The following is a 55,759-nucleotide window of genomic DNA, read 5'->3' on the forward strand; positions in this document are numbered from 1 at the left end:
AGCTGCTCCATCAGCTGGCGCTCCGAGCGGATCGAGTAGAAGGCCTGCAGCAGCAGCGCCCGCAGCAGCTTCTCCGGCGCGATCGACGGCCGCCCGATCCGCGAATAGAGCTCATCGAAACGCGGCGAGAGAACCTCCAGCGCCTCGTCGACGATCGCCCGGATCCCCCGCAGAGGATGATCCGACGGCACCCGAGCTTCGCAGCTCACGTAAGAGAACAGCTCGCCCGAACCCGCATCCCCGCCGCGCATGCCAAGCCTCCCTCGGCAACACCATGACGGAATCGAATCACCCCCCGCACAGAGCCGGAAGACACTTTTTCAGCAGCCTGCTACCCGCCGTACTGGCGGCGCAGGACCTTCTGGCGGCTGGAGACCATGTCGCGGTCGAAGTAGCCCTGGCGCATGTGGCGGTTGCCGCCGCCGGCCAGCTCGAAGGGCCTGCGGCCGTGCAGCACCCGGTAGTTGTCGAGGATGAAGGCCTGGCCGGGCTGCAGCTTGAAGGTGACGGTCATCGCGTCGGCGTAGAGCAATTCGGCGAAGCGGGCGCGCGCGGCGTAGTAGCGCTCCAGCTCGGCCGCCGGCCGGGCGTCGACGAACTCGGTGCGGTTCGACCAGGCGACGCGCTCGACCCGCCCCGCGGAATCGAGGCCGATCAGGCTGCGCAGGTTCTCCAGCATCGTCGTCTCGTCCTGGTAGCGGAAGTAGACCGGCGTCGTCGCCAGCGCCTCGAAGGCCTCCGGGTCCTCGCGGCGCAGCCGCTCGGCGACCGCGAAGCCGTCGACGATGGTGCTCTCGCCGCCCTCGAAGGAGTTGGCGAGGCAGTGCAGCACGACGTAGCCGATGGTCGAGAAGCGGTAGGGATTGTCGACGTGCGGCTCCAGGCCCCGGTTGGTCAGGGTCAGGTCGAAGGCGTCGGCGTCGACCTTGACGTCCTCGACGCCGCCCCAGTTGGTCAGCTTGATGTTGCCGATCAGGCCCATGAACTCGAGGATGCCGTTCTTCTCCGGCGGCACGCCCTCGATCAGCACGCAGCCGAGCCGCGCCAGGTCGTCGAGCAGGCCGAGCAGCGGCGCGCCCTGCTTCAGCTCGGCCAGGTCGTAGCAGGGGAAGCCGCCGAGCGCGCCGTCCCAGAGCTGCTTCACGCCGACCAGGTCGACCTGCTCGCGCGGCGCCAGGGCCGCGCGCAGCGCCCGGCCGTCGAAGCGGACCGCGGCGCCGTCGCTGAAGCCCACGGCGACCGCGCCCTCGTCCTCGCGCCGGGCCTCGGTCACCGCCAGGTCGCGCGGCAGGAAGGCGGCCTCCAGCTTGCGCTGGCCGGTGCGGGCGTCGAGCGTCTCCTCGCTCGGCGCGCGCTCGCGCAGCCAGACCGGATGGAAGGTGAAGCGGGCGCCGTCGGCCCAGGTCACGGCGAGCCCGCGGTCCTCGAGGGCGACGGTCTCGATGGCGGCGGAAGCGGTCACGGCTCTCCTCTCGTGCTGTCGGTCGGCAGGGGCGCAGGACCGGCCGAGACGGCCGGTCGCCACCCCCGGACATACTACGGGAGGCCCTGCGGCCGAAAGATGTTGCGCCGCACAACGGCCAAGAGGCCAGACCCGTAAGGCTTGCCCGGAGCGGTCGAGGCGTCAGGGGCGCCGGGGCGCGTCGGCCAGGACGCCGGCGGCGACCAGGTGCTCGTACTCCGCCGGATCGCGGCCGAGCAGCTCGACGACGATCGCGCGGTTGTCGCCGCCGAGGGTCGGCGCCGGGCCGCGCACCGCCGCCGCGGCGCCGTCGAGCGTCCAGGGCAGACCCTTGACCGGCTCGCCGTCGGGCCCGGCCGCGACGGCGAGGCCGCGGCCTGGGCCGGTCGCCCCGGCCATATCCTCGGCCCGGCGCACCGGCTCGGCGGCGGCGCCTCGCGCCCGCAGGAAGCCGGCGGCCGCCTCGGCCGGCCGCGCCGCGACCCAGGCGGCGAGCGCCTCGGGCTCCGTCGACAGGCCCTCAGCACCCAGGCGCTCGGCCGTCTCGGGCCGCTCGACGGTGACCGCGAGCCAGCGGCCGTCGGCGCTGCGGAACAGGCCTTCCAGCGGGCGGTCGCGGGGCCCGGCGTAGGGATCGCCCCCCTGGGCCGCGCAGAGGATGCTCTCGCCGATGAAGTAGGCGGAGAGCTCGCGCTGCGAGAGGTCGACATGGGCCGGCAGGCCGTCGCGCCGGGCGTCGATCAGCGCCGCCACCAGCATGCCGGCGGCGAACAGCGAGGCGACCTGGTCGGGATAGTTGAGCGCCTGGCCGCTGACCTGCGGATCCCCCCCGGGATAGCGCACGAAGGAGGCCATGCCGCTCGAGGCCTCCAGGGTCGAGCCGAAGGAGACGGCCAGGGCGTCCGGGCCGTCGACGCCCTGGCTCGACACCGAGCCGAGCACGACCCGCGGATTGACCGCGACCAGGGCCGGGAAGCCGACGCCGAGGCGCTCCATCACCCCGACCCGGAAGTTCTCGACCACGATGTCGCTGACCGCGACCAGATCGAGCAGCAGCCGTCGCCCCTCCGCGCTCTTCAGGTCGACGCAGAGGCCGCGCTTGCCGCGGTTGGTGAAGCGGAAGTGCGGCGAGTGATCCCACCAGCGCGGGTCGTCCGCCTGGCCTGCCCAGTAGCGGAAGGGATCGATGTAGTCCGGCCCCTCGACCTTGATCACCTCGGCGCCGAGGTCGGCCAGGATGGCGGAGGTGCTGGCACCGGCGGTGATGATGCCGAAGTCGACGACGCGCACCCCTTCCAGAGGCCCCATGAAGCGCAAGCTCCCGAACAGTCGATGAATCGATACGAAGCGCCGGCGGTCAGGCGGCGTGCCGGACCACGGCCGGCAGCGCCGGCACCCCGAAGGCGGGCGAGCCCTGCGCCAGCTCGATGAAGGCGCGGGCCGCCATCTGCCGGTCGTCGAGCAGCTCGCCGACGCTCAGCACCGGCCCGATCGGGATGCCCAGGCGCCGGGCCGCCGCGGTGATCTCGTCGCGGCCCTGACCGGCCGCCCAGCCGGCGAGCAGCGCGCGGAAGTCGGCGATCGCACCGCGCCGCGCGTCGCGGGTCGCGAAGCGCGGCTCGGTCAGGGCCGCCTCGCCGGTCAGCTCGGCAAGCTTGGCCAGGTCCTTGTCCTGGAACACGATGGCGACGTGGCCGTCGCGGCAGCGATAGGTCGCCCAGTCCTCCGCGCGGCCGACGCCGGCGGCAGTCTGGCCCAGCTGCGCGGCCAGGTAGTGCTTCCAGTTGAGCCAGAGCGCGACCTCGAGGATCGGCACGCGGCTGTGCAGCGGCCCGCGCCCGGCCAGGCGCTGGAAGGCCCCGCAGATCACGGCGTCGAAGGCGGCCGTGCCGGCGGCGTAGGCGGCCTGGTGGCCGGGCAGCGGCAGCGGCGGCCGGCCCGGCTCGCCGAAGACGTCGAGCAGGCCGCTCGCGGCCAGGATCGTGAGCTCGCTGCCGGCGCCCTCCGGACCCGGCGCCTCGAGCAGCACGGCCGTGCCGCGGGTCCAGGCCGCGGCCAGCTCGGGATCGTCGGTCACCAGGTCCGCCGGCCCGGCCGGCAGGGCTGCGACCTCCTCCTTGCCGGCGGTCAGGAAGCGATGGAGGGCGCTGTCGCCATCCGGCAGCAGCGGGCCGGCGCGGCGCAACGGGTCCCGGCCTGCGGGCGGCGCGACCCGCACGACCCGGCCGCCGACGCAAGCGGCGATCCGGCCGGCGAAGGAGACCGCCGCTGCCGTGACCAGCGCCGCCGTCGGCCGCACGAACTCGACGAGCGTCGTGCCGGTCAGCGCCCGGGGCGCCTGCCTGGCCGAAGGAAGGGGTCTGGTCATCGGAAGGGGGATCTTCTCGCTGGTCGGCCGGCGGCTACTTGACGAGCCCGCGCTCGCGCAGGTAGCGGATCACGCCCGGATGCATCGGCGGGTCGACATCGACCAGGGCGTTCCGGAGGGTGATGTTCTTGAAGGCCGGGTTGTCGGGCTGCTTGCCGTCCCAATAGGCCTTGGTGAACTCGTAGACCGCGTTCTCGTCGGCCTTCTCGTTGACGAACAGCACCTCGGGGTAGCCGAAGGTCTTCACGTCTTCGGTCTGGCCCGGATAGGTGTTCGCCGGGATCGTGATCCGCAGCATCGTGCCGCCGTAGGCCGCGTTCAGCTTGGCGAAGGCCGCGTCCGGGATCGGCAGGATGTTGACCGGCGTCGTGGCGGCGAGCTGCATGACCGGGCTGCCCGGCATCGGCAGGCCGTTGCAGGTCGCGTCGAAGATGCCGTCGCCCAGCGAATCGAAGCTCTTGCTGGTCGCGATCTCGAAGATCTGGAAGTCCTCCGGCTTCATGCCGAGGGCCTTGATCAGCGCGCGGTTGATCTGCTGGGTCGAGGTCGAGGGCACGTTGATGTTGAGCTTCTTGCCCTTGAGGTCCTTGAAGCTCTTGATCCCCGAATCGGCGCGCACCACGCAGTGGGCCGTCGCGACCGTCACCGGGAAGAGCCGGCGCAGCGGCGCGAACATCTCCTTGGCGTTGGGCAGCTTCGTGAACTTCCCGGTGCCGCGGACGGCGTCCTGCAGGTCCGCCAGCAGGGTCATGGCCGAATCGACGTCGCCCCGCGCCACCAGGCTGAGGTTCTCGTTGTAGCCGCCGGAGGTCTGTGCGGAGACGTCGAGCTTGTCGGTCCGCGAGTTGACCGTCTGGGCGATGGCCGAGCCGGTGATGTAGGGGCCGGAGCCCGTGCTCGAGGTCGCGATGGACCACTTGGTCTGGGCGGCCGCCAGCGACGGCAGGCCCAGGGCGATCAGCGCCGCGGCGGCGGCAAGCGTGCGAAGTCTCATGTTTCCTCCTTCACCTCCCATTTTTATGTGCTTGCGAAAGAACGCTGTGCCCGGAGGCGTGCAAGCAGGACGCCCCCGCCGACCAGGCAGAGCCCGATCGCATCGGTGGTGAGACCCGGATCGACGAGGCAGACCGCGCCGACGCCGACGGCCAGGCGCTCGATCGGCGAGAGCGGCCACTGCAGCCAGCCCTGCAGGGCCGCGGCGATGGCGACCGTGCCGACCGCCGCCATGACCGCGGTCAGCGCGATGTCGTACCAGGCGCCCTGGAACAGCAGCGCGGGCGCGTAGACGAACATGAAGGCGACGATGAATCCGGGCAGCGAGTAGTAGAAGGCGGTGACCGCGGTCTTCCACCAGTTGGCCTCGGCGATCGAGGCCGCGACCACGGCGACCACGGCGACGGGCGGCGTCGAGCCGGACTTGATCGCGAAGTAGAAGAGGAAGAGGTGCGCCGCCAGGGTCGGCACGCCGACCTTCTCGAAGGCCGGTGCCACGAAGAGCGCCAGCAGCACGTAGGCGATCGGTGTCGGCATGCCCATGCCGAGCACCGTCGCCGCGACCACGCCGAGCAGCAGCGTCAGGATCAGGCTGCCGTGGGTGCCGAGCAGGATGATCTCCGACAGGCGCGGACCGAGGCCGGTCGTCACCATGGCCTGCTGGATGAAGCCGATCGCGGCGATCAGGGCGGTGACCCCCGCGGCGGCGCGCGCCCCGCCGTCGAAGATCTCGATGAAGCGCCCGAAGGTCAGGCGCGAGCTGGCACGGGTCATGGCGACGACGATCGAGACCAGGATCGTGACCATGCCGGCGTAGGTCGGCGAGGCGCCCCTGCCCATCAGCAGGTAGAACAGCAGGGCCGGCGGGAGCAGCAGGTGCCAGCCGTCCTTGAACACCTGGCGCAGCGAGGGGATGCGCGAGGGATCGAGGCCCTCCAGGCCGAGCTTCTTGGCCTCGAAGTGCACCACCGCGAAGATCGACAGGAAGTAGAGCAACGCCGGGATCAGGGCGGCCAGCGTGATGGTCGCGTAGGGGATCCCGGTCATCTCGGCCATGATGAAGGCGCCGGCGCCCATCACCGGAGGCAGGAACTGCGAGCCCTCGGAGGCGACCGTCTCGATGGCGCCGGCCTTGTGCGCCGGCATGCCGGCGCGCTTCATCAGCGGGATGGTGAAGGTGCCGGTCGTCGCGACGTTGCCGATCGAGGAGCCGACCATGGTGCCGAGCCCAGCGCTCGCCGCGACCGCCGACTTCGCCGGGCCGCCGCTGTGGCGTCCGAAGACGGCGTTGCAGAGGTCCATGATGAAGGCGCCGGTCTGCGTCTGGGTCATCGCGGCGCTGAGCAGCAGGAACATGAAGAGGTAGCTGGCCGCGACCTCCAGCCCGAAGCCGAAGATGCCCTCCGAGGTGTAGGCCGTCAGGTAGACGAAGCGGCGGAAATCCATGCCGGGGTGGCCGAGGATGCCGGGCAGCTCGCGGCCGTAGAGGATGTAGCCGATGCCGGCGAGGGAGAGCAGGAAGAAGGCCATCGACTCGCGCCGCGCCGCCTCCAGCACGACCAGCACCAGGATCGCGCCGAAGACGATGTCCTCGCGGGTCAGGAAGGCGGCGCCCCAGGACGAGAGGATGCGGTCGAGGTCGAGGATGACGTGCCCGGTGCCGGCCAGCGTGCCGGCGACGCAGAGCCAGTTGAGCGCCCGCTCCCAGAGCGGCCCCGGCTCGTCCGTGCCCTCGCGGCGCAGGAAGTAGAGGGTGAAGGACGCGGCCAGGAAGATCGCCAGGTGGACCAGCGTGGTCCGGTAGGGCCCGAAGATCGCCGCGTAGATCATGTAGGTCGAGAAGAGCAGCGCGACCGCCGTCAGGCCGTGCTGGAACCGGTTGCGGCTCCGGCAGTAGTCGCCCAGGCAGGTTCGCGCCGCGGCGATCATCGCTCGATCCGCCCCTGGCCGGGGTTCTTCTCGCCGGCGCTGAAGCGCGCCAGGCCGCCGCGCTGCGCGTCGGTGCGCCCGCGGATCTGGGCGTTGGTCAGCTCGCCGAAGTCGAAGGCGCGGCGCCAGTCGGTGATGATCGCCGGCACGGTGTCGAGCGCCTGCTTGGCGGCGGCCAGCGCGACCGCGTCGAAGCCGGCGACGTGCAGCGCCAGCGCCTCGGCCTCCTCGAGCAGCCGCTCGTCGGAAACGCAGCGGTTGACCAGCCCCCAGGCCTCGGCCGTGCGCGCGTCGACCCGCTTGCCGGTCAGCACCATCCAGGCCGCCCGCTTGCGCGACAGCGACAGCTGGGTCGCCGGCCCGGCCAGGCCGGGATAGGTCGCGAAGCCGATCTCCGGCATGCCGAGCTCCGCGGACTCCGCGGCGATCGCGAGGTCGCAGACGTTGATCAGGGTGGTGCCGCCACCCAGCGCGAAGCCGTTGACCGCGGCGATGAAGACCGCCGGATGCTGGCGCATCGCGACGTTGACGTCGCGCCATTCGTCGTTGGCGGTCTCGACGCCCCGCTCGCGGTCGGCGGCGACCTCCTTGAGGTCCATGCCGGCGCAGAAGGCCGGACCGCTGCCCGTCAGCACGATCGCCCGCGGGCCGTCCCTCAGCCGCTCGAAGGCGGCGAGCAGCTCGCCGCGCGCCTGGCGGTTCATGGCGTTGCGCTTGTCGGCCCGGTCGAAGGTGACGAGCGCCCAGGCGCCGCGCTCCTCGACCTTGATCAGGGGCGTGCTCACGCGGCCGACCCCGCCAGGCGGAACAGCGGCACGGTGACGTCGCCGCGTGCGTCGAAGGTCACCTCGATCGGCTTGCCGACCGCGAGCTCGGCCTTGTCGGCCAGCACGTTGGTCAGCAGCTGCGCGCCTTCCTCCAGGCGCACCATGGTGACGTTGTAGGGCAGCTCGTCGGCGAAGCCCTCGTAGTACTTCTGGTGGAACACCACCCAGGACAAGATCTCGCCCCTGCCGGAGCACTCGACCCATTCCCAGGAGGCCTTCGGCGCGTAGGGGCTGACCGGCGCCGGCGGATACCAGCACCGGCCGGTCTCGCCGCAGCGCTGCAGCAGCAGGCGGCCCTCGGCGCAGGCCTGCCAGAAGGGCTTGTTCCAGACGTCGACGATCGGGTTGGGCTTGGCTGTCGTCACGGTGTCAGTCCCGGCGGAAGATGATCGAGGAGGAGATCGGCGTGGCGGCGATGAACTGGATCGCCCGGGCGTCGGGGATCTGGCGCTCGCCGCACTCGCCGCGCAGCTGGCGCACCGCCTCGGCGATCAGCGCCCAGCCCTGCATGTAGCTCTCGGAGAGGTGGCCGCCCGAGGTGTTGGTCGGCCAGCGCCCGCGGCCGAGCTCCAGCGTGCCGTCCTTGACGAAGTCGCCGGCCTCGCCCTGGCCGCAGAAGCCCAGGCCCTCCAGCGCGAAGAGCACGGTCGGCGAGAAGTTGTCGTAGATCATCAGGCCGTCGATCTCGTCGCGGCCGATGCCGGCGTTCTCGTAGACCCGGGCCTCGATGCGCTTCAGCTCCGGATACCAGCAGTCGAGCCGCGGCGTCGACTCGTAGACGTCCTGGCGGGCGTAGCCGGAGACGTAGACCGGCTTCTTCCTGAGGTCCTTCGCGCGCTCCGGCGTGGTGACGATCCAGGCGACGCCGCCGTCGTTGATCAGGCAGTAGTCGAGCAGGCGCAGCGGCTCGCAGATGAAGCGCGAGCTGTCGTGGTCCTCCAGGGTGATCGGCTTGCGCATCACCGCCTGGGGATTGAGGCGGGCGTGCTTGCGGAAGGCGACCGAGACGTGGCCCAGGTCCTCGGACCGCGTGCCGAAGCGCGCCATGTGCGCCTGGAACTGCATGGCGTGGGAGGCGCCCGGCGAGCTCATGCCCCAGGGCGCCCACTCGCCCTCGCCGCCGCCGTAGAACACCCGGTTCGAGCGGCCGTTGTTGCCGTAGACCAGGGCGACGACCTCGGCCGCGCCGGTCGCGATCGCCTGGGTTGCCAGCATCAGCGAGACCGCGGAGTAGCGCCCCGGCGAGTCGGTCTGCAGGCAGAAGCGCGGGCTGATGCCCATCATCTCGGCGAAGCGCTCGTAGGAGGGGATGCGGTTGACGATCAGGCCGTCGATGTCGGCGAGCTCGAGGCCGCAGTCGTCGAGCGCGGCGAGCAGCGCCTCGGCACCGAGGCCGTAGGTGTCGTTGTCGGGAAAAGAGCCATAGGCCGTGGTTCCGATGCCCGCCATGCATGCGGCATCGCGCAACGGAGAGCTGGACATGCTCCGCGATCTCCTCGGATCTCGAAAGTTCTATTGAAAGTTGCCGCTCGCGATTACTGAGATCGCGTTGCAGATATCCTCCCGGTCTGTGCGCGGCCTCTTGGAAGCGGCCACGTTCTTGCAGTCAGGGTTCCGAAAAGCCCGTGCTGCCGCAAACGACGATTTCGCACCGCCTGCATGATCTGAAATCATGCAAGACTGTCATGAACCGGCGCGCGCCGCCGGAACAAGCGGACGAGGAGGAAGGAAACGCGATGCTGCCGCCGCTCACGGCCCTGCGCACCTTCGAGGTCGCGGCCCGGCACCTGAGCTTCACCAAGGCCGCAGAGGAGCTCTGCGTCACCCAGTCGGCGGTCAGCCGCCAGATCCGCGTGCTCGAGGACTTCCTGGAGATCAGGCTCTTCGAGCGGCGCCACAGGGCCGTCGTGCTGACCGCCGACGGCGAGCACTACAAGCGCGACCTGTCGCAGCTCTTCGCCCAGCTCGACCGCGCGACCCGCCGGCTCAGCCGGCGGCAGACCCGCGAGATCCTGAACATCCAGGCCTACACGACCTTCGCGATGCGCTGGCTGATCCCGCGCCTGAAGCGCTTCCAGGACCAGAACCCGGACATCCGCGTCCACCTGACCGCCTCGCTGCAGCCGGTCGACTTCGCCAACAGCGACATCCACGGCGCGGTGCGCGGCGGCTACGGCGAGTGGCCCTACCGGGCCGATCGCCTCTGCGACACCTACATCGTGCCGGTCTGCTGCCCGTCGCTGGCCGAGCAGCCCTGGCCGCTGCGCGAGCCGCGCGACCTGGTGCACGCGACCCTGCTGCACTCCTTCGGCCGGCCGTCGGACTGGAGCGACTGGTTCCGCGGCGTCGGCCTGCCGGAGATCGGCGCCGAGCAGGGCCACCGCTTCGAATCCTCGAGCATGGCCTACCAGGCGGCCCAGCTCGGCCTCGGCGTCGCGATCGGCCAGCGCTTCCTGGTCGAGGACGACCTGCGCAAGGGCAAGCTGGTGGCGCCCTTCGACGCCGCCGTGCACTCCGAGGAGACCTACTACTTCCTCTCCTCGCCGCGGTTCGCCGGCGCGCCGGTGCTGGAGCTGTTCCGCGAATGGCTGCTGCAGGAGGCCGGGATCACCGCGGCGGCGCAGCGCCAGCCCCTGCCGCGCCGGGCCGCGCCGCGCTAGCGGGGGGCGCGTCGCTCTGCGCCGACGAGCCGGTCTGGGACCGGGTGCGGGCCCTCAGCCGCCGTCGCCGGCGAGCTGTCGCGCCGCGATGTAGCCGAAGGTCAGCGCCGGCCCCAGGGTGATGCCCGCGCCGGGATAGGCGCCGGCCATGATCGAGTTGGCGTCGTTGCCGCAGGCGTAGAGGCCCGGGATCGGCCGCCCCTCGCCGTCGAGCACGCGAGCCTGCGGATCGGTCTCCAGCCCCATCGAGGCGCCGATGTCGCCCGGGTGGAGTTGGATCGCGTAGAAGGGCGGCCGGTCGAGCGGCCGCAGGCAGGGGTTCGGCCGGTTCTCAGGGTCGCCGAGATAGCGGTTGTAGGCCGTCGAGCCCTTGCCGAAGGCCCGGTCCTCGCCCGCCGCGGCGTCCCGGTTGAAGGCCGCCAGGGTCTCGCGCAGGCCGCCGGCGTCGATGCCGAGCGCGGCCGCCAGCGCCTCGGGCGTATCGGCGCGCTTCAGGTAGCCGCTGCGCAGATGCCGGCCGAGCGCGGCCAGGAAGGGCCGCACCGCGCCCAGGCCGTAGCGGCGGATCGCCCGGTGGTCGGCGACCAGCCAGACCGGCGGCTCGCTGCCGCGCCCGCCGTCGCGGCCCAGCAGGCCGCGCACGAAGTCGTGGTAGGAGGCCGCCTCGTTGACGAAGCGCCGGCCGCTCCGGTCGACCGCGACGACGCCGGGCTTGGCGCGGTCGAGGAAGAGATGTGGAAAGGGCCGCACGCCGCCGCCGGGCTGCGGCAGCAGCGAGACCGGCGTCCAGAAGCCGTTGTCGCTGTTGCTCTCAAGCAGGTGGCCGCCGAGCGGCGCGGCCAGGCCGACCGAGTCGCCACTGTTGTGGGCCGGCGACATCGACCAGTGGCCGCGCAGGTCGCGATGCGGCGCGATCTGCCCGGCCAGCCCCGGGGCGTGCGGGATGCCGCCGCCGGCCAGCACCACGCCGCGCCGGGCGCGGAACAGCCGGCGCCGGCCCTGCCGCTCGGCGACCACGCCGGCGACCCTCCCCTGCTCGACCAGCAGCTCGACGGCCGCCGTCTCCAGCTCCAGGGGAATGCCGCGGGCGAGCAGGCTGTGGCCGAGCCGGGCGGCCATGGCGTTGCCCATGACCAGGCGGGTGCCGCGGCGGTGGCCGAGGCGGTCGGCGAGGTGCCGGGCCAGAATGCCGGCGACGTGGCGCGCCGAGCGCAGCGAGCGGGTCATCGCGAAGAGGTGCGGCAGGTCCTGGCGGCCGACCATCATGCCGCCGAGGATGGTGAACTCCGGAACCGGCGGCCGCAGCCTGTCGAAGTCGGCGCCGAGCCGGCGGCCGTCGTAGTCGAGCGGGTCGAGGACGCGCCAGCCGAGGCCCGCCCCCTCGCGATCCGAGTGGTAGTCGGGCGCGACCGGGCGGACCGAGAACTTGAGCTCGCTCCTCGCCTCCAGGAAGGCGACCATCTCGGGGCCCTTGTCCAGGAAGGCCTCCCAGTGGGCCTCCGAGCCGCGATTGCCGGTCTCGCCGCGCAGGTAGGCCAGGACGGCCGCCCGGCTCTCGGCCCGGCCCGCCGCGACCTGGTGCGGGTTGTTCGGGATCCAGGTGGCGCCGCCCGACAGCGCCGTCGAGCCGCCGAACCACGGCGCCTTCTCCAGCACGACCGGCTGCAGGCCCAGCTCGTGGGCGACGATTGCGCAGGCCATGCCGGCCGCGCCGCTGCCGACCACGACGAGGTCGTGCAGCGACTCGGCCGCCGCCGCCGGCCGGCTGCCGCCGCTCACTCCGCCCATTCCGCGGTCGGGCGCGGGTAGCGGCCGAGCGTCCAGCCGCCGTCGACGCGCAGCGTCTCGCCGGTGACGAAGCTCGCGTCGTCGCTGACCAGGAAGGCGGCGGCCGCCGCGATGTCCTCCGGCCGGCCGACCCGGCGCAGCGGGGACTGGTCGATGTAGATGTGGCGCCGCCAGCGCTCGCTGCGGATCCGCTCGGCGGTCAGCGGCGTCTCGATCAGGCCCGGCGCCAGGGCGACGACGCGGATGCCCTCCGGCCCGTAGTCGGTCGCCATCTGCCGCGTCAGGCCGGCGACCGCCGCCTTGGTCGCGCTGTAGGCCGCCGAGCCGGTGGCACCGATGAAGGAGTAGATCGAGGCGAGGTTGAGGATCACGCCGCCGCGCCCGCGCATCGCCTCCACGGCGAAGCGCGACAGGCGGAACAGGCCGACCAGATTGACGTCTAGGTAGCGCTGCAGGTCGGCGTCGCTGGTCTCGTGGGCCATGCCGCCGCCGCCGATGCCGGCGTTGTTGACCAGCACGTCGAGCGGCCGGCCGAGCTCGGCGAGCAGGGCGCGCAGGCGGTCGGGCAGCGCCGGGTCGGTGACGTCGCCTTCCAGGCAACGGACGACCTGCCCGGCGCCGTGGGCCGCCTCGCCCAGCAGCGCCTCGGTCTCGGCCAGGCCCTCGGGCTGGCGGTCGAGGACGATCAGGCTGGCGCCCTCCGAGGCCAGGCGCCGGGCGATCGCCCGGCCGATGCCCGCGCCGGCGCCGGTGACGACGGCGAGCCGTCCGGTCAGGCGTTCCATGGCTCAGCTCCCCCCGATGCCGCCGACCGAGGCGCCGCCGTCGACGACGATGACCTGGCCGGTGATGAAGCCGGTGCGCGGCGAGGCCAGGAACGACACCGCCGAGGCGATGTCCTCGGGCCGGCCGATCCGGCCGATGACCTGCTGCTGGGCCAGGGCCGCACGCTGCGCGTCGCTCCAGGCCGCCAGGATCGGCGTGTCGATCACGCCGGGCGCGACGGCGTTGACCAGGATCCGGCGCGGCGCCAGGTCGAGCGCCATCGCCCGGGTCAGGCCGACGACGCCGGCCTTGGAGGCGGCATAGTGGGCGAAGCGCCGCGCACCCAGCCAGGAGCGCGAGGCGATGTTGACGATGCGGCCGTCCTCCGGCATGCGCGCGGCGGCGCGCTGCGACAGCGCGAAGACGGGGATCAGGTTGACCTCGGTCATGCGCCGGAAGTCGTCGCTGGTCAGCGCCTCGAACGCGCGCACGTCGAAGATGCCGGCGTTGTTGACCAGCACGTCGAGGCGCGGCAGCGACCCGACCAGGGCGTCGAGGGCCGCCTCGTCGCGCAGGTCGGCGGCGCGGGTCGCGACGCCGGTGCCCCGTTGCCTCAGCGGTTGCGCCGCCGCGGCCAGGCGCTCGCGGTCGAGATCGGTCATCACTACCTGGAAGCCGTCCTCGGCCAGGCGCGCGGCGCTGGCCAGGCCGATGCCGCCGGCGGCGCCGGTGACCAAGGCGAGAGGCCGCGCGGCGTCGAGTTCGCCCATCGTATCGCTACTCCAGTCGTTACTTCGGAACGGGATTCCCGGCACGGCCGGGCCGGGGGGGAGGAGCAGGAGGGGGACGGCGCGCCGCGCCGCCCCCCGTCCCGGCTCACTCCATGCCGTACTTGGACACGTCCAGGGTGTCGTAGATCTCGGCCTTGACCAGCTTGGTCAGGGCCGCCTCGTCGTGCCGGTCGACGCCCTTCATCAGCCCGACCCACTTCGTCATGTAGGGCTCGAACGAGGCGAAGAGCGCCGCGGGATCCTGGATGCCGTGCTTCTCCTTGGCGATCTCGGCGACGCCGCCGATGCCGTCGGCGACCCACTGGTCGTAGGACTGCTGCAGGGTCGCGTCGGGCTCGATCAGCTTGACGCCCTTCTGGCGCGCCGCGGCCAGCGCCGCCTCGACGTTCTTGTCGTACTCGACCTCCATGCGGACCATGGCCTTCGCCGACTCGTCGAACAGCAGCCGGCGCTGCGCGTCGGTCAGGCCCTGCCAGAAGGGCACGTTGTAGGCCCAGGTGACGCCGGCATAGAAGGGGCTCATCTTCAGCAGCGTCACCGAGTCGACGACCTCCATCAGGGTCGCGCCCGAGGTCAGGTGGGTCGGGTCGGAGGCGGTGCAGTCGACGCTGCCGCGCTCGAAGGCCGTGTAGATCTCCGAGGACGGCACGTTCACGCCGACCACGCCGATGTGCTGGCCGAAGCGGGCCCAGCCGCCGCCCGGCATGCGCACGCGCTTGCCCTTGAAGTCGGCCAGCGTGCGGTTCTCGCCGCGGCACAGAAAGTAGTAGATCGGCGTCGAATAGCCGCCGCCGAAGATCACGCCGTTCTTGCGCCAGTCCTGGTAGCCGGCCGCCTCGTGCATCATGAAGTCGGAGTAGGCGAAGGCCATGACGAAGGCGTCGGGCGTCTTGAAGCCCATGTCGGCCAGTGCGTTCGAGACCGGCAGGTCGGAGGGCGTGTAGGTCGCGGTGTGGAAGCCGACCTGGGCGATGCCGTCGGCGGTGCCCTGCATGGTCGACTTGGCCGGGATCAGCGCGCCGCCGACGAAAACCTGGAAGTCGATGGCGCCGCCGCTGGCCTGCTTGACCGCCTCGGCCCACTCGACGTGCGCCTTGCGGGTGATGATGTGGTTCGGCTCCAGCCAGGTCGACAGGTTGTACTGCTCGGCGGCGGCCGGCTCCGCGGCCGTCAGGCTCGCGATCGTGAGGCCGGCGACCGCCAGGGCGGCCCCGACCGGTCGCGCGTTGCTCAACAGGCTCCTCATGGCGTTGTCCTCCATCCCAAGTTCTTGCTTGTCACGGCTGCACTCCCGGGATCCCCGATCAGTCCATCAAACTCGGCAGCCAGAGCGAGATGGCGGGAAAGGCGATCAGCAGGGCCAGCGTCACCAGGTCCATGACGATGAACCAGGCGGCGCCCCTGAAGACCGTCGGCAGCTCGACGAGACCGCCGAGCGCGGACTTGATGACGTAGACGTTGAGCCCGACGGGCGGGGTCACCAGGCCGATCTCGAGCAGCTTGATGACCAGGATGCCGAACCAGATCATGTCGACGCCGGCCCGGTCGAGCAGCGGCATCATGATCGGCAGGGTCAGCAGCATCAGGCCGATCGAGTCGATGAACATGCCGAGGATCACGAAGATCACGCCGATCATCACGACCAGCAGCAGCGGGTCGTCGCCGACCGAGAGCATCGCCTCGGCGACCGTGGTCGGCAGGCGCGTCAGCCCCATGAAGGTGGTGAACATCGAGGCGCCCATGGCGATCACGAAGATCACGCTGGTGCCCATCGCCGTGTCGCGCAGCGCGCCGCGCAGCATGGCGCGGCTCAGGCGGCCGCGCACCGCGGCGATCAGCACGGCGATGAAGGCGCCGACCGCGCCGGCCTCGGTCGGCGTCATGACGCCGGTGAAGATGCCGCCGAGCACGCCGAGGATCAGCAGCGGCAGCGGCCAGATCTCGCGCAGGGCGTCGCGCAGCTCGCCCGGTGCCGCCGCCGCGGCGGCGCGCGGCGCCAGCGAGGGGGTGATCGAGACGCGGGTGACGATCATCGCCATGTAGACGACCGCCGACAGCAGGCCGGGCAGGAAGCCGGCGACGAACAGCTTGCCGATCGACTGCTGGGTGAAGACGCCGTAGAGCACCATCAGGATCGACGGCGGGATCAGCGAGCCGAGCGTGCCGGCGGCGGCGACGCAGCCGGTCGCCAGCGCCCGGTCGTAGCGGTGGCGGATCATCTCCGGCACGGCGATCCGGGCCATCGCCGCGGCGGTCGCGACGCTGGAGCCCGAGGCCGCCGCGAACAGCGCGCAGGCGCCGACCGTCGCGCAGGCGAGACCGCCCGGCACGCCGGCCAGCAGGATGCGCATCGAGCGGAACAGGCCGCTGGTCAGGCCGGCATGGGAGGCGATGTAGCCCATCAGCAGGAACATCGGCACGGCGCTGAACGACCAGGTCGCGATGAACTCGTAGGGCACGGCGCGGACCAGCCCCCAGGCCGCTGTCAGGTTGGTCACCGCCCAGAGGCCGAGGAACGACACGCCGGCCAGGGCGATGCCGATCGGCAGGCGCAGCGCCATCAGCAGCAGCACCGCGCCGACCCCGAGGAAGCCGATCTCGATCGGCGACATCAGACCTCCTCCAGCTCTTCGTGGGTCGAGATCAGCTCCGCGCGCGCCGCGGCGCCGCCGAACAGCAGGCGGCCGAGATGCCAGAGGCAGACCAGAGCGCCCAGGGCGAAGCTGGCCGGCAGCGCGAAGCGGCTGGGCCAGATCACCACGTCGATCGGCCCCATCACGACCTCGCGCTTGGCGAAGGCCTTGAGGGCGTCGTGCCAGGTGACGTCGGCGAGGCCGCCGTAGACCAGCGCGCTGGCCAGCAGGACCGCGCCGACGCAGACCAGCTTCAGCCGGGCCGGCATCATGTTGAAGAAGAGATCGACGGCGACCGAGCCGCGGCGCAGCTCGACCAGGGCGATCGGCAGGAACACCGAACCGACCATGTAGTAGTAGGAGACGACCTCCAGCGTGCCTTCGATGGGGTCGTTGAACAGGTACTTCATGGCGACGTCGGCGCAGACGTGCAGCATCATCGCCAGCAGCACCAGGCCGGCGATCTCGACCAGCCGGTCGCTCAGCCAGAGGATCGGGTTACCGCGCATCGCTACTGCATCCGATAGCCGCCGTTGATGTCGATCGTGGCGCCGGTGATGTAGCCGGCGCCCGGCGAGGCCAGGAAGGCGACCGCATCGGCGACCTCCTCGGGCGAGCCGATGCGCTGCAGGGGAATTGCCGCCGCCGCCTCGCCCTCGGCGCCCGGCGGCAGCGAGAGGCGCAGCATCGGCGCGTCGATCAGGCCCGGCGCGACGCAGTTCACCGTGATGCCGAGCGGCGCCGCCTCGCGGGCCGCCGCCTTGGTCAGGCCCAGGATCGCCGCCTTGCTGGCGATGTAGGCGCTCGACGCGCGGTAGCCGCCGAGCTGGGCGGCGACCGAGCTGAAGGTGACGACGCGGCCGTCCGGCAGCGGCCGCTCCTGGCGCCGGCGCAGGAAGCTGCGCAGGCAGAGGAAGGTGCCGCGACCGTTGACGGCCTGCGTGCGCTCCCACTCCTCCAGCGTCGTCTCGACCAGCAGCGGGCGCCGACCGCCTTCGCGCAGCAGCAGCACGGCCGCGCCGCAGACCAGCACCGAGACCGGCCCGAGGCGCGTCTCCGCCTCGTCGAACAGGGCCTCGACGGCGGCCTCGTCGGTGACGTCGCAGGCGACCGGATGGTGCCCCTCGCCGGGCAGCCCGGCCGCCAGCTCCTCGCAGGCGGGACGTTCGAGACCGCTGACGGCCAGCGCGAAGCCCTCCGCCGCGAGCCGCCGGCAGACCGCCGCGCCGATGCCGCCGACGGCCCCGGTGACCAGGGCGACGCGCCGCCCGCCGGCCGGACGCGCGCTCACGCGGCCAGCTCCGGCCGGGCCGCATGACAGTCGCGCGAGCGCAGCCGGTCGATCCGGGAAACCGATTGGGGCAAGATCCTTTTCCTCCCGACCTCTTACTTTTTGTATCCAATAATGGCCATGACGCGCCATCGTCAATCCACTATTGCGGCATTTTTGGTATTTTTGGATCCAATTTATGCTCGCTCGCCGGTTGTCACCGGCCGGGCCGCCTGTCATGATCCGCCCCCTCGCGAGCCACCGGGACCGTCATGAGCCGCCCCCCCACCAGCACCGAGGTCGCCGCCGCGATCCTGCGCGAGCGGATCCTGGAGGGCAGCATCCCGCCGGGCTCCCGCCTGCAGCAGGACGCGCTGGCCCAGGCGCTGGGCCTGTCCCGCACGCCGCTGCGCACGGCGATGGCCGAGCTCGCCAAGGACGGCCTGCTCGACTACTCGCCGAACCGCGGCTTCACCGTGCGCAGCTTCCGACTGGCGGACATCCGCGCCGCCTTCGAGGTGCGTGCGAACCTGGAGGGACTGGCCTGCCGGCTGGCCGCCGAGCGCGGCCTGTCCGAGGAGCGGGCGGCCGAGCTGCGGCGCTACGTCGAGCAGGGCGACCGGATCCTCGGCAGGGGCCGCCTCGACCCCGACGACCTGGCGCCCTACCGCCGCATGAACGTCGAGTTCCACGAAGGCATCATGGCGACCTCCGGCAATCCCTGGGTGGTCGAGTTCGTGCGCCGCACCCACAACGTCCCGCTGGCCTCGGACCGCGTCTTCCTGTGGGACGACTACGAGATCATCCGGCGCTCCCACGACGACCACCATCGCATCCTGGCGGCGCTCCTGGCGCGCGACGGCCGGCGTGCCGAGAACATCATGTGGGAGCACGTGACCTACGCCGGCGAGCTGCTCTGCGCCGACCTGAGGCGGCGCCACCGCCTGGCGCCGGCCGATCCCGCCGAGCGGCTCTCCCGCACCACCAGCCACCGTTTGTCCAGAGAGGAACAGGACGCATGAAGCTCTTCCACTCCCCGGCCTCGCCCTACGTGCGGCTCGTCATGGCCACGGCGTTCGAGACCGGGCAGGCCGGCGACATCGAGCGGCTGCCCAGCGCCGCCGGGCCGGTCAAGCGCGACGCGACGATCGTCGCCCGCAATCCCTCCGGCAAGGTACCGACCGCGCTGCTCGAGGATGGCAGCGCGCTCTACGACAGCCGGGTGATCTGCGAGTACCTCGACTCCCGGCACGGCGGCCGGCGCCTGTTCCCGGCGGAGGGGCCGGCGCGCTGGCGCGCCCTGACGCTGCTGTCCCTGGCCCAGGCGCTGCTCGACGCCGCGCTGCTGGCCCGCTACGAGGTGGCGCTGCGTCCGGCCGACAAGCGCTGGGACGACTGGCTGACCGGCCAGATGGCGAAGATCGACTCCTCGGTCGCCGAGCTCGAGGCGCACTGGATCGACCACCTGTCCGGCGAGCTGGACATCGGCGCGCTCGCGACCGCCTGCGCGCTCGGCTACCTCGACTTCCGCTTCGCCGACCACGACTGGCGCGCCGGCGCACCGAAGCTCGCCGCCTGGTATCGGAAGACCGAGAGCCGCCCCTGCCTGGTCGAGACGCGCCCGGCGGGCTAGAATAGAGTGCGGACCGGCGCCCCGCGGCGGAGCCCGCCGCGGGGCGCGGTCGTGTCGCATCGCGGGAAGCCGGCAGGCCGCGCACCTTTCCGGACCTCGCACCGGTCCCGCGCTCCGCGTCCCGCGCTCGCCCGCCGGGCCGCGCGGACCGGCAAGGACGCCAATCGATCACGCCCGGGAGACACGGCAGCATGGAGCTCTACGGCTATTTCCGATCCTCGGCCTCCTACCGCCTGCGCATCGCGCTGGCGCTCAAGGGGCTGGAGTACGAGTCGCACTACGTCAGCCTGCCGAAGGGCGAGCACCGCAGCCCGGACTACCTGAAGCTCAACCCCCAGGGCCTGCTGCCGACCCTGGTCGACGACGGCGTCGCCTACGGCCAGTCGCTGGCGATCCTGGAATACCTGGACGAGAGCTATCCCGAGCCGCCCTTCCTGCCCGACGACCCGAGCGGCCGCGCCCAGGTCCGCGCCCTGGCCCAGATCGTCGCCTGCGAGATCCACCCGCTGAACAACCTCCGGGTCCTCAAGTACCTCCAGGGCACCTGGAAGTTCAGCGACGCCGACCGCGACAGCTGGTACCGCCACTGGATCGCCGACGGCTTCCAGAAGTTCGAGGCGACGCTGGCCGCGAGCGGCGAGGCCGGCCGCTTCTGCTTCGGCGACCATCCCGGCCTCGCCGACATCTGCCTGGTGCCGCAGGTCTTCAACGCCCGGCGCTTCGACTGCCCGCTCGACGACTACCCGACGACCATGGCGGTCTACGAGCGCTGCATGTCCCTGGAGGCCTTCGAGACGACCCAGCCGAAGTACCAGCCCGACGCGTTCTAGGCGCTCAGCGCTTCAGCCGCGGCCCCGGCCCGCCTACTCGCCCCAGACCAGGAACAGGCCGATGTCGCCCGGCTTGCCGTCGGGGAACTCGAGGACCATGGCGGAGAGGTGGAAGCCGCGCGGCTTGAGCTCCCGTTCCCAGCGCAGATAGACCTCGGCGGCCTCGCCGCGCAGCGTCGAGGGCCAGTCCGGCTCGAGCGCGTTGATGGCACGGCCCTCGTCGCTGCAGAGCTCGTTCGGGAAGCGCAGCAGAAGCTGCTGCTTCTCGCCGCGCTCCGCCGCCTCGTGGGCCTGGTGCAGCAGATCCCGCCAGCCTTCGTCGGAGATGTGATGGTCGATCAGCGCGGCCACCGTGCGGCGGCTGCGCTCGGCCGCCGCCTGCCGCTGCGCTTCGCGCTCCGCCCGCTCCCTGCGCTTGCGGTCCGACAGCAGGTGCCGAAAGTCGTCGACCGAGAAGTCGGCCTCGTCGGAGCGCTGTTCGGCCGAAGCAGACGGCGCAGGGGCCGTGGCCGCCGCGGCCGGATGGGCGCGATGCAGGAAGCGGCCGTCGAGCTTGTCGAGCACGCCGGACAGCAGGCGGCCGTTCTTCGGCGCGGCCGGCTTCTCCGCCTCCTCCTCGATCAGCCCGCGCAGCAGGTCGGCCCGGCTGACGATGCCGACGATCCGGCCGTCGCGGACGACCGGCACGCGCTTGACGTGATGAACCGCCAGTAGCCGCGCGATCTCGCCGATGTCGGTGCGCTCGCCGACCGTGATGAGCGGCGCCGACATGACGTCGCGCGCCTTGAGCTCGCCGGCCTGCCGCTCGGCCAGGCGCTCCGGGTCGGGCGTTCCGCGCTCCGCCAGGAAGACCAGCCACCAGTCCTTGCGCGCCTGTCGCGCCGTCTCGTCGCGCCCGATCAGGTCGCCCTCGCTGACCATGCCGACGGGCTGGCCGTGGGCGTCGACCACGGGCGCCGCGCTGATGCCCCGGCGCACCAGCAGCCGTGCGATCTCCTGGACCGGCGTGTCCGGGGTCACCGACACCACGTCGGTGGTCATCACGTCGCTCGCCTTCATCGCTCCAGACTCCAACCTTGCGGGCGATTCTCGATTCCCTGGCCCGATTGCTCATAGAGCGGCGTTGTGCCGCAACCTCAATGACACAGATCGCCGCGGCGGCAGTCGCCGCCCCTAGAACACCCCCAGCGCGCCCAGCAGCATCTTGACCGAGGTCAGGGTCAGGAAGAGGGCGAAGAGGATGCGCAGCAGGCCCGGACGGATGGTGTGGGCGATCTTCGCGCCGAGCGGGGCGAAGAGGATGGTCAGCGGCGCGATGCAGACCAGGCCGAGCAGGTTCGGGAAGCCCAGGCTGAAGGGCGGCAGGTCGGGGTGGCCCCAGCCGGCGATGACGAAGCTGGCGCTGCCCGGCACGGCGATCAGCAGGCCGAACAGGCTGGCGGTCGCGACGGCGCTGCGCACCGGATAGGCGCAGGCGCTGAGGATCGGCACGCCGAGCGTGCCGCCGCCGATGCCCATCAGGGTCGAGAGCCCGCCGATCAGCAGCGGGATCGGCTGGCCGAGCAGCCCCCTGGGCAGGCGCGGGAAGAGCGACCGGCCCTCGGGCCGCAGCAGCATGAACAGCGCGACCGAGAGCGCGATGACCGCGAAGATCAGGCTGAGCGCCGCCGAGCGCAGATGGGACGCCGCCACGCCGCCGAGGATCGCGCCGAGCACGATGGTCGCGCCCCAGCGCCGGATCAGCGCCCAGTCGACGGCGCCGCGCCGGGCGTGAGCCCGCGCCGAGGCGATCGAGGTCGGGATGATGGTCAGCAGCGAGGTGCCGACCGCGACGTGCATCAGGATCGCCGGCTCGACGCCGAGCACGGTCAGGATGACGTTGAGCACCGGCACGATGACGATGCCGCCGCCGACGCCGAGCAGGCCGGCCAGGATGCCGGCGAAGGCGCCGGTCGCGATCATGGCGCCGGCCAGCCAGGCCAGCTCGCCGAGGGGAGGAAGGTCGACCAAGGCAGCATCCGTTCCGAGATAGGTCAGGGTTGCTGTTCTATCCCCGGCCGCCGCCTCGATCCACCCGCCCCCGTGCAACCCCGCCCCGCGCCGGCCGGCGTTGCGCCGCCGCCCCGCCCTCGCCTATCAGACCGGAGACAGGCCGGAACGGGACAGCCAGGGGAGCGACAGGGCATGGACGGGACGAAGGCGAGCTTCGCGATCATGGGCAGCGGCGGGGTCGGCGGCTTCTTCGGCGCCAGGCTGGCGCGCGCCGGCTTCCCGACGACCTTCGTCGCCCGCGGCGCGCACCTGAAGGCGATGCGCGACCGGGGCCTGGCGGTCGAGGCGCCCGGCGAGTCCTTCACCCTGCCGGTCGCCGCGACCGACGATCCGGCGACGATCGGCCCGGTCGACTTCGTGCTCTTCTCGGTCAAGCTCTGGGACACCGAGTCCGCTGCCGAGGCCTGCCGCCCGCTGATCGGGCCGGACACTGCCGTGCTGTCGCTGCAGAACGGCGTCGATTCCGAGGAGCGCATCGCCGCGATCCTGGGCGCGCAGCACGTGCTGGGCGGCGTCGCCGAGATCTCGGCGGCGATCGCCGAGCCGGGCCTGATCCGCTGCGTCAGCGCCTTCCAGCGGATCCGTTTCGGCGAGCTGGACGGCCGCGCCAGCGCCCGCTGCGAGCGGCTCGACGCGGCGCTCACCGAGGCCGGCATCGACCACGCCCGGCCGGCCGACATCCAGGCCGCGCTCTGGACCAAGTTCATCATGCTGGTCGGCCTCTCGGCCCTGACCGCGGTCACCCGGCGCACCGTCGGCGAGGTCCGCGCCGATCCCGACACCCGCGCCCTGCTGCTCCAGGTCATGACCGAGACCCTGGCGGTCGGCAAGGCCGGCGGCGTCGCCCTCGACGACGGCCTGGTCGAGGTCCTGGCCGAGCGCGCCAACGGCCTGGGCGCCCACGTCAAGGCCTCGATGGCTCTCGACCTGGAGCGCGGCAACCGCCTGGAGCTGCCCTGGCTGTCCGGCAAGGTCGTCGCCCTCGGCAAGGCGCTCGGCGTGCCCACCCCGGCCAACGGCTTCGTCTACGCGGCGCTGAAGCTGCACCAGGACGGCACGCCGAAGACATGACGCGGAACGGCCGCCCCTTGACCGTCGCGCCCGCCTCGACGATCTTCCTTCCCATGCGCCGTCACCTGCCCACCGCGACCACCACCACGACCCGCATCGGCGGGCCGCGGGGAGGTCGCGTGCGCTAGAAGACGGCAGCAGACAGCGACGAACCCACGAGGCCCCGCCGGCAACGGACGGGGCCTCGTCGCGTTTCGGGGACTCCGTCCGGCCGGCCGGGCAGACCGACGGAGAGACCCATGGAGCCTCAGGACCACGCTTTCGAGAACGCGCCCGACCACCGGGCGATCGGCAGCCGTCTCGACCTCTTCCACCAGCAGGAGGAGGCCGCCGGCCAGATCTTCTGGCACCCCCGCGGCTTCGCGCTCTGGCGCGTCGTCGAGGACACCATGCGAAGACGCATGCGCCGCGCCGGCTTCCGCGAGGTGCGCACGCCGCAGCTGCTGGCCCGGCCGATCTGGGAGGCGAGCGGCCACTGGCAGGGCTTCGGCGGCGGCATGATGACGCTCGGCGAGGGCGGCCGCGAGGTCGCGCTGAAGCCGGTCTCCTGCCCCGGCCACACGCAGATCTTCGCCCGCGCCGGGCACTCGTTCCGCGACCTGCCGCTCCGGCTCTGCGAGTTCGGCACCTGCCACCGCAACGAGCCCTCGGGTGCGCTCAACGCGCCTGCTGCGCGGCCGCGCCTTCGTCCAGGACGACGCGCACATCTTCTGCGCGCCCGACCAGGTCGAGGCCGAGGTCGCCCGCTTCTGCCGCCTGGTCGCGGAAGTCTACGGCGACTTCGGCTTCGCCGACTGGTCGGTCGCGCTCTCGACGCGGCCCGAGCCGCGCATCGGCAGCGAGGCGCAGTGGGACGAGGCCGAGGCGCGCCTGGCCGCCGCGGCCGCCGCGGCCGGGCTCGAGCCGCGCCCGCAGCCCGGCGAGGGCGCGCTCTACGGCCCCAAGCTGGAGTTCGTGCTGCGGGACAGCCGCGGCCGCGCCTGGCAGTGCGGCACGATCCAGCTCGACCTCGTGATGCCCGAGCGCTTCGACCTCGCCTACGTCGACGCCGAGGGCCGCAAGGTCCGCCCCGTGATGCTGCACCAGGCGGTGCTGGGCAGCCTGGAGCGCTTCCTGGCGATCCTGCTGGAGCACCACGGCGGCCGCCTGCCGCTCTGGCTGGCGCCGGAGCAGATCCTGGTCGCCAGCCTCGGCGCCGAGCAGGCCGGCCGCGCCGAGGAGGTCGCCGCGGCGCTGGAGGAAGCCGGCTTCCGCACGGCCCTCGACCTCCGGCCCGAGCGGCTCGGCCGCAAGGTCGCCGAGGCCCATGCCGCCGGTATCCCGGCCCTGCTGGCGATCGGCCGGCGCGAGGCGGAGAGCGGCCGGGTCAGCCTGCGCCTCGACGGCGGCGCGCCGGAGGAGCTGACGGTGGCAGGGGTGATCGAGCGGCTGCGCCCGGAGGCGTTCCGGTAGGGCAGCGACCTCGCGCCTCTTCTCCCCAATGGCTTCATCCTGAGCGTGTCGAAGGGTGAAGCCATTCCGGCACGGGCAGTGCCAGTTTCGCTCCGCCGTTCGACAGGTTCAGGACGAAGCGAAGGGGAGAAGACGGCGGCGCGCCTCTCACGCCGGCAAGGCCGGGCGCTCGGCCCCAGCCGCCACCCCCGACGGCGCCACCCCCGACGGCGCCACCCCCGACGGCGCCACCGCGCCGCCGCGCAGCACGCCCACCACGAGGCCGTAGGAGACGCAGGCGTTGGAGAGCATGCGGTAGAAGGTGATCAGCTGGTCCCAGGGGTCGGAGAGCTTCTGGAAGCCGGAGATGAAGACGACCAGCGTGCCGACCTCGGTGCGCCCCTGGATGACCAGCCAGCCGCCGACCGACAGCACGACGATCGGCCCGAGCGCGTCGAGGAAGTTGCCGAGGAAGGTCAGGAAGTACTTGCGCAGATAGATGCGGATCCGCGTCGCGTAGATCTGCTCGATCAGCCTGAGCGCCCGCTCGGCGTGGGTCGAGCGGCCGGCCTCCGGCGCCTCGATCCAGTGCGCCGCGGCCTCGTGGCCGAGCCGGCGGACCAGGTTGGTGCGGGCCCGCGCCAGGCGGTTGATGGCGTGCTGGACCCGCGGCACGACGATGCCCTGGGGCAGGTAGATCAGCATCGCCAGCACGGCGATCAGCGGCTGGACCCAGAGCAGGTAGCCGGCGACGACCAGGATCGTGCCGCTCTGCAGCAGCGGCACCGACAGGCTTTCGCTGGCGAAGCCGGCAACATCCTCGGCCTCGGCCGCCAGCACGGAGACGATCGTGCCCTCGTCGACCGGCGAATCGCCCGCGCCGTCAACCACCAGGGTATCGGGCGGCGGCCCGGCGGTTGACGGCCCGTCCGACTCCGGACGCGGCGCGCAGTCGATCAGCAGGCGCCGGCGCAGGTCGCGCGCGACGTCCTCCAGCACCCGTCCCTTGTGCTGGTTGAGGACGTACTTCAGGCCGCCCTGGACCAGGATCACCGACAGGTAGGCGCCAGCCAGCAGGGCCAGCTCGCCGAGGTCGCCCTTGACGATGGCGCGGTCGACGATGCGGCGCTGCACCTCGAGCGGCACCATGGCGAGCGGCACGATCAGGCCGGTCAGCAGCAGGATCAGGACCTGGCGACGCCGCGTGGTCTGCCAGATGTAGCGGTAGAGAGAGGCCGGACGCATGGCCGAGCAACCTTCCCGGCCGACCGCAGCGGCCGGCCCGACGGCTCCTGCTTAGGCGGGTTTCACGGGACCGCCATTGATCTGCAACAATCGCCCTTGTGCCGCTAGACGGCCGTCGCCGCCGCGGCCAGCACCCGGGCGCCGAGCACCAGGTCGTCGTGCGCCGTGTCCTCCTCGAAGGAGTGGCTGATGCCGCGCTTCGAGGGCACGAACAGCATGGCCGCCGGCAGCAGGTGCGAGACGTTGGCGGCGTCGTGCAGGGCGCCCGAGGGCATACGCCGCCAGAGGCCGGGCGCGAGCTGCCTGGCCGCCTGCTCGATGCGCGCCGCCAGCGCCGGTTCCATGCGGGTCGGCTCGATCGCCGCGTAGGCCGAGCGCGTGCAGCCGAGGCCGCGGGCGCCGGCGACCTCCTCGGCGGTCGTGCGGATCACCGCCTCCATGCGGTCGAGGCGCCCGACCTCGGCGTCGCGCCACTGCACCGTGCAGTCGACGCGCCCCGGCACGATCGAGGAGGCGTTGGGATGCAGCGCGACATGGCCGATGGTCCAGACCGTCGCCAGCGTGACGAGCGGCGCGAGCCGCACGTTGAGCAGGGTCACGAACTCGGCGAGGCCCTGGAAGGCGTCGCGGCGGAGACGCATGGGCGTCGTGCCGGCGTGGTTCTGCTGGCCCTCGAAGCGGTAGCGCTCGCTGCGGATGCCGACGATGTTCTCGACCACGCCGATCCGGCCGCCCTCGCTGTCGAGCACCGGGCCCTGCTCGATATGGGCCTCGACGAAGGCGGTGAAGCGGTCCGGCGCGACGAAGGCGCCGCCGTCGAGCGCGGCCATGGTCCGCCGCGCCTCGGCCAGGGTCGTGCCCTCGTCATCGGTCATCTCGTCGGCCCGGTCGAGCGGCATCAGGCCGGCCCAGATGCGGCTGCCGGTCAGGGTCGTGAAGCGGCCCTCCTCGTCCTGGAAGGAGACCGCGGCGACCGGCGGCCCGCCGCACTCCAGGCTGGCGCGCGCGACCTCCAGGGCGGCGATCACGCCATAGGCGCCGTCGAGCCAGCCGCCCTCGGGCTGGCTGTCCGAATGCGAGCCCATCAGCAGGCAGGGCGCCGAGCCCGGCGGCAGGCCGAAGAGGTTGCCGACGGGATCGAAGACCGGCTGCAGGCCGGCCTCGGCCATGCGCCCGGCCAGCCAGCGCCGCGCCGCGACGTCGGCCTCCGAATAGGCCGGCCGGACCACGCCGCTGCCGCAGCGCCCGAAGGAGCGCAGGGTCTCCAGGTCCTGGAGCAGGCGCTCGGGCTGGATCGCGATCTCGGTCATGGCGTCGGTCCTTCCTGTCTCTCGGGACGTGTCTGGCGGGCGGTGTCTGGCGGGCGCTATGCCTCTCGGGCAAGGCCGCTGCCCCTCTTTGGCCCGTCGCCAGGGCCCGCCGCAACCCGTAAGCTGACGCCCAGGCAGAAGAACGCCCGGTTCCGGGGGGCGCCGCGCAGCCAAGGGAGACGAAGACCGCCATGCTGGACCTCGGCAATCGCCAGTCGATCTATCAGCCCGAGCAGCCCGACCTGAAGTTCCCGAGCATCCCGGAGTTCGAGACCGCCGCCGAGGAGCGGCTCTACCGCAAGCAGCGCCTGGTCGCCGCCTGCCGCGCCTTCGCCCAGGCCGGGCTCGACTACGGCTTCGCCGGCCACCTGACGATCCGCGATCCGGAGCGGCCGGAGCTCTACTGGACCAACCCGATGGCCGTGCACTTCGACCGGGTGACGCTGTCGAACCTGATCCTGGTCGACCACGACGGCCGCGTCGTCGAGGGCGAGCACGCGGTCAACCGCGCCGGCTTCGTGCTGCACGCGGCGGTCCACGAGGCGCATCCCGACATCCTGGCGATGTGCCATGCCCACACGCTCTACGGCGTCGCCTTCGCCGCGCTCGGCCGGCCGCTGGCGCCGATCTCCCAGGACGCCTGCGCCTTCTTCGAGGACCACGTGGTGATCCAGGAGGAGGCCGGCGCCGTCGCCGTCGAGACCAAGGCCGGCCCGAAGGTCGCGGCCGCCTTCAAGGGCGTCAAGGCGGCGATCCACCAGAACCACGGCCTGCTGACCGCGAGCCGCCACTCGATCGATGCCGCCGCCTTCTGGTTCATCGCCCTGGAGCGCTGCTGCCACCAGCAGCTGATGGTCGAGGCGACCGGCCACAAGCCGGTGCTGGTGCCGCCCGAGCGCGCCCGCTACAGCCGCGAGCACGTCGGCAGCGAGTACATCGGCTGGCTGCACTTCCAGCCGATCTACGAGCAGCTCGCGGCGAGCCAGCCGGAGATGTTCCTCTGAGGGACGGCGGGGGGTGTGGCGTCACGCCCCTCGACAGGCTCGGGACGAAGCCGACGTAGGAGCAGGCGGCCAGAGAGCTCGACGAGCTCCGCCTGCCGCTTCGTCCCGAGCCTGTCGAGGGACGTGGAAGCGCGGGCCGCAATCGAAGACACCGAAAGGGAGGCGATCAGCATGGGCGAGAAGGTTCGGATCGAGCGCAGCGACGGCACGGCCTTCGGCGGCTGGCTGTCGGAGCCGGCGGGCCAGGCGCGCGGCAACGTCGTGCTGCTGCAGGAGATCTTCGGCGTGAACCATCAGATGCGCGGGCTGTGCGAGACCTACGCCGCCGAGGGCTACCGCGCCCTCGCCCCCGCCCTCTTCGACCGGGTCGAGCCCGACGTCGACCTCGGCTACGAGCCCGACGACCGCGCCAAGGGCATCGCGCTGATGCAGGCGCTGGCCCAGGACGACGTCGTGGCCGACATCGGCGCCGCCCTGGCGGCCCTGCCCGCGGCGCCCACTGCCGTGATCGGCTTCTGCTGGGGCGGCCGGCTGGCCTGGGCCTCGGCCGGAAAGCTCGGCGACCGCCTGGCCTGCGCCGTCGGCTACTACGGCGGCGGCATCGCCAAGCAGCTCGACCTGAAGCCCCGCTGCCCGGTCCAGCTGCACTTCGGCGAGACCGATCAGAGCATCCCGCTGTCGGACGTCGAGGCGATCCGCGCCGCCTATCCCGAGCTCGAGCTCCACGTCTATCCCGGCGGCGGCCACGGCTTCGCCAATGCCGAGCGCTCCTCGTTCCATCGGGAGAGCAGCGACCTCGCCTTCGAGCGGACGCTGGCGTTCCTGGCCGGGCACCTCTGAGGGACCGGCCGGCGGCGCCTCACCAGAGCCGCGCCGTCGGCTCCGGCCAGAAGCGCCAGAAGCCGAGGGCGGCCAGGCTGCAGAAGGCGGCGAGGCCGACCCAAACGGTCAGCGGCCCGGCCCGGTCCGGCAGCGAGGGATCGAAGGGCGCGACCAGCCTCTGCGCGCCGGCCAGCAGGACGACGATGCCGGCGCCGGCGACCAGCATCGGCAGGAAGGCGGTCAGGCCGCCCAGGCCGAAGGAGCCGGGCGTATGGCGCCAGAGCCGGGTGAAGCCCTCGGTCACCAGGGTGCTGGCCAGGGGCAGCGCCAGCACGTAGAGCGCCGCGGCGTTCGGCACGACCCCCAGGCCGACCAGGCGGACGGCGAAGAAGCCGGACGCGGCGCCGAGCAGATAGCCGGCCGCCATCAGCGCCAGCTGGAAGGCCATCTCGACCCAGTCCATGCGTCCTCTCTCGCCCGGTCCAAGCCCACAGCCGGGCTGTGGAATTGACAACTTGACGCAGGCTCTCGCACGGCCGACCCTCGCCCCGCAAACGAAAAGCTGCGCAGACATGGGGTCCGCGAGATGAGTTCCCTGCTCTGGATCCTGCTGGCCCTGGCGGTCCTGGTCGGCGGCTGGATCGTCGTCGCCTACAACCGCCTGGTCGCGGCCCGGCAGCGCAGCCGCGAAGGCTGGAGCGGCATCGACGTCCAGCTGAAGCGGCGCTCCAACCTGGTGCCGAACCTGGTCGCCACGGTGAAGGGCTACGCCTCGCACGAGGCCGGCGTGCTCAAGGACGTCACCGAATCGCGCGCCCACGTCCAGGCCAGCGAAGGTGCCGGAGCCGGCGTCGGCGCGCGCCAGCAGGCCGAGGGCGAGCTGTCGAGCGCCCTGGGCCGGCTCTTCGCCGTCGCCGAGAACTATCCCGACCTCAAGGCCGACTCGAGCTTCCTGGAGCTGCAGCGCAACCTGGCCGCGCTGGAAGACCAGATCCAGATGGCGCGGCGCTACTACAACGGCTCGGTGCGCGAGCTGAACACGCGCATCGAGTCCTTCCCGAGCAACCTCGTGGCCCGCCGCTTCGGCTTCCAGCCGGCCGAGTACTACGAGGTCGAGCACGCAGGGGACCGCCTCCTCCCCAAGGTCGCCTTCTGAGAGGCCGCGTGACCCGCCCGCCCGCCAGCCGCACCGGGCTGCGCCGAGCCGGCCTGGCGATCGCCGCCCTGGTCGCGCTGCTGCCCGCCCTCGCCGGCCCGGCGACGGCGGCCGAGCGCGAGCGGATCACGGCCTTCCAGTCGGACATCCGCGTCGAGCAGGGCGGCACGCTCGACGTCGTGGAGACGATCGACGTCGTCGCCGCGAACGACCAGATCCGCCACGGCATCTATCGCGACTTCCCGCTGCGCAGCCTGACGGCGACCGGCTTCAACTACCTGGTCGGCTTCGAGATCACCGGCGTCGAGCAGGACGGTGCGCCGGTGCCCTATTCCACGGAAGACCTCGATGCCGGCATCCGCATCTACGTCGGCGCGGCGAACCGGCTGGTCCGACCCGGCCCCCATCGCTACCGGATCGCCTATCGCACCGACCGGCAGCTGCTGTTCCGCGACGGCGAGGACGAGCTCTACTGGAACGTGACCGGCGACGCCTGGGCCTTCCCGATCGAGCGGGCGGCCGTGACGGTGGCGATCCCCGGTGGCCTGACCGCGCTCCGGCTCGCCGGCTACACTGGCCGTCGCGGCGAAGCCGGCCGGGACTTCCGCACGACCGAGAGCCGCCCGGGCGAGGTCCGCCTGGAGACGACGCGCAGGCTCGCGCCCGGCGAGGGCTTCACCGTCGCGGTAGTCTGGCCGGCCGGCGCGGTCGAGCCGCCGAGCGCGGCGCAGGAGCGGCTCGGCTGGCTGCGCGCCAACATCGGCCCCGCCGTCGGCGCGCCGCTCACGCTCTGCCTGCTGCTCTACTTCCTGCTGATGTGGCACCGGGTCGGGCGCGATCCGGCGAAGGGCGTGGTGATCCCGCTGTTCGAGGCGCCGCGCGGCCTGTCGCCGGTCGGCGCCGGCTATGTCTGGCACGCCGGCTTCGCCGACGCCTTCTCCGGCACCCGCGCCCTGACGGTCGCGCTAACCAGCCTCGCGACCAGGGGCCTGCTGCGCTTCGAGGAGGACAAGCGGCTCTTCACCCTCGAGCGCACGGACAGGCCCGAGGGCACGGGGCAGGCCGGCCTGCCGCCGGGCGAGCGGGCGGTGCTGCACTCGCTGTTCCCCAAGACAACGAGCGGCTCGATCACCTTCGGCAAGCGCTACGAGCCGCGGATGGACGCGGCGCGCTCGGCGCTGACCGATGCCTTCGACGGCGAGTTCGCCCGGACCTTCTTCCGGGCCAACGGCCGCTACTGGCTGCTCGGCGCCGCCCTCGCGGCGGTCACGGTGCTGGCGACGCTGCTGCCCGACATCAGGACCGAGGACTCGCTCGTCATGGTCCTGTTCCTGACGCCCTTCGCCGTCGCCTTCACCAGCGTCGCCGTCGGCTTCGTGGCCGCCGCGCTCAGCCAGCTCGGATCGGGCGGCTCCTGGACGCGCCGCCTGCCGAGGGCGGCCGGCCGGCTCGCCATCGCCGCGGTCTGCCTGCTGCCGCTCTTCCTGGTCTTCCTTCTGGGCGGCGAGGTCGTGCCGCCGGCGGCCCTGGCGATCGCCGCCGTCGCCGTGGTCGCGACGATCCTGTTCTTCTTCTGGATGAAGGCGCCGACGCGGATCGGCCGGCAGACGCTGGACGCGCTCGAGGGCTACCGCCTCTATCTCTCCGTCGCGGAGTCCGACCGGCTGAACCTGGCCGGCCGCGAGCCCGAGATCACCGAGGCCCTGTTCGAGCACCACCTGCCCTACGCCATGGCCCTCGGCGTCGAGCAGGAATGGAGCGACAAGGTCGAGGCGCGGCTGGCCGCGAGCCGGGGCGCCTCCGGCGGCGGCCGTTCCTACCGGCCCAGCTGGTACGACCGGCACGGCGCGACCTGGGCCGGCCCGGCGGCCGTCTCGAACGCGCTGTCCGGACGCCTCGTGAGCGCCGCCTCGACCGCCGCGACCCGGCCTTCGAGCAGCAGCGGCGGCTCCTCCGGCGGCTCGTCCGGCGGCGGCGGCGGGGGCGGCGGCGGAGGCGGCTGGTAGCCGGCCGGCCTCAGGCCTTCACCCGCTCCATCGTCGGATCGTAGAGCGGGCCCTCGTGGACCGCGCAGGCGACCTTCTCGCCGGCGACTTCCAGCTCGTAGCGGCCGGCCGACAGGAAGGCCCTGTCGATCGGCTCGGCGGAGCGGACGTAGCCGTAGCCGATGTTGGCGCCCACGGTGTAGCCCCAGCCGGCGCTGGCCAGGTAGCCGACCCGCTTGCCGTCGCGGTAGAGCGTCTCGCGGCCGAGCAGCACGACCGACGGGTCCTCGACGGTGAAGCAGGCTAGGCGCTTCCTCAGGCCGGCCTCGCGCTGGGCCAGCAGGGCCTCGCGCCCCAGGAAGGGCTGGTTGGACTTGAGCTTGACCGCGAAGCCGAGGCCGGCCTCGAGCGGCGTGTCGTCGCTGGTGATGTCGCTGCCCCAGGCGCGGTAGCCCTTCTCCAGGCGCAGGGACTCGATGGCCCGGTAGCCGCAGTTGGCGAGGCCGAGGTCGGCGCCGGCTTCGACCAGGCGATCGTAGACGGCCGCGGCGGTCTCGCTCGGCAGGTGCAGCTCCCAGCCGAGCTCGCCCTCGTAGGTGACGCGCAGCGCGCGCACCGGCGCGCCGCCGATCGGGAGATCCCGCCAGGTCGCGAAGGGGAAGGCCTCGTTCGAGAGGTCGGCCGCCGTCACCCGCGCCAGCAGCGCCCGCGCACGCGGCCCCATCACGGTCAGCACGGCATAGGCCGAGGTGACGTCGATCAGCTGGGCGTTGGCGCCCTCGGGAATGTTGCGCTCGATCCAGTCGAAGTCGCGGGTCGCGGCCCCGGTGCCGGTCACGATGTAGAAGCGGTCCTCGGCGAGCCGTGCGACCGTCAGGTCGCACTCGATGCCGCCGCGGCGGTTCAGGAGCTGGCTGTAGGTCAGGCGCCCGACCTCGCGGGCGACGTCGCCGGCGCAGATCCAGGACAGGGCCGAGGCGGCGTCGGGCCCGACCATCAGGAACTTGGCGAAGGAGGACTGGTCGAACAGCCCGACCCGCTCGCGCACCGCCCGGTGCTCCTCGCCGACGGCCTCGAACCAGTTCTGCCGGCCGTAGCTGTAGACGTCGGCCGCCGCCTCGCCGTCGCGGGCGAACCAGTTCGGCCGCTCCCAGCCGAGCTTCTCGCCGAACACCGCGCCGGCCGCCTTGAGGCGGCCGTAGAGCGGCGAGACCCGGGCCGGCCGGCCGCTCTCGTGCTCCTCATGCGGCCAGGCCATGGTGTAGTGCTTGCCGGTCGCCTCGACGGTGCGGGCACGCACCCATTCGGCGCTGCGGTGCGGTTGGCCGAAGCGGCGGATGTCGACGGCAGCGAGGTCCATCGGCGGCTCGCCGCGCGCCACCCACTCGGCCAGCGCCCAGCCGGCGCCGCCGGCCGCGGCGATGCCGAAGGCGTTGAAGCCGGCGCCGACGAAGAAGCCCCTGAGGCCCGGCGCCTCGCCGAGGATGAAGTTGCCGTCCGGCGTGAAGGACTCGGGGCCGTTGACGAACTGCCGCACGCCGGCCTCGGCCAGCTTCGGCACGCGGTGCAGGGCGCTCTCCATCAGCGGCTCGAACTGCTCGTAGTTCCAGTCGAGCAGCGAGAAGACGAAGCCCTCGGGAATGCCCTGCTCGGCCCAGGGCAGCGGCCTGTGCTCGTAGCCGCCCATGACCAGGCCGCCGACGTCCTCCTTGAAGTAGATCAGGCCGTCGGGGTCGCGCAGGGTCGGCAGCCCCGGCTCGACGCCCTCGATGCGCTCGGTCACCAGGTACTGGTGCTGCATCGAGGAGAGCGGCACCGAGACGCCGGCCAGGCGGCCGATGCCCGGCGCCCACTGGCCGGCGCAGTTGACCAGGCTCTCGCAGGCGATCTCGCCGGCGTCGGTGACCACGCCGACGACCCGGCCGCGCACGACCTTGATGCCGGTCACCGAGACGCCCTCGACGATGCGCGCGCCCTCGGCCCGCGCGCCCTTGGCCAGCGCCTGGGTCAGATCGGAGGGGTTGGCCTGGCCGTCGGTCGGCAGGTAGGCGGCGCCGACCAGGTCCTTCGTCTCCATGATCGGCCAGAGCTCGCCGGCCTCCTTCGGGCCCAGCAGGTGCATCTCCAGGCCGAAGGAGTGGGCGGTCGTCGCCTGGCGCCGGATCTCGGTCATGCGCTCGGCGTTGCAGGCGAGGCGCAGGCCGCCGTTCTGCTTGAAGCCGGTCGCCTGGCCGGTCTCGGCCTCGAGGCGGCCGTAGAGCTCGACCGAGTACTTGAGCAGGCGCGTGATGTTGGCGCTGGAGCGCAGCTGCCCGACCAGGCCGGCCGCATGGAACGAGGTGCCGCTGGTCAGCTTGTGCCGCTCCAGCAGCACGACGTCGCGGACCCCGGCGCGGGTCAGGTGATAGGCGGTACTGCAGCCGATGATGCCGCCGCCGATGACGACGACCTGGGCGGCGCTGGGAACCTCAACCATGGCGACCTCACGCGGTTTCTTCTAGTTGCGCTCGAAGGGCAGGAAGGCGGCCCAGGCGCGCTCGAAGCGCGCCAGGTTCTCGGCCGTGTAGGCGTCGAAATCGAAGTCGATGCCGGAGTGGATCTCCGAGACCATCGACCAGAGGCTCTCGCGCAGCAGCGAGGCCGCCTTCATGGCGGCGAGCGCCCGGCGGTCGTCACCGGTCGGCGCGCGCCCGAAGTAGAGGCCGAGCAGCAGCTCTTCCGCCTCGGGCGCCAGCTGGCTGTTCGACGACAGGCCGCCGAGATCGAAGAAGGGCGAGTTGAAGCCGGCGTAGTCCCAGTCGATCAGCCAGAGCCGCTCGCCGTCGTCGAGGAAGTTGGCCGGCAGCAGGTCGTTGTGGCCGAACACCACCTCGATCGGCCCGACCGCCCGCTCCAGCCGCTCGGCGCGCTCCAGGAGGTCGGCCAACAGCGGCACCCGCGGGCTGGCCGCGTCGCGCAGCACCCCGGCATAGCTGCGCAGGATGTGGAAGACCCAGAACATCAGCACCGGCCCGCGCAGGTAGCGGGTGATCTCGCGATGGCAGCGCCGGACCAGCGGCACGGCACGCTCCAGCATCGCCGGCTCGCGCAGGTCGGCCTCCGTGAGGCTGCGGCCCTCGACGAAGCGGATGACCAGCACGCCGGGCTCGGCATGGACCACGGCCGGCGAGATGCCCGCGGCCTCGGCGGCCCGGGCGGCGGCCAGCTCGTTGAAGCGCATCACGCCGTGCACCGGGATGTCGGCCCCGACGCGCACGAAGAAGCGCTCCGCGCCGTCCTCGACCAGGAAGTTCGTGTTGGTGATGCCGCCGGTGATCGGCCGCGGCTCGACCGGCCCCGACCAGAGCGAGAGGCCGGCGACGCGCGCCGCGGGGTCCCGGCTCGAAGCCACCATCGCCTAGGCCCTCTGCTCCATGCCCAGCTCCTCGCGGCGCCGGGCCGCCCAGGCGCCGATCAGGCGGTCGGCGACGATGGCGATGCAGGCGACGCAGAGGCCGGCGACCAGGCCGTGGCCGGTGTCGGCGCGGGTCAGGGCGATGTAGACCTCCTGGCCCAGGTCGCGGGTGCCGACCAGCGCCGAGATCACCAGCATCGACAGCGCCATCATGATCGTCTGGTTCACGCCCAGCATGATCTCGGGCAGGGCCAGCGGGATCTGCACCTTCCAGAGCAGCTGGCCGCGCCGGCAGCCGGCCATGCGCGCGGCCTCGACGATCTCGCCGGGCACGCCGCGGATGCCGTGGTCGGTGTAGCGCACGGCCGGCGCCACGGCGTAGGCGACGATCGCGATCATCGCCGAGAAGTCGCCGACCTGGAACAGCATGACGACCGGGATCAGGTAGACGAAGCTGGGCAGGGTCTGCAGCGTGTCGACCGTGTTCTGGGCGATCCGGTGGATGCGCTCGCTGCCGGCCGCCAGGATGCCGACCGGCAGGCCGATCAGCATCGCGACGACCACCGAGATGCCGCAGAGATAGGCGGAGATCATCGCCTTCTCCCAGTTGCCGGTGACCGCGACGAAGACCGCCAGCGCCGCGACCAGCGCCGCCAGGCGCGGCCCGCCGATGCGCCAGCCGGCGACCGCCAGCAGCAGCGCGACGCCCGGCCAGGGCAGGCCGACCAGGAAGCGCTTGAAGGGGATCAGGACGTAGATCAGCAGGCTCGACTTGACGGCGTCGAGGTAGGTGAAGAGGTGGACGTTGACCCACTCGACCAGCTTGTCGAAGAACGGCCCGGTGTTGACGGTCAGCGCGTCGGGGTAGTGGCGCAGCGCCGGCACCAGGAAGGCCAGCAGGTAGGCGCCGGCCAGGATGCCGAGGATGCCGATCAGGGTGCCGTGGCGGGCGACGAAGCCCCGGGCCCGCAACACGTGGACCGGCGTGGCGCCGCGGCTGGCGATCGCCTGGCCCAGCCGGTCGAGCGAGATCGCCAGCACGGTGATCGCCACGCCGGCCTCCAGGCCGGCGCCGATCGCCAGGCGCCGCAGCGCGGCCAGCACGTCGTGGCCCAGGCCGCCGGCGCCGATCATCGAGGCGATGATGACCATGTTGAGCGACAGCATGATCACCTGGTTGACGCCGACCATCAGGCCGTAGCGCGCCGAGGGCAGCAGCACCTTCCAGAGCATCTGCCGCTCTGTGCAGCCGGCCATGCGGCCGAACTCCACGACCTCGGCCGGCACCGCGCGCAGCGCCAGGATCGTGATGCGCACCATCGGCGGCAGGGCGTAGACGATCGTCGCGATCATCGCCGAGACCGGGCCGAAGCCGAAGAGGAACAGCACCGGGATCAGGTAGGCGAAGACCGGCACGGTCTGCATCAGGTCGAGGATCGGGGTCATCGCCCGCTCGACCTCGCGGTTGCGATAGCCGGCGATGCCCAGCAGCGCGCCGCCGACGATGCCGAGCGGCACCGCGACCAGGATCGAGGACAGCGTCACCATGGCGCTGTTCCACTGGCCGAAGACCACCAGGTAGCCGAAGCAGAGGCCGACCAGCAGCGCCAGCCGCCGGCCGCCGACCCGCCAGGACGCGAAGGTCATGGCGCCCAGCACGCCGAGCCAGGACAGCGGCGGCACCGCCAGGGTCGCGGCGCCGAGCGGCACCTCGAAGCCCCGCGACAGCAGGACCAGGCAGGCCTGCAGCGGCAGGTTCAGCACCCAGGCGATCGCCCGGGTGAACTCCTTGAAGGTGAAGAGGCCGAAGGTCGCGTCTCGGACCAGCCAGTGCATCGCGTCGCTGATCCAGTAGCGCAGCGGCACGATCCAGCCGTCGGGCCAGGCGACCAGCCAGGTCAGACGGCCGGCGGCGAGCCACAGGGCGACCAGCACGGCCAGCGCCGCGACCCAGGCCAGCAGGCCGGGGCGGCGCGGCACGGCCGGAGCCGTCGCCATCTCGCCGGTCACGGTCATTGCGCGGCCTTGACCCCACCCTCGCCGCCCGGCCCCGGCGCGGCCTCGCCGGGCGCCAGCACCTCCAGCACCTGGCCGGGCTCCAGCCGGCCGACCACCCGGCCGGCCTCGTCGACCACGGCGAAGGGCCGCTCGGCCCGGAGCACGCGGCGGGCGACCTCGCCGATGCGCGCCGCCGCCGGCAGCTCGCCGGCCAGCTCGCCGCCGGCGGCCCCGGAGCCGTCCGACTCAGGGCCTGCAGACTCGGGGCCTGCAGACTCTGGGACCGCCGACATCACCGAGCGCACGGACAGGACCTTGGCGCGCGAGACGTCGCGGGTGAACTCCGCGACGTACTGCGTCGCCGGGCTGGTCACCAGGTCCTCCGGCCTGCCGATCTGGACGATGCGGCCGTCCTTCATGATGGCGATGCGGTCGGCCAGGCGGATCGCCTCGTCGAAGTCGTGGGTGATGAACACGATGGTCTTGCGCAGCACCCGCTGCAGACGCAGGAACTCGTCCTGCATCTCGCGCCGGATCAGCGGGTCGAGCGCCGAGAAGGGCTCGTCGAGGAACCAGATCTCCGGCTCGACGGCGAGCGAGCGGGCGATGCCGACGCGCTGCTGCTGGCCGCCGCTGAGCTCGCGCGGGAAATAGCTCTCGCGGCCCTTCAGGCCGACCAGCTCGATGACCTCCAGGGCGCGGGCCTCGCGGGCGGCGCGCCCGACGCCCTGGACCTCGAGCGGGAAGGCGACGTTGCCGAGCACGGTCAGGTGCGGCAGCAGCGCGAAGTGCTGGAACACCATGCCCATCTTGTGCCGGCGGATCTCGGTCAGCTCGCGCTCGCTGGCGGCCAGCAGGTCGCGGCCCTCGAAGATCAGCTCGCCGGCGGTCGGCTCGATCAGGCGCGACAGGCAGCGCACGAAGGTCGACTTGCCCGAGCCGGACAGGCCCATGATGACGAAGACCTCGCCGTCGTGGATCTCCAGGCCGGCATCGCGCACCGCGCCGATCAGGCCGCCGGCCGCCAGCTGCTCGGAGGTCGGCGCGCCGCCGTGGCGCTCGAGGAAGCGTCGGCCGCCCTCGCCGAAGATCTTCCAGAGCCCGCGGCAGGTCAGCTTGACGCCGGCGGCCCCGGACGGTCCGGCTTCGGCCTGCGGCGGACGGGTCGCTGCGGCGACGGTCGGCGACGGCATGGCGGGAGATCCCTGGCTTCGCGATCGGGAGAGGATACGACAGAACGGCCGGCGGGCGCCCGGTACCGGCCCGGGCGCCCGCCGTTTCGGCGCCGCCGGCGCCTAGTCCTTCGGAAGCCAGGACTTCCAGGTGTCCTGGTTCTTGTCCATCCACTCCTGCACGACCGTCTCGACCGGCTGGCCGTCCAGGTCGACCTTGGCGATCATCTCGCCCATGGCCTGGTTGGTCATGGTGAAGTTGCGGATCGCCTTGTAGGCCGCCGGCCACTTCTTCTCGCCGCCGGCCCAGCCGACCGCCTTGATCCAGCCGTGCGGCTTGCCGCAGTCGAAGGCCTTGTCGGGGTTGCTGCCCCACTTCGGATCGTCGTAGCAGCCCGGCTCGTACTCGGGGAACTTGATCCACTCGCCCTTGTACTTGATGGGCAGCCAGTGCGGCGTATAGATCCAGGCCAGGATCGGCTGCTTGCGCTGGATCGCGGACTGCACCTCGGCGAAGAGGGCCGCGTCGGTGCCGGCGTGCACGACCTCGTAGTTCAGGCCCAGCGCCTCGACGCGCTCCTCGTCGTGGCCGCCCCAGGTGACCGGGCCGGAGAGATAGCGTCCCTTGGGCGAGGTCTCAGGGGTGGCGAAGATCTTGGCGCAGTCGTTCAGCGCCTTCCAGTCGGGCAGGCCCGGGCACTTCTCCTCGACGTACTTGGGGTACCACCACTCCTCCTTGGCCTGCATGCCGGTCTCGCCCAGGTCGACCGTGTCGCCGGTCTTCAGCGAGGCCTCCAGGGCGTCCTTGCCGGTGGTTTCCCAGATCTCCATGGCGACGTCGAGGTCGCCGCTCTCCAGGCCGGCGAACTGGGCCAGGTAGTCGGCCTGCACGTAGTCGACCTTGTAGCCCATCTTCTCCAGCACGCTGCCCATGATATGGGTGGTCAGGTACTGGCCGGTCCAGTCGTTGATGGTCATCTTGATCGGGTCGTCGGACTCCGGATAGCTGGCCGCGGACGCCGTCACCGCTGCCAGAGCGCCGGCGAGCAGGCACGCCCCGCCCACCAGCTTGCCAAGAGCATTCGCCATCGATCCATGCCTCCCTGTTGGTTGCGGTTCGGACAGGGCACCGCCGAAAGCCGTCCCGGATCCCCTTGTCGCGACCCCCTGGTCGCGGCGGCGTCCTCTCCCCTCGGCGCCCGCAGCCGGACGCCGTCGCATCAGAAATCCCGGGCGCGTCGGACTTTCTTGTCTTCGTTGCTGCGCGTCGGCCTTGCACACATCTCGAAGATGCGTTTGGCATCGCTCCCTAGGGCCTCCATGTTAGGCGGCCGGCCTTGCGGGCTGTCAACCGAAAACCACAAAATCCCACATAACCGGGTTGGAAGCCGCTCGAGGGGCGACTACCCTGGGTCGGAAGTCATCGGAGGACGAACGGTGCATCGCACGGCGCGTCAGAACGCCATCCTGGAAGCCCTCGACGGCAGCGGCTCGGCGACCGTCGCCGAGCTGACCCGGACGCTCGGCGTCTCCGACGAGACGATCCGGCGCGACATCAAGGCGATGGCCGGCAAGGGCCTGGTCGAGCGGGTGCACGGCGGCGTCATCCTGCCGGACATCCGGCGCGAGCCGGCCTTCCAGAAGCGCATGAGCCAGAACGCCGCCGCCAAGCAGGCGATCGCGCGCAGGGTCGCGGCCCTGGTCGAGAACGGCGACTCCCTGATGCTCGACACCGGCAGCACGACCGCCTACGTGGCGCGCGCCCTGGCCGACCACCGCGACCTCTTCGTCGTCACCAACAGCGTCGAGATCGCCCGCACCCTGGCCAACGGCAAGAAGGGCAACCGGGTCTATCTCGCCGGCGGCGAGCTGCGCGGCGACGACGGCGCGACCTTCGGGCCGAACGCCCTGGAGTTCGTCAAGCGCTTCCGGGCGCGCTTCGCGATCATCTCGGTCGGCGCGCTGCACCCGGACGAGGGCGTCATGGACTTCCACCTGCAGGAGGCCGAGTTCTGCCAGACGGTGATCGCCTGCGCCGCGCGGGTCGTCGCCGTCGCCGACGTCAGCAAGTTCCGCAACCAGGCGCCGGTCAAGGTCTGCGACATCGGCCGGCTCGACCTGCTGGTCACCGACCGGCCGCCGCCCGAGGCCTTCGCCGAGCGCCTGCGCGAGCAGGAGGTCGAGCTGCTGATCGCGGGGTGATTTTCCTGAATCCCCCTCTCTGCCCCTCTGGGGCGGAGAGGGCCGGGGAGAGGTGGGGCTGCCGAGCCTGCCAGAAGTGAAGGTGCCCGCCGTGACGACGGAATCCCCCACCTCTCCCTGCCCTCTCCGCCCCCAGGGGCGGAGAGGGAACCGTTAGAGAGAGGCGGAAAAGGGCCCCCCTCTCACCCCTCCTTCACGGCCTGCAGGCAGGGGCCGAACGCGGCGCTGCCCATCAGGGCCTTGCAGCGCTCGAAGCGGTTGATCGCGTAGGCCCAGAAGTCATCGGCCGGATTGCCGTTGGCGTGCTGGATCAGGCCCCAGAGCGTCCAGAGCAGGTCGCACATGGCCTTGTAGATCACCATGCGGCCGTGGACCGCCGGGCTCGCCGGGCCGCCGCACCAGGCCTCCAGCAGCTCCGCCTCGTGCCCGGCATCGAGGCCGGCCTCGACCGAGAGATCGCCGAGGTCCCAGAGCGGGTCGTTCATGCCGGAATACTCCCAGTCGACGATCCACATGCGCTCGCCGGTATCGAGGAAGTTCTCGCACAGGGGATCGCAGTGGCAGGGCCTGAGCGCCGCCGGCCGGGCGTCGAGCACGGCGCGCACCGCCCCGGCCTCGCGGACCACCTCGTGGTAGCCGTCGGGCAGCGCCGCACCGAGCTCCGCGAGGACCTTCAGGTAGCCGTCGATCATCGCGAAGAGCTCGAAGCGGAAGGCGAAGCGCTGGCCGCTGTCGTGGAGGCGCCGGAAGGCCCGCCCGGCCCGCGCCGCCGCGCCCGGCACGCTGCGGAAGCGCTCGGGCGTCATGGTCGCGGCGTCGACGTAGGGCATCAGCATCAGGCCGTCGGACTCGTCGAAGAACAGCACCTCGGGCGCGACCCCGGCGGCGGCGGCGGCGCGGGCGTTGACCGCCTCGACCTTGCGGTCGATGTAGGCCTCGGTGCCGGCGCCCGGCACGCGCAGCACGCAGTCCCGGCCGGCGCCGGTGACGCGGTAGACCAGGTTCGTCAGGCCGCCCAGGCGCTCGATCCCGAGGGCGTCCGGCGCCTGGCCCCGCAGCGCCGGGATCCGGGCGAGTTGCTGTTCCAGTTCGGCCACGATCGCCTCCTCTCTGCTGTTCCGCGGTCTCGGCCCGGCCGAGCATCGCACGGCCATGGGCCGGGCCGCGACGGTCGCGGGCTGTCGCTTTTTGTGGGTTTCTGTGGTAATTGACCGGCAAGCGACCTGCAACCACACAGATGTCGAGCCGTCCGCTGCGCCGCCCGGGCGAGCGTCGCCGGCCGGCCGTCCAGCGACCCTGTCCACCGAAGGGGAGATCTTCATGAGCGACGCCAAGCAAGTCGACCATCTGCACGACGTCTACAGCGCCGAGTCCGTCGACACGCTGGCCGAGACCTACGACGCCTGGGCCCAGGACTACGACGCCGACATGCTCAAGGCCGGCTACCGCCATCCGATGATCTGCATCGGCCTGCTGGCCCGCCATGTCGCCGCCGATGCCGGGACGATCGTCGACGCCGGCGTCGGCACCGGCCTGCTCGGCGAGTGGCTGAAGATCCTCGGCTACCGCAGGGTGGCCGGCTTCGACCTCTCGAGCGGCATGCTCGAGGTGGCGCGCCGCAAGGGCGCCTACGACGACCTGCGCCAGGCCGCCCTGGGCAAGCGCCTGCCCTACGAGGACGGCGCCTTCGCGGCAGCGGTCTGCGGCGGCGTCTTCACCATCGCCCACGCCGACCCGAGCGGCCTCGACGAGCTGCTGCGCATCGTCAGGCCCGGTGGCCATGTCGTGCTGACGGTCAAGGACAAGCTCTACGAGGAGGGCTTCGAGACCCACCTCGAGACGCTCTCGGCAGCCGGCCGCTGCCGCCTGGTCGAGATGACGCCGAGCTACCTCTCGATGCCGAACCAGGAAGGCCAGTCGACCAGCCGGGCGCTGGTCCTCCAGGTGCTCGCCGGCTGAGCCGGCGCCGGACGGATCAGCCGCCCATCGCCTCGCGCAGGCTCTTCGGGCGCATGTCGGTCCAGTGCTCCTCGACGTAGGCCAGGCACTCCGGCTTGGCGGCGGGGCCATGCACCCGCTGCCAGCCGGCCGGCACCTCCTTGCCCGCGGGCCAGAGCGAGTACTGCTCCTCGTCGTTGATCAGCACGACGAAGACCTCGCCGTCGATGGTGATGTCGTCGACCGGTTCGCTCATCGCCTTCCCTCCCGTGGTCCGCGGCAAGACTAGATCCCGGCCCGGCTGGCCGCAACGCGCTGGCCCTGCGATGACAGAGATTTAATCGCGCCGCCGATTGCCCCTGGCCGTGCCTGCGGGCACCGTCGGGCGAGAAGTGAGACCGGGGAGGCCGGTCCGACGGACAGCGCCGGACCGCCGCTGGGCCGGGCCGCGCGCGCCCGCGCCCGGCGCACGGAAGATCCGGCCAGGCGCGATTGATCCTGGTCATTCGGCGGCGCGCCCGGCCAAGCTATCGACCGTGATCGGTCCACGACGGCGGGGCCGATGCCGCCATCGAGCGAGAAGAGCCGTCACGGGAGGTCGCGTTCCATGGGCATCAGCCTGTCGTTCCTCGGCGCCGTCGGCACGGTCACCGGCTCCAAGTACCTGATCGAGATCGACGGCGCGCGGGTGCTGCTCGACTGCGGCCTGTTCCAGGGCTTCAAGCAGCTGCGCCTGCGCAACTGGGCGCCGCTGCCGGTCGCCGCGAAGAGCATCGACGCCGTGGTCCTGACCCACGCGCACCTGGACCATTCGGGCTACATCCCGCTGCTGGTCAAGAAGGGCTTCCGCGGCCCGATCTACTGCACCGAGGGCACCCGCGAGCTCTGCGCCATCCTGCTGCCGGACAGCGGCTACCTGCAGGAGAAGGACGCCGAGTTCGCCAACCGGCACGGCTTCTCCAAGCACCGCCCGGCCCTGCCGCTCTACGACCAGGCCGACGCCGAGGCCGCCCTCGAGCGCTTCTCGGCGGTGCCGTTCGACACGGAACGGACGGTCGCCGACGGGCTGTCGGCCCGCTTCCTGCCGGCCGGCCACATCCTCGGCGCGGCCATCGTCGAGCTGAGCTGTGCCGGCCGCCGCCTCGTCTTCTCCGGCGACCTCGGCCGGCCGAACAGCGCCACCATGCTGGATCCGACGCCGATCGCGAGCGCCGACTACCTGGTCGTCGAATCGACCTACGGCGACCGCCTGCACGAGCGGCGCGATCCGGAGGAGGCGCTCGCCGAGGTGATCAACCGGACGGCGGCGCGCGGCGGCACGATCCTGATCCCCTCCTTCGCCGTCGGCCGGGCGCAGACCCTGCTCTATCACCTGCAGCGCCTGAAGGCGGCCAAGCGCATCCCCGACCTGCCGATGTACCTCGACAGCCCGATGGCGATCGACGCGACCGAGCTGTTCTGCCGCCACGCCGAGGAGCACCGCCTGAGCCAGCACCAGGCCGAGGTCGCCTGTCGCGTCGCCCGCTACGTGCGCGAGCCCCAGGAGTCGAAGGCGCTGGACCGCGAGGCGATGCCAAAGATCATCATCTCGGCGAGCGGCATGGCGACCGGCGGGCGGGTGCTGCACCACCTGAAGCGCTTCGCGCCCGACCCGCGCAACACGATCCTCTTCGCCGGCTTCCAGGCCGGCGGCACGCGGGGCGCCGCGATGACCTCCGGCGCCGAGCGGGTCAAGATCCACGGCGAGTACGTGCCGGTGCGCGCCGAGGTCGATAACCTGCACATGCTGTCGGCCCATGCCGACGCGGACGAGATCATGGGCTGGCTCGGCAAGTTCGAGCGCGCGCCCAGGATGACCTTCGTGACCCACGGCGAGCCGGCCGCCTCCGACGCCCTGCGCCACCGCATCGAGGAGGAGCTGGGCTGGCCCTGCACCGTGCCCGAGTACCGGGAGGAGACCGAGCTGGCATGAGCCCCGATCCCCAGGAGCGCCTGGCCCTCCAGGAACCGGTGCCGAACAGGGTGCGGGTCCGGCGGGCCGGCATCGACACCCACTACGAGGCGGTCGTGTTCATGCGCGACGACTGCCCGGTCTGCCGGGCCGAGGGCTTCACCGCCCATGCCCGGGTCAAGCTGTCCCGCGACGGCCGCTCGATCATCGCGACGCTCTACCAGATGACCAGCGACCTGCTGGCGCCGGCCGAGGCCGCGCTGTCGGAGACCGCCTGGCTGCGCCTCGGCCTCGACGGGCACGAGGACGGCGCCGAGACGATCACCGTCACCCACCCGGACCCGCTGGAGTCGCTGAGCCGCGTGCGCGGCAAGGTCTACGGCGAGACGCTCGACGCCCGCGCGCTCAAGACGATCATCACCGACGTCGTCGCCGGCCGCTATTCCGACATCCATCTCTCGTCCTTCATCACCGCCTGCTCGGCTCGGCCCCTCGACCTCCAGGAGATGATCGGCCTGACCGCCGCGATGACCGAAGCCGGCGATCGGCTGAGCTGGTCGGTGCGGCCGGTCGTCGACAAGCACTGCGTCGGCGGCCTGCCGGGCAACCGCACGACGCCGATCGTGGTGTCGATCGTCGCGGCCTGCGGCCTGACCATGCCGAAGACCTCGTCGCGGGCGATCACCTCGCCGGCCGGCACCGCCGACGCCATGGAGACGCTGGCACCGGTCGACCTCGACCTCGCGAGCATGCGCCGCGTCGTCGAGCAGGAGGGCGGCTGCATCGTCTGGGGCGGCGCCGTGCGCCTCAGCCCCGCCGACGACACGCTGATCCGCGTCGAGCGCGCGCTCGACCTGGACAGCGAGGGCCAGCTCATCGCCTCGGTGCTGTCGAAGAAGATCGCCGCCGGCTCGACCCACCTGGTCCTCGACCTGCCCGTCGGGCCGACCGCGAAGGTGCGCAGCGGCGAGGCCGCGTCGGCCCTGTCGGAATCGCTGCTGGCGGTCGCCCGCGCCTTCGACATCGAGGCGCGCGTGCTGATCTCCGACGGCCGCCAGCCGGTCGGCCACGGCATCGGCCCGTCGCTCGAGGCCCTCGACGTGCTCGCCGTGCTGCAGGGCACGGCGGGAGCGCCGAGCGATCTGCGCGCGCGCTCCATCACCCTGGCCGGCGCCCTGCTGGAGCTGGCCGGCGCCGCCGCGTCGGGCGAGGGCGAGGCGCTCGCGACCCGCACGCTGGCCGACGGCCGGGCCTGGGCCAAGTTCCAGCGGATCTGCGAGGCCCAGGGCGGCCTGCGCGAGCCGCCGACGGCGGCGCACCGCCACACGGTCACGTCCGGCGCCTCGGGACGGGTCCTGGCGATCGACAACCGGCGCCTCGCCAAGGTCGCGAAGCTGGCCGGCGCGCCGGACGCCAAGGCTGCCGGGGTCGAGCTGCACGTCCACCTCGGCACCGAGGTCGAGACCGGCGAGCCGCTCTATACCGTCCACGCCGAGGCGCCGGGCGAACTGTCCTACAGCCTGGACTACGCGGCGGCGAATCCGGACATGATCGCACTGTCGGAGGGACGATGAAGCCGCTGCTGGTCACGCTGCCGGGCAGCGAGCCGCTGTCGGCGGCGATCGCCGAGGCCATCGGCGCCGAGCAGGCCCTGATGGAGCTCCGCCATTTCCCCGACGGCGAGACCTACCTGCGCTACGACAGCCCCGTCGTCGGGCGGCCGGTCGTGCTGCTCTGCACCCTCGACCGGCCGGACGGCAAGCTGGCGCCCCTGCTGTTCGCCGCGGCCGCGGCACGCGATCTCGGCGCAAGCTCGGTCGGCCTGGCGGCCCCCTATCTCGCCTACCTGCGCCAGGACCGCCGCTTCCGGCCGGGCGAGGCGGTGACCTCGCGGGCCTTCGCGCGGGTCCTCGACGGTGCCCTGGACTGGCTGGTCACAGTCGACCCGCACCTGCACCGCCTGGGGGCGCTCTCCGAGGTCTACGGGATCCCCGCGGTCGCGCTGCACGCGGCCCCCCTGCTCGCCCGCTGGATCGCCGCCGAGGTCGAGCGGCCGCTCCTGGTCGGCCCCGACGCCGAGAGCGAGCAGTGGGTCGCCGCGGTCGCGGCCGAGGCCGGTGCGCCCCATGTCGTGCTGCAGAAGGTCCGGCACGGCGACCGCGCCGTCGAGGTCTCGCTGCCCGAGGTCGGGCGCTGGCACGACCACACGCCGGTGCTGGTCGACGACATCGTCTCGACGGGCCGGACGATGATCGAGACGATCGGCCACCTGCGCGACGCCGGGCTCGCCGCGCCGGTCTGCCTTGCCGTCCACGGCGTCTTCGCCGAGGGGGCCTACGATGCGCTGCGGCAGGCCGGGGCCGCGCGCATCGCCACCAGCAACTCCATCGCCCACGCGAGCAACGCCATCGATCTGACCGCCCTGCTCGCGGAAGCCGTCCGGCACAGGGTCGCGCAGGCGGCGCGCGCCTGACCGACGGGACGAAGGATCTCGCCCCGCTCAGCCGATGCGCAGCTTCGTGTCGGAGCGGAACTCGTAGGGCGGCAGGTAGAGGTTCTTGGGCGCCGGGCCGTGGCGGACACGGCCGGCGGTGTCGTAGATCGAGCCGTGGCAGGGACAGAAGTAGCCGCCGTAGGGCCCGCGCGGATCGCCGGGCTTCTGGCCGAGCGGCACGCAGCCGAGGTGCGTGCAGATGCCGATCACGACCAGCCAGGGCTGGCGCTTGACCCGCGAGGCGTCGGTCGCCGGATCGATCAGGGTCGGGCTGTGGTCGGCGGCTCGGGCCTCGGCGACCTCCTGCCGCGTGCGGCGGTCGATGAAGATCGGCTTGCCCCGCCAGGTGGCGGTGATGCGCTGGCCGACCTGGACCGGCGAGAGATCGACGTCGACGGTCGAGAGGGCGAGCACGTCGGCAGAGGGGTTCATGCTGTCGATCATCGGCCAGGCGACGATGCCTGCGCCCAGCAGGCCGAACGCCGCTGTCGTGAGCGTCAGGAAGTCGCGACGCGTCGGCGCCTCGCCACCCGCCGCCAGCTCTGCCTGGCTCGGCGATCCCGCCCTGTCGGACATTGATCGAGTCTCCTCAGAAGGGCCCGGCCGGGAAGCGGCCGCGGCGACAGGGCAACGAAGAGAGGCGCGCGCGGTTCTCTCCCGCGACCGTGACGAGACGTCGCTCGGCGGATCACGCCCACCCGCCGATCATGCGCAGCCTGCCCTGCAGGCCCGGCGCTGATATCCGGCTGCGACTTGATGCAGACTGCGGGCGAGACCGCCAAGCGGGAGGGAGGCTGCCGACGATGAGCCAGGAGCCAGCCGAAAGCGGGCAGCCGGCCCTCGACACCGTCGAGGAGGCGGCGGAGGCCCGGGGCCCCGGCGCCGACGGCCAGGCCGGCCAGGGCGTCGCGGCCCTGACGCTCGGCTCGATCGGCGTCGTCTACGGCGACATCGGCACCAGCCCGCTCTATGCGCTGCGCGAGGGCCTGCGCTACGCGGCCCGGGACGGCCTGCTGCCGTCGGAGGTGATCGGCGTGGTCTCGCTGCTGCTCTGGGCGCTGATCGTCATCGTGACCGGCAAGTACGTGCTGTTCCTGCTGCGCGCCGACAACCACGGCGAGGGCGGCACGCTGTCGCTGCTGGCGCTGACCCAGTCGGCCCTGGGGCGGCGCACGGCCGTCCTGCTGCTGCTCGGCATCGCCGGCGCGGCCCTGTTCTACGGCGACGCCGCGATCACGCCGGCGATCTCGGTGCTGTCCGCCGTCGAGGGTCTCGGCCTCGTCACGCCGGACCTCGCGCCCTACGTGCTGCCGCTCGCCGTCGCCATCCTGGTCGCGCTCTTCGCCGTCCAGCACCGGGGGACCGGCGCCATCGCCCGCTGGTTCGGCCCGATCACCGCGCTCTGGTTCCTGGTGATGGCGGTCGCTGGCGCCCGCCAGATCGTCGGCCAGCCGGCGATCCTGGCCGCGCTGGACCCGCTCGAGGCGCTGCGCTTCCTGGCCGGCCACGGCACCGTCAGCCTGCTGGTGCTCGGCGCGACCTTCCTGGCGGTCACCGGCGCCGAGGCGCTCTACGCCGACCTCGGCCACTTCGGCCGGCGGCCGATCCGCATCGCCTGGCTCGGCCTGGTCTTCCCCTCCCTGGCCGTCAACTACCTCGGCCAGGACGCGCTGGTGCTGCAGCGGCCGGAGGCCTTCACCGATCCCTTCTTCCTGCTGGTTCCGGGCTGGGCGCTGCTGCCGCTGGTCCTGCTCGCGACCGTCGCGACGGTGATCGCCAGCCAGGCGGTGATCACCGGCACCTATTCCCTGACCCAGCAGGCGATCCAGCTGGGCCTGCTGCCGCGGCTCGTCATCCGGCACACCTCGGAGACCCGCACCGGGCAGATCTACCTGCCGCTGGTCAACTGGCTGCTGCTCGCCGCGGTCCTGCTGCTCGTGCTGCTGTTCGAGAGCTCGGACGCCCTGGCCTCGGCCTACGGCATCGCGGTCACCGGCACGATGATCGTCACCAGCCTGCTGGCCTTCCTCTTTGTCCGGCACGGCTGGGGCTGGCCGCTGGCCGGCGCACTGGCCGCCGTCGCGCCGCTGCTCGGCGTCGAGCTGGCGTTCCTCGCCGCCAACCTGCTGAAGCTGCCGGAAGGCGGCTACGTGCCGATCCTGATCGCCGCCCTGCTGGGCGTCGTCATGTGGACCTGGACCCGGGGCGCCGCCATCCTGTTCGACAAGACGCGCGCCTCGCTGGTGCCGCTGGAGGGCTTCGTCGAGAGCCTCGGCGGTAGCCGCGCGGCGCTCGTCCCCGGCACCGCGGTGTTCCTGACCGGCGATCCGCTGACTGCCCCCGGCGCGCTGCTGCACAACCTCAAGCACAACCATGCCCTGCACCGGCGCAACATCGTGCTGACCGTGCGGACCGCCGAGACGCCCCGCGTGCCCGACGACGAGCGCGTGTCGGTCGAGCGTCTGGGCGACCGCTTCCTGCGGGTCGAGCTGCGCTTCGGCTACATGGAGACGCCGGAGGTGCCGAAGGCCCTGCGCCAGTGCCGCCGGCACGGGCTGGCGTTCGACATGATGTCGACCTCCTTCTTCCTGGGCCGCCGCAAGCTGCGGCCCGATCCCCGCTCCGGCCTGCCCGCCTGGCAGGACAAGCTGTTCATCGCCCTGGCCGAGGTCGCCGCCGATCCGACCGACTTCTACGCCCTGCCGCCCAACCGGGTCGTCGAGTTGGGCTCGCAGATCGCGATCTGACGCCCCGATCCGAGGGCACGAGCCGGCCCGGCCCCTCGGGCGGGAGGCCGGGCCCTGGCTTCACGGCTCGCGGCTCACGGCTCCCGGCCGCCCCTGCCGGCGGGGCCGAGGTGCTCGGCCGCCTTGTCGACCTCGCCGGTCGCCTCGAGGCGGTAGCTCCGCCAGCCGAGCCAGCCGGCGACCGGCAGGCTGGCCGCCGCGGCCAGGAAGGCCGCGGCGAGGCTCGCGGCGTCGCCGACGCCGAGCAGGGACAGGCCGGCCCCGGCGAGGGCCCCGGCCGTGACGCCCAGGCACAGGCCGGTGATGATGAAGACGCTGACGCCGACCAGCAGCGCCTGAGCACGAAGACCGACCCTGCGGCCGGAGGCTCCGGCCGAGGGGTTCCAACAGGCGTTCGCAACCATGGTGTTTCGATCCGTCCGCCGCGGCTCCGCGGCGACCGCGGAGCCGCCGTTGATCCCGAGATCCGCTCGATCGAACGAGCCGGCAACCGCGCCGCAGGGCGCGGCCTGCCGCCGTTCAGGCGGACGGCGGGCCGCGGTTGCGGAGCCGCGACCGGGCGGGCTGCGGCGCCCAGGCCGGGGCGGCGGCGAAGACCCTCCCGCCCGCCGCGACCGGGGCCTCGGCGACGGGGACGGCGGCCGGCAGGGCCGTCGGCGAGGCCGAGGCCTCGGCGAGCTTCACGAGCCGGCGCACCGACGGCTCGAGCACGGACGCTTCCGGTCCGGACCGGTCGGGCAGGATCGCCGGGGCCGGTGCGGCGCCGTCGCTCGACCGGAGCTGTTCACCGGCCGCTCCGGCGCGCGGCGCGACGGCGTGCCGCGGCCCCGGTTCGGCGCTCCCGCCCCAGAGCGACGGCAGGAACAGCGACGGCAGGAACAGCGCCAGCAGGAGCAGCGCCGCGAGGCGCGTCGGCCGGCGGCGGGCCCGGTCGGGCGCGATCGGCAAGGCCAGCGTCACGGCCACGGCCTCCGGCTCAGTCGGCGGCCTGGCGGTCCGCCGGCGTCCCCCCGGCCGACGCCGGCGCCGCCGCGGCCTGCGGCCGGGCGGTGCGCCAGAGCGAGACCAGAAGGCCCGAGACCAGGATGGCGAGCGTGACCGAGAGCGACCAGAGCGGCGAGATCTCGGCCAGGCCGAGCCAGTCGGCGGCGAGGATCTTGCCGCCGATGAAGAGCAGCACCACGGCCAGGGCGTACTTCAGGTCGGCGAAGCGGTGGATCACCGCGGCGAGCGCGAAGAACAGCGCCCTCAGGCCGAGGATCGCGAAGATGTTCGAGCTGTAGACGACGAAGGGGTCGGTGGTGATGGCGAAGATCGCCGGGACCGAATCGACCGCGAAGATCACGTCGGCGATCTCGACCAGCACCAGCGCGAGGAACAGCGGCGTCGCGTAGCGCAACAGCCGGCCCGTCGCGGGATCGGGCAGGCGCAGGAAGAAACGGTCGCCGTGCAGGCACGGGGCCACGCGGCAGCGGCGCTGCAGCAGCCTCAGCAGCGGGTTGGCGGCGACGTCGTAGCCCTGGTCGGCCGTGACCAGCAGCCGCACGCCGGTCACCACGAGGAAGCCGGCGAAGAGGTAGAGCAGCCAGTGGAACTGCTGGAGCAGGGCGGCGCCGGCGCCGATCATCAGGCCGCGCAGCACGATCACGCCGAGCACCCCGAAGATCAGCACCCGGTGCTGATAGGCGCGCGGGATCGCGAAGTAGCCGAAGATCGTCGCGATGACGAAGATGTTGTCGAGCGCCAGCGACTTCTCGACGACGAAGCCGGTCCAGTAGTCGACCGCCGCGTCCGCGCCGAACTGCAGACCGACCAGGCCGCCGAAGGCGACGCCCAGGCCGACATAGAAGGCCGAGAGCAGCAGGCTTTCGCGCAGGCCGATCTCATGGCAGCGCCGGTGCAGCACCCCGAGGTCGAAGGCGAGCAGCAGGAGCACCAGGACGAGGAAGCCGAGCCACGCCCACAAGGGCGTGCCCATCACGCCGACAAGCAGGGTCTCCATGGAACGTGACGTCCGCCGGCATCGACCGAACGGCGGCTCCGACATCGCGAGAGATCCGGCATCTCTCGCCAGAGGGGCCCGGGGCCGCGGGGTGCCAGCGCATATGGGCGCGCCGCGCGGCGGCCGCAATGGCGCCGCCGCGCGGCAGAAACGCCCCCGTCGGTCGGATGCCCGTCGGTCAGATGAAGGTCAGCTGGCGCGCGCGCTCCTCGGCCGAGACCGCGTAGAAGCCGTGGTCCCACTCCTTCAGCTTCTGCGCCAGGTAGATGTCCCGGAACTCCTCGCCGAAGGCCTCGACGACCAGCGGGTCCTCCTCGAAGTGCTCCAGGGCCTCGAGCAGGGTGCGCGGCAGGCGCGAGATGCTGAGGCCGTTGCCGGCGTCGATCCTGCCGCGCGCCGAGGGCTTGCCGAGCCGCTGGTAGAGGTTGTCGTTGAGCGGCACGCCCGGGTCGAGCCGGCGCTCGATGCCGTCGAGCCCGGCCGCCAGCGACAGGGCGGCGCCCAGGTGGATGTTGCAGCTGATGTCGGGCGCCCGGTTCTCGATGCAGGGCCGGTTCATCGGCAGGCGCAGCATGGCCGAGCGGTTGTTGTTGCCGTAGCAGCGCAGCACCGGGGCCCAGGACATGTCGGGCATGTCGCCCTGGGCGACCAGTCCCTTGTAGCTGTTGTGCGTCGGGCAGGTCACGGCGGCCAGCGCGCCGGCGTGCTCCAGCAGGCCGGCGACGAAGTGGTAGCCGAGGTCCGGGAAGCCGATGCCGTAGCGCGCGGCGAAGTCGCCGCTGCCGACCAGCGCGCGGTCAAACAGGTTGGTGCCGGCCTCGGGGTCGGCCAGCGACATGTTGAAGTGCGCGCCCGAGCGGAAGTCGTCGGCGAAGGGCTTGGGCATGAAGGTCGCGACGGCGCCCAGCGTCTCGGCGTGGCTGCGCAGCATGAAGCGCAGGAAGACCATGCGGTCGGCCATGGTCAGCGCGTCGGCGAAGGCGAAGTCGAGCTCGTACTGGCCGTTGCCGCCCTCGGCGTCGAAGGAATAGACGCCCCAGCCGAGCTGGTTCATGTAGCCGACGATCGGGTCGAGGAAGTCCATCGACTGCCAGGTCTGGTGCACGTCGTAGCCCGGGCAGGGCCCGAGGAAGCGGGAGGCCTGCAGCTGCTCCGGCCGCCCGCCGCCGCCCTGAGTCGCGCTGGGCGGGCGCAGCACGTAGAACTCCGGCTCGATGCCGAGGTTGAAGCGGTAGCCGGCCTCGGCCGCCCTCGCCAGCTGGCGCTTCAGGATCGTGCGGCTGCAGTTCGGATAGGGCGCGCCGTGATAGTGGAGGTCGGCGGCGAACCAGGCGTAGCGCTTGTCCCAGGGCAGCACGATCAGGCTGTCCAGGTCGGGCACCGCCGCGCACTCGTCCTTCTCCGGACCGATCAGGCCCATGCCTTCCAGCGCGCCGACCGTGTAGAGCTCGGAGCCCATCGCCATCTTGTCGAACTTCTCGACCGGCACGGTCTTCGACTTCGGCACGCCATGGACGTCGACGTAGGCGGCGAAGCAGTACCGCACGCCCTCGGCGATCAGCTGCTTCTTCAGCTCGGCGACGCGGACCGGATCGTTCATGCAATGCTCTCCCAGGCAGGGGGGTGGACCCTCGTTCGGCGAGAGCGGGACGATGCAATGGCCGCGCCAGAGCATACCTCGCGGCTTTCCGCTGCCCATCTTTTGCGCTGCATCATCCGATTGGCCAAGAAATAGGCACTTAGCCTTCGAACTGGCCAGATTCGGCCGGAGCCGCCCCGGCACAGCCGTCGCTGCAGCGCAGCATCGCGACCCCGCCCCCTTGGCACGACAGTTGCAGCTACTCCTTTCGTATCGAGCAACGACCGCCTGCGGCGGGCCGCTGCGGCCCGAGAGGCGGCGAGGAGGAACTCGCGAATGCCCCGGTGGGACCTGATGACCAGCACCGAGATCGGCGCGCTGCTCGGCGCCGGCATGGACCTCGCGGTGCTGCCGGTCGGGGCCACCGAGCAGCACGGCCCGCACCTCGCCTGCGGCTGCGACACGGTCTCGGCGGAGACCCTGGCCGAGCTGGCCGCCGAGCGCGCCGGCGGCATCGTCCTGCCGGGCCTGCCCTACGGCTGCTCGCTGGGCCATACCGACAAGTGGCCCGGCACCCTGTCGCTGCATCCCATGACCCTGACCCAGGTCGTGCTGGAGCTCGGCCGCTGGCTGGCGGCCAACGGCTTCAAGCGGGTGCTGCTGCTGTCCGGCCACGCGACCAACGGCCCGTCGCTGCAGAGCGCGATCCTGCAGCTGCGCTACGAGTTCCCCGAGAGCCGCTACGCGACCATGGGGCTCTGGGAGATCTCCAAGCGGGTCGGCGCGCTCTACACCCGCGACGGCGACGACATCCACGCCAACCGCGGCGAGACCTCGATCCTGCTGCACCTGCGCCCCGAGATGGTGCGCGCCGCGGCGGCCGAGGACGTGCCCGACGTCACGCCGGGCCGCGTCTTCTCCTATCCGATGCCGGCGACGACCCCGAACGGCGTCGTCGGCCGGCCCAGCGAAGCCAGCGCCCGCGACGGCGCGGCCATGGTCGAGACGATCGTCGAGGACCTCGCCGCCTGGATCGAGCGGGCCCTCGCCGAGGACTGGCCGGCGGTTCCCGAGGCCAGGGGCCGGGCCACGACGTGAGCCGCCGGCATCGCGACAACGATCAACCGCTTTTCCGAAGTGCGTTCCCGGAGGGAGAGAGAAAAATGAGGTTTCACAAGGGCTTGATAGCAACCGTCGCCGCCGCGGCTCTGGCGGTCAGCCTGCTGACCGGCGGCGCCGCCGAGGCCAAGACCTGGCGCTTCGCCTGGAACATCTACGTCGGCTTCATGCCCTACGGCTGGATGCAGGAGCACGGCATCCTCGCCAAGTGGGCGAAGAAGTACGGCGTCGACATCCAGCTCATCCAGGTCAACGACTACGTCGGCGGCATCAACCAGTTCACCGCGGGCGAGCTGGACGGCATGGCGGTCGCCAGCATGGACGGCCTGACCATCCCGGCGGCCGGCGGCGTCGACACGACGATCATGCTGGTCGGCGACTACTCGAACGGCAACGACGGCATCCTGTCGCGCACCGCCGACTCGGTTAAGGATCTGAAGGGCCAGACGGTCTACCTCTTCGAGCTGACCGTCTCGCACTACCTGCTGTCGCGCGCGCTGCAGATGAACGGCCTCGACCTGCCCGACGTGAAGACGGTGAACATCACCGACGCCGACATCGCCTCGGCCTTCATCGGCTCCGACGAGATCAAGCACGCCGTGACCTGGAACCCGATGCTGCAGCAGATGCACCAGAAGGTCCCGGGGGTGAAGGAGATCTTCGACAGCTCGAAGATTCCCGAGGAGATCGTCGACTGCATGCTGATGCACACCGAGGACGTCAAGGCGCACCCGGAGGTCGCCAAGGCCCTGGTCGGCGCCTGGTACGAGACCCTGGCGATGATGACCAGCGGCACGCCCGAGGCCGAGAAGATGATCGCCGACATGGCCGACATGAGCGGCGGCTCGGTCGCCGACTTCAAGGCGCAGCTCGACGACACCTTCCTCTATGCCAAGCCGGCGGACGCGCTCGACCTGATGACCTCGGAGCGGCACAAGAAGACCTGGGACTTCGTGCGCAAGTTCTCCTACAAGGTCGGCCTGTTCGGCGAGAACGCCAAGAACGAGGACTTCGTCGGCATCGCCTTCCCCGACGGCTCGGTGCTCGGCGACCCGAGCAACGTCAAGCTGCGCATCGATCCCTCCTTCACCGAGATGGCGGCCAAGGGCCAGCTCTAGGCTTGCGCACCGCGGGCGGC

Annotated in this window: 51 protein-coding genes and 1 pseudogene; 19 read left to right on the top strand and 33 right to left on the bottom strand. The window is 72.1% G+C overall.

The features are described from left to right. The 9 genes from B9O00_RS15165 to B9O00_RS15205 all read right to left on the bottom strand — a co-directional run. On the bottom strand, positions 1-251 hold a 251-nt coding region (locus B9O00_RS15165; RefSeq protein ID WP_143596247.1), incomplete at its 3' end, for a transposase. A gap of 80 nt (positions 252-331) precedes the next feature. Then, positions 332-1,462 (bottom strand): TauD/TfdA family dioxygenase, encoded by a 1,131-nt coding sequence (locus B9O00_RS15170; protein WP_085123541.1) that lies wholly within the window; start codon positions 1,460-1,462, stop codon positions 332-334. A 162-nt stretch (positions 1,463-1,624) separates the two neighbouring features. Continuing rightward, entirely contained in the window at positions 1,625-2,770 is a 1,146-nt protein-coding gene (locus B9O00_RS15175) for a CaiB/BaiF CoA transferase family protein (RefSeq protein WP_085123542.1), read from the bottom strand. 49 nt (positions 2,771-2,819) lie between these two features. After that, positions 2,820-3,830, bottom strand: coding sequence for a CoA transferase (locus B9O00_RS15180; protein ID WP_085123543.1), 1,011 nt, complete (start codon positions 3,828-3,830; stop codon positions 2,820-2,822). Between the two features lie 34 nt (positions 3,831-3,864). After that, positions 3,865-4,824, bottom strand: a complete 960-nt coding sequence (locus B9O00_RS15185; protein WP_159460225.1) for a TAXI family TRAP transporter solute-binding subunit — start codon at positions 4,822-4,824, stop codon at positions 3,865-3,867. Between the two features lie 23 nt (positions 4,825-4,847). After that, positions 4,848-6,752: a TRAP transporter permease gene (locus B9O00_RS15190; RefSeq protein ID WP_085123545.1), complete on the bottom strand. Its 1,905-nt coding sequence runs from the start codon at positions 6,750-6,752 to the stop codon at positions 4,848-4,850. Next, positions 6,749-7,537, bottom strand: coding sequence for an enoyl-CoA hydratase/isomerase family protein (locus B9O00_RS15195; RefSeq protein WP_085123546.1), 789 nt, complete (start codon positions 7,535-7,537; stop codon positions 6,749-6,751). The genes B9O00_RS15190 and B9O00_RS15195 overlap by 4 nt, the downstream gene beginning before the upstream one ends. After that, complete coding sequence (locus B9O00_RS15200; RefSeq protein WP_085123547.1) at positions 7,534-7,944, bottom strand: Zn-ribbon domain-containing OB-fold protein; 411 nt, start codon at positions 7,942-7,944, stop codon at positions 7,534-7,536. Before B9O00_RS15200 ends, B9O00_RS15195 begins: the two co-directional genes overlap by 4 nt. Positions 7,945-7,948: 4 nt before the next feature. Beyond that, a complete protein-coding gene (locus tag B9O00_RS15205; RefSeq protein WP_200808524.1) occupies positions 7,949-9,028 on the bottom strand; it encodes a thiolase family protein in 1,080 nt (359 codons plus the stop codon). A gap of 287 nt (positions 9,029-9,315) precedes the next feature. On the opposite strand from B9O00_RS15205, the gene gcvA reads away from it, so the two are divergent. After that, positions 9,316-10,239: a transcriptional regulator GcvA gene (gene gcvA, locus B9O00_RS15210; RefSeq protein ID WP_085123549.1), complete on the top strand. Its 924-nt coding sequence runs from the start codon at positions 9,316-9,318 to the stop codon at positions 10,237-10,239. A 54-nt stretch (positions 10,240-10,293) separates the two neighbouring features. Here gcvA and B9O00_RS15215 read toward each other — a convergent pair whose 3' ends face one another. The 7 genes from B9O00_RS15215 to B9O00_RS15245 form a co-directional block, all read right to left on the bottom strand. Beyond that, on the bottom strand, positions 10,294-12,018 hold the full coding sequence (locus B9O00_RS15215) for an FAD-binding protein (protein WP_200808525.1): 1,725 nt from the start codon (positions 12,016-12,018) through the stop codon (positions 10,294-10,296). Further along, positions 12,015-12,812: an SDR family NAD(P)-dependent oxidoreductase gene (locus tag B9O00_RS15220; RefSeq protein ID WP_085123551.1), complete on the bottom strand. Its 798-nt coding sequence runs from the start codon at positions 12,810-12,812 to the stop codon at positions 12,015-12,017. The genes B9O00_RS15215 and B9O00_RS15220 overlap by 4 nt, the downstream gene beginning before the upstream one ends. Positions 12,813-12,815: 3 nt before the next feature. Continuing rightward, positions 12,816-13,562, bottom strand: coding sequence for an SDR family NAD(P)-dependent oxidoreductase (locus tag B9O00_RS15225; protein ID WP_085123552.1), 747 nt, complete (start codon positions 13,560-13,562; stop codon positions 12,816-12,818). A 106-nt stretch (positions 13,563-13,668) separates the two neighbouring features. Continuing rightward, positions 13,669-14,829 (bottom strand): C4-dicarboxylate TRAP transporter substrate-binding protein, encoded by a 1,161-nt coding sequence (locus B9O00_RS15230; protein ID WP_159460226.1) that lies wholly within the window; start codon positions 14,827-14,829, stop codon positions 13,669-13,671. A 58-nt stretch (positions 14,830-14,887) separates the two neighbouring features. Then, positions 14,888-16,195, bottom strand: coding sequence for a TRAP transporter large permease (locus B9O00_RS15235; protein ID WP_085123554.1), 1,308 nt, complete (start codon positions 16,193-16,195; stop codon positions 14,888-14,890). Beyond that, positions 16,195-16,725: a TRAP transporter small permease subunit gene (locus B9O00_RS15240; protein WP_085123555.1), complete on the bottom strand. Its 531-nt coding sequence runs from the start codon at positions 16,723-16,725 to the stop codon at positions 16,195-16,197. Before B9O00_RS15240 ends, B9O00_RS15235 begins: the two co-directional genes overlap by 1 nt. Positions 16,726-16,727: 2 nt before the next feature. Then, complete coding sequence (locus tag B9O00_RS15245; protein WP_200808526.1) at positions 16,728-17,507, bottom strand: SDR family NAD(P)-dependent oxidoreductase; 780 nt, start codon at positions 17,505-17,507, stop codon at positions 16,728-16,730. 251 nt (positions 17,508-17,758) lie between these two features. Here B9O00_RS15245 and B9O00_RS15250 point away from each other — a divergent pair, with 251 nt between their 5' ends. From B9O00_RS15250 to maiA, 3 genes are all read left to right on the top strand, one after another. Then, the gene (locus tag B9O00_RS15250; protein ID WP_085123557.1) at positions 17,759-18,508 is read left to right on the top strand and encodes a GntR family transcriptional regulator; all 750 of its coding nucleotides are present in this window, start codon (positions 17,759-17,761) and stop codon (positions 18,506-18,508) included. After that, complete coding sequence (locus B9O00_RS15255; protein ID WP_085123558.1) at positions 18,505-19,119, top strand: glutathione S-transferase; 615 nt, start codon at positions 18,505-18,507, stop codon at positions 19,117-19,119. The genes B9O00_RS15250 and B9O00_RS15255 overlap by 4 nt, the downstream gene beginning before the upstream one ends. A 191-nt stretch (positions 19,120-19,310) precedes the next feature. Continuing rightward, a complete protein-coding gene (maiA, locus tag B9O00_RS15260) occupies positions 19,311-19,949 on the top strand; it encodes a maleylacetoacetate isomerase (RefSeq protein ID WP_085123559.1) in 639 nt (212 codons plus the stop codon). A 33-nt stretch (positions 19,950-19,982) separates the two neighbouring features. Here the strand turns inward: maiA and B9O00_RS15265 are convergent, their stop codons facing one another. Beyond that, positions 19,983-21,008: a CBS domain-containing protein gene (locus B9O00_RS15265; RefSeq protein ID WP_085123560.1), complete on the bottom strand. Its 1,026-nt coding sequence runs from the start codon at positions 21,006-21,008 to the stop codon at positions 19,983-19,985. Positions 21,009-21,122: 114 nt separating this feature from the next. Next, positions 21,123-21,959 carry a sulfite exporter TauE/SafE family protein gene (locus tag B9O00_RS15270; protein ID WP_235017135.1) on the bottom strand — a complete coding sequence of 279 codons (837 nt, stop codon included), beginning with the start codon at positions 21,957-21,959 and terminating at the stop codon, positions 21,123-21,125. 174 nt (positions 21,960-22,133) lie between these two features. Between B9O00_RS15270 and B9O00_RS15275 the strand changes: the two genes are divergently transcribed. The 3 genes and pseudogenes from B9O00_RS15275 to B9O00_RS34030 all read left to right on the top strand — a co-directional run bounded on the left by B9O00_RS15275 (position 22,134) and on the right by B9O00_RS34030 (position 24,524). Then, positions 22,134-23,072: a ketopantoate reductase family protein gene (locus B9O00_RS15275; RefSeq protein ID WP_085123561.1), complete on the top strand. Its 939-nt coding sequence runs from the start codon at positions 22,134-22,136 to the stop codon at positions 23,070-23,072. A 500-nt stretch (positions 23,073-23,572) separates the two neighbouring features. Then, positions 23,573-23,668 (top strand): annotated as a pseudogene (locus tag B9O00_RS34255) (hypothetical protein); the annotation flags it as partial. 55 nt (positions 23,669-23,723) lie between these two features. Further along, the gene (locus B9O00_RS34030; protein WP_200808527.1) at positions 23,724-24,524 is read left to right on the top strand and encodes an aminoacyl--tRNA ligase-related protein; all 801 of its coding nucleotides are present in this window, start codon (positions 23,724-23,726) and stop codon (positions 24,522-24,524) included. Between the two features lie 147 nt (positions 24,525-24,671). On the opposite strand, the gene B9O00_RS33505 is transcribed toward B9O00_RS34030, so the two are convergent. Together B9O00_RS33505 and B9O00_RS15290 are read right to left on the bottom strand one after the other, a co-directional pair. Continuing rightward, on the bottom strand, positions 24,672-25,748 hold the full coding sequence (locus B9O00_RS33505) for an ABC transporter ATP-binding protein (RefSeq protein ID WP_085123562.1): 1,077 nt from the start codon (positions 25,746-25,748) through the stop codon (positions 24,672-24,674). A gap of 104 nt (positions 25,749-25,852) precedes the next feature. Then, on the bottom strand, positions 25,853-27,058 hold the full coding sequence (locus B9O00_RS15290) for a hydantoinase/carbamoylase family amidase (protein ID WP_085123563.1): 1,206 nt from the start codon (positions 27,056-27,058) through the stop codon (positions 25,853-25,855). Between the two features lie 191 nt (positions 27,059-27,249). On the opposite strand from B9O00_RS15290, the gene B9O00_RS15295 reads away from it, so the two are divergent. Together B9O00_RS15295 and B9O00_RS15300 are read left to right on the top strand one after the other, a co-directional pair. Next, positions 27,250-28,062: a class II aldolase/adducin family protein gene (locus tag B9O00_RS15295; protein WP_085123564.1), complete on the top strand. Its 813-nt coding sequence runs from the start codon at positions 27,250-27,252 to the stop codon at positions 28,060-28,062. Positions 28,063-28,233: 171 nt separating this feature from the next. Then, on the top strand, positions 28,234-28,902 hold the full coding sequence (locus B9O00_RS15300) for a dienelactone hydrolase family protein (RefSeq protein ID WP_085123565.1): 669 nt from the start codon (positions 28,234-28,236) through the stop codon (positions 28,900-28,902). Between the two features lie 19 nt (positions 28,903-28,921). Here B9O00_RS15300 and B9O00_RS15305 read toward each other — a convergent pair whose 3' ends face one another. Further along, the gene (locus B9O00_RS15305) at positions 28,922-29,347 is read right to left on the bottom strand and encodes a hypothetical protein (protein WP_085123566.1); all 426 of its coding nucleotides are present in this window, start codon (positions 29,345-29,347) and stop codon (positions 28,922-28,924) included. 123 nt (positions 29,348-29,470) lie between these two features. On the opposite strand from B9O00_RS15305, the gene B9O00_RS15310 reads away from it, so the two are divergent. Further along, positions 29,471-30,040, top strand: coding sequence for a LemA family protein (locus tag B9O00_RS15310; RefSeq protein ID WP_085123567.1), 570 nt, complete (start codon positions 29,471-29,473; stop codon positions 30,038-30,040). 8 nt (positions 30,041-30,048) lie between these two features. Continuing rightward, positions 30,049-32,046 (top strand): DUF2207 domain-containing protein, encoded by a 1,998-nt coding sequence (locus B9O00_RS15315; protein ID WP_143596248.1) that lies wholly within the window; start codon positions 30,049-30,051, stop codon positions 32,044-32,046. Between the two features lie 10 nt (positions 32,047-32,056). Here the strand turns inward: B9O00_RS15315 and B9O00_RS15320 are convergent, their stop codons facing one another. From B9O00_RS15320 to B9O00_RS15340, 5 genes are all read right to left on the bottom strand, one after another. Further along, positions 32,057-34,501, bottom strand: a complete 2,445-nt coding sequence (locus B9O00_RS15320) for a GcvT family protein (RefSeq protein ID WP_085123569.1) — start codon at positions 34,499-34,501, stop codon at positions 32,057-32,059. 21 nt (positions 34,502-34,522) lie between these two features. Continuing rightward, positions 34,523-35,419: a choline/ethanolamine kinase family protein gene (locus B9O00_RS15325; protein WP_085123570.1), complete on the bottom strand. Its 897-nt coding sequence runs from the start codon at positions 35,417-35,419 to the stop codon at positions 34,523-34,525. A 3-nt stretch (positions 35,420-35,422) separates the two neighbouring features. After that, positions 35,423-37,435: an ABC transporter permease gene (locus B9O00_RS15330; protein WP_085123571.1), complete on the bottom strand. Its 2,013-nt coding sequence runs from the start codon at positions 37,433-37,435 to the stop codon at positions 35,423-35,425. Then, positions 37,432-38,610 (bottom strand): quaternary amine ABC transporter ATP-binding protein, encoded by a 1,179-nt coding sequence (locus B9O00_RS15335; RefSeq protein ID WP_085123572.1) that lies wholly within the window; start codon positions 38,608-38,610, stop codon positions 37,432-37,434. Before B9O00_RS15335 ends, B9O00_RS15330 begins: the two co-directional genes overlap by 4 nt. A gap of 102 nt (positions 38,611-38,712) precedes the next feature. Beyond that, on the bottom strand, positions 38,713-39,678 hold the full coding sequence (locus B9O00_RS15340; protein ID WP_085123573.1) for an ABC transporter substrate-binding protein: 966 nt from the start codon (positions 39,676-39,678) through the stop codon (positions 38,713-38,715). Between the two features lie 348 nt (positions 39,679-40,026). On the opposite strand from B9O00_RS15340, the gene B9O00_RS15345 reads away from it, so the two are divergent. Next, positions 40,027-40,791, top strand: coding sequence for a DeoR/GlpR family DNA-binding transcription regulator (locus tag B9O00_RS15345; protein WP_085123574.1), 765 nt, complete (start codon positions 40,027-40,029; stop codon positions 40,789-40,791). A 182-nt stretch (positions 40,792-40,973) separates the two neighbouring features. On the opposite strand, the gene B9O00_RS15350 is transcribed toward B9O00_RS15345, so the two are convergent. Continuing rightward, positions 40,974-41,888: a choline/ethanolamine kinase family protein gene (locus B9O00_RS15350; RefSeq protein ID WP_200808528.1), complete on the bottom strand. Its 915-nt coding sequence runs from the start codon at positions 41,886-41,888 to the stop codon at positions 40,974-40,976. A 223-nt stretch (positions 41,889-42,111) separates the two neighbouring features. On the opposite strand from B9O00_RS15350, the gene B9O00_RS15355 reads away from it, so the two are divergent. After that, complete coding sequence (locus B9O00_RS15355; RefSeq protein ID WP_085123576.1) at positions 42,112-42,750, top strand: class I SAM-dependent DNA methyltransferase; 639 nt, start codon at positions 42,112-42,114, stop codon at positions 42,748-42,750. Between the two features lie 16 nt (positions 42,751-42,766). On the opposite strand, the gene B9O00_RS15360 is transcribed toward B9O00_RS15355, so the two are convergent. Continuing rightward, the gene (locus B9O00_RS15360) at positions 42,767-42,985 is read right to left on the bottom strand and encodes an MbtH family protein (RefSeq protein ID WP_085123577.1); all 219 of its coding nucleotides are present in this window, start codon (positions 42,983-42,985) and stop codon (positions 42,767-42,769) included. A gap of 351 nt (positions 42,986-43,336) precedes the next feature. Between B9O00_RS15360 and B9O00_RS15365 the strand changes: the two genes are divergently transcribed. From B9O00_RS15365 to B9O00_RS15375, 3 genes are read left to right on the top strand one after another with little or no spacing between them, the layout of a single operon-like run. Next, positions 43,337-44,701: an MBL fold metallo-hydrolase RNA specificity domain-containing protein gene (locus tag B9O00_RS15365; RefSeq protein WP_218822877.1), complete on the top strand. Its 1,365-nt coding sequence runs from the start codon at positions 43,337-43,339 to the stop codon at positions 44,699-44,701. Continuing rightward, the gene (locus B9O00_RS15370) at positions 44,698-46,254 is read left to right on the top strand and encodes a thymidine phosphorylase family protein (protein WP_085123578.1); all 1,557 of its coding nucleotides are present in this window, start codon (positions 44,698-44,700) and stop codon (positions 46,252-46,254) included. Before B9O00_RS15365 ends, B9O00_RS15370 begins: the two co-directional genes overlap by 4 nt. Next, positions 46,251-47,153, top strand: coding sequence for a ribose-phosphate diphosphokinase (locus tag B9O00_RS15375; protein ID WP_085123579.1), 903 nt, complete (start codon positions 46,251-46,253; stop codon positions 47,151-47,153). The genes B9O00_RS15370 and B9O00_RS15375 overlap by 4 nt, the downstream gene beginning before the upstream one ends. A 27-nt stretch (positions 47,154-47,180) precedes the next feature. Here B9O00_RS15375 and petA read toward each other — a convergent pair whose 3' ends face one another. Continuing rightward, positions 47,181-47,750: a ubiquinol-cytochrome c reductase iron-sulfur subunit gene (gene petA, locus B9O00_RS15380; RefSeq protein WP_085123580.1), complete on the bottom strand. Its 570-nt coding sequence runs from the start codon at positions 47,748-47,750 to the stop codon at positions 47,181-47,183. 227 nt (positions 47,751-47,977) lie between these two features. Here petA and B9O00_RS15385 point away from each other — a divergent pair, with 227 nt between their 5' ends. Beyond that, a complete protein-coding gene (locus B9O00_RS15385) occupies positions 47,978-49,921 on the top strand; it encodes a potassium transporter Kup (RefSeq protein ID WP_085123581.1) in 1,944 nt (647 codons plus the stop codon). Between the two features lie 74 nt (positions 49,922-49,995). On the opposite strand, the gene B9O00_RS15390 is transcribed toward B9O00_RS15385, so the two are convergent. The 4 genes from B9O00_RS15390 to B9O00_RS15405 all read right to left on the bottom strand — a co-directional run bounded on the left by B9O00_RS15390 (position 49,996) and on the right by B9O00_RS15405 (position 53,523). Next, the gene (locus B9O00_RS15390; RefSeq protein ID WP_085123582.1) at positions 49,996-50,325 is read right to left on the bottom strand and encodes a hypothetical protein; all 330 of its coding nucleotides are present in this window, start codon (positions 50,323-50,325) and stop codon (positions 49,996-49,998) included. 115 nt (positions 50,326-50,440) lie between these two features. Beyond that, positions 50,441-50,881: a hypothetical protein gene (locus B9O00_RS15395; protein ID WP_143596249.1), complete on the bottom strand. Its 441-nt coding sequence runs from the start codon at positions 50,879-50,881 to the stop codon at positions 50,441-50,443. A 16-nt stretch (positions 50,882-50,897) separates the two neighbouring features. Beyond that, complete coding sequence (locus B9O00_RS15400; RefSeq protein WP_085123584.1) at positions 50,898-51,923, bottom strand: TerC/Alx family metal homeostasis membrane protein; 1,026 nt, start codon at positions 51,921-51,923, stop codon at positions 50,898-50,900. Positions 51,924-52,101: 178 nt separating this feature from the next. Beyond that, the gene (locus B9O00_RS15405) at positions 52,102-53,523 is read right to left on the bottom strand and encodes a glutamine synthetase (protein ID WP_085123585.1); all 1,422 of its coding nucleotides are present in this window, start codon (positions 53,521-53,523) and stop codon (positions 52,102-52,104) included. A 315-nt stretch (positions 53,524-53,838) separates the two neighbouring features. Here B9O00_RS15405 and B9O00_RS15410 point away from each other — a divergent pair, with 315 nt between their 5' ends. Both B9O00_RS15410 and B9O00_RS15415 read left to right on the top strand, forming a co-directional pair. Next, a complete protein-coding gene (locus tag B9O00_RS15410; protein WP_179243952.1) occupies positions 53,839-54,600 on the top strand; it encodes a creatininase family protein in 762 nt (253 codons plus the stop codon). 65 nt (positions 54,601-54,665) lie between these two features. Next, a complete protein-coding gene (locus B9O00_RS15415; RefSeq protein ID WP_085123586.1) occupies positions 54,666-55,739 on the top strand; it encodes a putative urea ABC transporter substrate-binding protein in 1,074 nt (357 codons plus the stop codon). The last annotated feature ends 20 nt before the right edge of the window (positions 55,740-55,759 follow it).

Source organism: Tistlia consotensis USBA 355 (assembly GCF_900177295.1).
GTDB lineage: Bacteria > Pseudomonadota > Alphaproteobacteria > Kiloniellales > DSM-21159 > Tistlia > Tistlia consotensis.

Coding starts and splice junctions, on each gene's coding strand:
- B9O00_RS15175 (WP_085123542.1), bottom strand. CDS start 2,770: ATGGGGCCTCTGGAAGGGGTGCGCGTCGTCGACTTCGGCATCATCACC.
- B9O00_RS15180 (WP_085123543.1), bottom strand. CDS start 3,830: ATGACCAGACCCCTTCCTTCGGCCAGGCAGGCGCCCCGGGCGCTGACC.
- B9O00_RS15185 (WP_159460225.1), bottom strand. CDS start 4,824: ATGAGACTTCGCACGCTTGCCGCCGCCGCGGCGCTGATCGCCCTGGGC.
- B9O00_RS15190 (WP_085123545.1), bottom strand. CDS start 6,752: ATGATCGCCGCGGCGCGAACCTGCCTGGGCGACTACTGCCGGAGCCGC.
- B9O00_RS15205 (WP_200808524.1), bottom strand. CDS start 9,028: ATGGCGGGCATCGGAACCACGGCCTATGGCTCTTTTCCCGACAACGAC.
- gcvA (WP_085123549.1), top strand. CDS start 9,316: ATGCTGCCGCCGCTCACGGCCCTGCGCACCTTCGAGGTCGCGGCCCGG.
- B9O00_RS15220 (WP_085123551.1), bottom strand. CDS start 12,812: ATGGAACGCCTGACCGGACGGCTCGCCGTCGTCACCGGCGCCGGCGCG.
- B9O00_RS15225 (WP_085123552.1), bottom strand. CDS start 13,562: ATGGGCGAACTCGACGCCGCGCGGCCTCTCGCCTTGGTCACCGGCGCC.
- B9O00_RS15230 (WP_159460226.1), bottom strand. CDS start 14,829: ATGAGGAGCCTGTTGAGCAACGCGCGACCGGTCGGGGCCGCCCTGGCG.
- B9O00_RS15235 (WP_085123554.1), bottom strand. CDS start 16,195: ATGTCGCCGATCGAGATCGGCTTCCTCGGGGTCGGCGCGGTGCTGCTG.
- B9O00_RS15240 (WP_085123555.1), bottom strand. CDS start 16,725: ATGCGCGGTAACCCGATCCTCTGGCTGAGCGACCGGCTGGTCGAGATC.
- B9O00_RS15250 (WP_085123557.1), top strand. CDS start 17,759: ATGAGCCGCCCCCCCACCAGCACCGAGGTCGCCGCCGCGATCCTGCGC.
- B9O00_RS15255 (WP_085123558.1), top strand. CDS start 18,505: ATGAAGCTCTTCCACTCCCCGGCCTCGCCCTACGTGCGGCTCGTCATG.
- maiA (WP_085123559.1), top strand. CDS start 19,311: ATGGAGCTCTACGGCTATTTCCGATCCTCGGCCTCCTACCGCCTGCGC.
- B9O00_RS15265 (WP_085123560.1), bottom strand. CDS start 21,008: ATGAAGGCGAGCGACGTGATGACCACCGACGTGGTGTCGGTGACCCCG.
- B9O00_RS15275 (WP_085123561.1), top strand. CDS start 22,134: ATGGACGGGACGAAGGCGAGCTTCGCGATCATGGGCAGCGGCGGGGTC.
- B9O00_RS33505 (WP_085123562.1), bottom strand. CDS start 25,748: ATGCGTCCGGCCTCTCTCTACCGCTACATCTGGCAGACCACGCGGCGT.
- B9O00_RS15290 (WP_085123563.1), bottom strand. CDS start 27,058: ATGACCGAGATCGCGATCCAGCCCGAGCGCCTGCTCCAGGACCTGGAG.
- B9O00_RS15295 (WP_085123564.1), top strand. CDS start 27,250: ATGCTGGACCTCGGCAATCGCCAGTCGATCTATCAGCCCGAGCAGCCC.
- B9O00_RS15300 (WP_085123565.1), top strand. CDS start 28,234: ATGGGCGAGAAGGTTCGGATCGAGCGCAGCGACGGCACGGCCTTCGGC.
- B9O00_RS15305 (WP_085123566.1), bottom strand. CDS start 29,347: ATGGACTGGGTCGAGATGGCCTTCCAGCTGGCGCTGATGGCGGCCGGC.
- B9O00_RS15310 (WP_085123567.1), top strand. CDS start 29,471: ATGAGTTCCCTGCTCTGGATCCTGCTGGCCCTGGCGGTCCTGGTCGGC.
- B9O00_RS15320 (WP_085123569.1), bottom strand. CDS start 34,501: ATGGTTGAGGTTCCCAGCGCCGCCCAGGTCGTCGTCATCGGCGGCGGC.
- B9O00_RS15325 (WP_085123570.1), bottom strand. CDS start 35,419: ATGGTGGCTTCGAGCCGGGACCCCGCGGCGCGCGTCGCCGGCCTCTCG.
- B9O00_RS15330 (WP_085123571.1), bottom strand. CDS start 37,435: ATGACCGTGACCGGCGAGATGGCGACGGCTCCGGCCGTGCCGCGCCGC.
- B9O00_RS15335 (WP_085123572.1), bottom strand. CDS start 38,610: ATGCCGTCGCCGACCGTCGCCGCAGCGACCCGTCCGCCGCAGGCCGAA.
- B9O00_RS15340 (WP_085123573.1), bottom strand. CDS start 39,678: ATGGCGAATGCTCTTGGCAAGCTGGTGGGCGGGGCGTGCCTGCTCGCC.
- B9O00_RS15355 (WP_085123576.1), top strand. CDS start 42,112: ATGAGCGACGCCAAGCAAGTCGACCATCTGCACGACGTCTACAGCGCC.
- B9O00_RS15360 (WP_085123577.1), bottom strand. CDS start 42,985: ATGAGCGAACCGGTCGACGACATCACCATCGACGGCGAGGTCTTCGTC.
- B9O00_RS15365 (WP_218822877.1), top strand. CDS start 43,337: ATGGGCATCAGCCTGTCGTTCCTCGGCGCCGTCGGCACGGTCACCGGC.
- B9O00_RS15370 (WP_085123578.1), top strand. CDS start 44,698: ATGAGCCCCGATCCCCAGGAGCGCCTGGCCCTCCAGGAACCGGTGCCG.
- B9O00_RS15375 (WP_085123579.1), top strand. CDS start 46,251: ATGAAGCCGCTGCTGGTCACGCTGCCGGGCAGCGAGCCGCTGTCGGCG.
- petA (WP_085123580.1), bottom strand. CDS start 47,750: ATGTCCGACAGGGCGGGATCGCCGAGCCAGGCAGAGCTGGCGGCGGGT.
- B9O00_RS15385 (WP_085123581.1), top strand. CDS start 47,978: ATGAGCCAGGAGCCAGCCGAAAGCGGGCAGCCGGCCCTCGACACCGTC.
- B9O00_RS15390 (WP_085123582.1), bottom strand. CDS start 50,325: ATGGTTGCGAACGCCTGTTGGAACCCCTCGGCCGGAGCCTCCGGCCGC.
- B9O00_RS15400 (WP_085123584.1), bottom strand. CDS start 51,923: ATGGAGACCCTGCTTGTCGGCGTGATGGGCACGCCCTTGTGGGCGTGG.
- B9O00_RS15405 (WP_085123585.1), bottom strand. CDS start 53,523: ATGAACGATCCGGTCCGCGTCGCCGAGCTGAAGAAGCAGCTGATCGCC.
- B9O00_RS15410 (WP_179243952.1), top strand. CDS start 53,839: ATGCCCCGGTGGGACCTGATGACCAGCACCGAGATCGGCGCGCTGCTC.
- B9O00_RS15415 (WP_085123586.1), top strand. CDS start 54,666: ATGAGGTTTCACAAGGGCTTGATAGCAACCGTCGCCGCCGCGGCTCTG.